We start from the raw sequence: 57,671 nt of genomic DNA, 5'->3' as shown, positions 1-57,671 counted from the left end.
AGATAGCGATTAAAAGGATGTTATTTTAGTAAAAGTTAGCACTCATATAATGATAAAATCATTCCAAAATAACCTTATGTCATAATATGAGGAGGTTAACATGGCTAATTCAAGACATCGAAAACAAGATAATCGATCCAATAATGTTGAACGCATTCGTGATATTGTTAAAAATACTGAAGAGAAAGTGCAGGAAGCAGAAATTAGTATGGAATTTGCAGATCCTCTAGAAAGTAACAGGCTAAAGGAAAAAAATAAGCGACGTAAACAGTCAATTGAAGCTTTAAAAGAGGAAATGAAAGATGAAATGACAGCACGAAAAAAAGGTGAAATTTAAAATTAGTTTCTAGAAGAATCAAATGTATTCGTGTTATTTCTTATGTTTACCATTTTCCGATAGGCAAAAACAGATGGATTAGATGTTCCATAATGGACCTCTATATTGCCATCTGTTTTTATTTTGCACATGTTAACCGATCTTTTACATAAACACTAAATTAAAAAAGTACGTATATGAATTTCTTAAAAAAATGAACCTTTTCTAGTAGTCATTTGTTTATAACGTAGAACCATCAGAAAGGAGTGCCTTGGATTGACAGAACGTGAATTATTCGATTCATACAACAAAGATGTTTACCGTACCTGTTATTACATGCTACGGAACGCCCAAGATGCGGAAGATCTCTGCCATGATGTATTTGTCACCGTCTTTCGTCAGGATTGGAGAAGTGTAGAGCATACACGTGCTTGGATTTTACGAATTGCGATGAATCAATGTTTAAATTTGCTTAAAAGAAAGCAGGCTCAGTTAAAAAAGGTGAGTCAGGTACAGTTGCTACAGGAGCAAACTACGGCATCAGTTAAATCTGTAGACACCATTGTATTGGAGAAGGCAGCTGAGGAGGAGTGGGGGGCACTACTCAGACAGCTACCAGAAAAGTTAATGGCTGTTGTCACCCTACGCTACATTGGTGAGCTATCATTAGTGGAAATTGCGGAAACGCTAAAGATTCCAGTGGGAACAGTGAAATCGAGACTCCATAAGGCATTGAAAATCATGCGCAAAAAACTAGAACAAAATCAAAATTTATGGTTGAAGGGAGAGAATCAATTTGGAACGCATTGAAAAGAAATTGAAAAAAGAGATGAACGCAGACCATAACATGAAGTATCCTGACTTTGAACAAATGTGGAATGGTATCCAGCAGGATGAACTAAAAATGGTAGGTGAACCGATCGAACTTCTACCTCGAAAAAGAAAGAGATTTGTTTTGGTCGCAGGATTAGCTGTTGCTCTAATGGCTACACCTGTCTATGCAGCACTGAATTACGATTGGTCAACTATTCTATCTTATAGAGCTGGTATTCAGTCTGCATTAGACCAGGGCTTAGGGCAGACTATTGAGAAATCCGTTACGAAGGATGGGTTTACGTTGACCGTACATACGGCGTTTATCGATGATAACAGAACCTTTCTTTTGTATAGTTTGAAACCTGAGGCCTCTTGGGATGGAATGAATGTGAGTTTTGATCAAATCGGGCTTCAAGATGCGAATGGTGATTTTATTAAAGGGAATTACTCACATCGCTGGAATGAAGATCTTGGTCTTTTCCAAGGGTATTTTGAGACAGACTGGGTGGCAGATAATCAGAAGTCAGACATTAAATTTTTAATGGAGAATATTCATTCTATTGGTGATAAAGAACTGCCTATTAATTACAACCCTAATGACTCTCAAACGCAGAATTACACCATTAAAAAGGATGGAATTGACAATGTAATTCTACAAACCTTTGAACAATCAGACGGGAAAGTAATGCTCCAATCAGCGGTTCAATTTACAGATTCTGAAATGAAGAACAAATGGGTACGAATTAAGGCGCTAGATGATAAAAATCAGACGATTAAAGAAGTGGAAACACCAGTTTTTGGAACTCCTGGTGCAACTGGTGAATACTTTAGTCAGCAAATTTTCACTTCAGACAGCTTACGAGCGAAGGATACAAAGTTCCAACTAACTTATGAACATACATTAGATATTGCAAAGGATAATTGGAATATAGAGATGAATTTATCCAAAGAACAATTAAACAAGGGATCATTTAAAAAAGTCGTCAATATTCCTTTAGAAAATGCATCTAATGGAATAGTAATTCATGAAATGAAAGTTACTCCAACACAGGTACGTTTAATACTGACCCATAAGGAAAAATATGCACATATTCCTTACATGGACTATCAGCTGGATATTGGTGGAGTACTTTTGGATGGAGGTAGATCGGATATAGAAAACGAGCCTTATAAAACCGAACTTCGTTTTGAATTGACTGGAGTGGATGTGACCTCGTTAGCGAATCAATCTGTGGCATTGGTAGCTAAACATCGTGTTGATATAAAAGATGGTGACGAGCAACCGATTCATTTGACTAATATATCAGATACACCTCAAAGTAAGACATCTACGATTGGAGAGTATTCAATTACATGGACTTACTATAAGAAAGATAGCAATCTCTATGTGGAATCCTTTAGCACTGAACCTACATTTGGTGGTGTCTCTCAGACTTATTATCTAGATCATAAAGAGCGAAATTATGGAATGCCTATGATGGCTGGCATACTTGGTGATGAAAATAATAAGCAGATGGATGAGTATAAGAATTTTAAAGATAAAGATCTTGATATTTATATTTGGAAATATACTACGAATTATCCAGATGCAGAGCTTCGTATACCACTTACATTTGGAAAATAACAGTATTAGCAGCCCCATCTATTTGATTCTTCACTATTCAAATAGATGGGGATTTTTGTAATGAAGATTAAAGAGCTTTACATAAAATGAATTGTATAATATAGTTTAGTTAACTTAAGTAAATTAATTATTGTACAGGAGAAGATACATGACCTCTAATCAAAAAACACAAAAATCTATTGCTTATAAGCTTGGATTAGGCATTATTATCTTTTCACTTTCTTTATGGTTAATCCCAATTATTACACCTTTCACACCGATACCTACAAAAGTAAAGGCAGGGATTATACCAGGAAGTATTATTATGGCTGAAATCTTATTTTGGCTTGGTGCTTTACTTGTTGGAAAAGAAGTAGCCAACAAATTTAAAAGCTATCTAAATCCTAAAAAATGGCGAGAAAAAGGTGACACTCAAAAAAATGAAGAATAACCAAGTAGCGGAGCAAATAAATCAAACCATTGAAGATATTTGGATCATGCTTGAGAGAATGGAAAGGGCTTATACTAATTTCTCCTTAAATAATCAGCAATATGTTCTTTTAACATTAGTGATGCGTCATCCATCCTGCTCGCCTTCAGAATTAGCAGATAAAATGGCTATTACAAAAAGTGCAGTGAGTCAGCAATTAACCAAGCTTGAACAGGATGGCTATATAATGAAAAGGCAGCATGAGGAGGATAAGCGTGCCTTTTCTGTCGAATTAGGTGAGAAGGGTCTATTATATAAACAGGAAATTGAAGCCTTTAATCAACAGATTACAGAAAAGTACCATGCTCACTTAACAACTGAAGAGTTAGCTGAAATGTTAGCTACTCTAGAAAAAATGAAAAAAATACTGTATGAATTTTAGAAAAAATTTGACATTTTGTTAGGTGTATCTTATAGTAACCCTTAAAATAAAAGGGGGAATAAACATGGTCATTACTCTTGTCCAATCATTCACAACAAAACATCATCATCATCACTAGTCTTGCTATCTTTATTAACTTATTAATATTGAATAGGAAGACTATTTCTCATGTAATCGTATAAATAAAGCTGATTTGAGGCTTTATCGTTATACGGTTTTTTTATTGCTCAAAAAATGAGGAGGAAATGATGATGAAAAAAATGGACTATCAAAATGTTCGAGGAACACAAGATTACTTACCGGAGCAGGAGGCAACTCGTCGTGCGATACGCCGTACGTTAGAAGATACATTTATAGCCTATGGCTGCAAGCCGTTAGAAACACCTATTCTTAACTATACAGAGCTGATGGCCTCTAAATATGCTGGTGGTGCTGAGATTTTAGAGGAGATGTATACATTAACAGATCGAGGTGAGCGAGATTTAGCGTTACGCTATGATTTAACAATTCCATTTGCAAAAGTTGTAGCGATGAATCCAGCGATTGCTATGCCATTTAAACGATATGAGATTGGCAAGGTGTTTCGAGATGGCCCGATTAAGGCTGGTCGTTTTCGCGAATTTACACAATGTGATGTTGATATTGTTGGAGTAGAATCACAGGCTGCTGAGGCGGAGCTAATGATGATGGCGATAGATGCCTTTGATCAGCTTAAATTGAAAATTAATCTCCAATTTAATAATCGCAAGCTTTTAGTCGGTCTTCTGCAATTATTTGAGGTTGAACAGGATCAAATGAATCGAGCTATTTTAACGTTAGATAAGATTGAAAAAATAGACGAGAAAACAATGCTAGCAGAATTGAAGGCATTGGGGTTATCAGATAATAGTATTCATAAAATAAAGCATTTTTTAGATGAACGTCCTCAAATAAGTATGGCGTATTTTGAAGGTTTCGCGTCCGAGAATGTCTATTTACAACAAGGTTTACAGGAATTAATGGAACTAACTTCTTATTTAAAGGCACTTGGAATAAGTGAGCAATGTATTTTCAATCCATTTTTAGCGAGAGGACTTGAAATTTACACAGGAACAATTTATGAAATTTTTTTAGCAGATGGAACAATCCGCTCAAGTATTGGTAGTGGGGGACGGTATGACAATGCAATTGCTGGCCTTTTAGAGACAAATCAAACCTATGCTACTGTTGGTATTTCATTTGGTTTAGATGTCATCTATACAGCACTAGAGCTTTCGGGAAAAATAGATCAAAACGCTCCTAGTGTGGATATTTATATTATTCCTCTCGGAACAGAAAAAGAGGCACTAAAGCTAGCAACTGCATTACGGCGAGAAAAATATAAAATAGAAGTTGAGCTAAGTGGGAAAAAAGTGAAAAAGGCGATGGAAAAAGCCAATCGTGAAAACACGCCAAAGGTTATTGTATTAGGAGATAACGAGGTCAATCAAAATATGTATAAAATAAAAGATATGAAAAGCGGTGAGGAAGAAATCGTTGCGTTTATCTTTTAAACAACATAACATGAAAAAAACGGCTGATCCCACTCTATTATAGGATTTGAGCCGTTTTTTTTTTTGGTTATTTTTCCGATTTAAAAACAAGCTTCCATATCAAGATGTTGATGAAGAAAAGCACAATGAAATATATCGTAGAGCCGTATGTTATCTGAGCTATCAAATAGTGCAGCCCTACAAGTAAACCTAAAGGGAGCAATAATAAAAGAATCTTCCAGCCCTGTGCATCGTTAACTTCATCATAGGGTTTGGTAAAGGGTAATTTGTTTGTCATCATGACAAAACAAAGGATGGTATATAACCAGCTTGTTACCAAAACAGCTAGTAAATCAGGGATAATTCGAATACCATAAATATAGCTAAAGACTATACTTAGTACTAAAAATAACGGAATATACAATTTAATTAAAAATGCCTTTAAGCTACCTTTTTGTAATTCTGTATAATCTTTAAGCGGGAGTGTTTTATAAATCCATGCAGCCTTATATTTAGAAGAGTGACCAAGCATAAGGACAGCGGATGGTATAATCATCATACTAAAATAGATATTTAAATAGCTCATACTACTAGCATAATCGACTTCTTCCCCTCTGCTAAAAGTAAACATGAAAATAAAGGGAATAATAAATGAAAAGCCTAAAGATGGGTAAACCTTTAGCTTAAACTCTCGCTCTTGCTTCATCATCAGAGTGGCGAAGCGATAGAAAGCTCGTTCCTCGTGTGTTCTACACACAAGGGTTAATAAAAACGACTTTAGTCGATTGTTCTTTTCCTTTTTCGATTTACTTGTACTTAGCAGTTTTTGGAGATTGCGTTCAAAGGTTGGTATGAGTTTAATATAGATCCAAATCGAAATAATAGGTACAATCACTGCTAAGATGGTATAAATGACTGTCAATAAGGATGAGTCACCATGCAGTATGAGTTCATAAGGAGCGGCGAACCACATCGGTATTAAGAAGAGGTTCCACCAATGAAACGCCACTACCATATCTAAATTGACGAATTCAAAGGATCGAATAAGAACTTGGTAGCCAATCATCAGCATTAGAGATAAAGCGATTTGTACATAATTAATCATATCCTTCAGCTTTTCACCATCAAAGAAGCGTAAAATGGCAATATATAAAATGGCTGTGATGGCAACTATAAATAAATTCATTAATAGAATTTCAAGACCTGTTAAAATAAAGAACACAATACCTTGAGTAAAAAGGCTGACTATTAGAGGGATGGCTGTTAGGGCCAATGTTAAATAGGATAAATAAATAAAAATATGCATAAATTTTGCTGCATTAATTGTTTTAGCTGAAATAGGCTTAGTTGAAAGTATGCTTTTATCTCGTACATCTAAAAGCACAGAAGAAAAGTCAGAAATCAATGAAGTCATAATCAAAAAGATGATCATTGCAAAGGCAATACTCATTTGAAATAAATAATTTTGACCAAAACCCATAAGCGGGATGAGTATAAGCCCGAATAACATATAAATCCATAGAGACTTAATGTAGCCGTACTTTTGATTGTCTTTCTTTTTATTTTGATTAAATAGGGTAGGTACTTTCCGTTCATCCATTGTTAATTTTATATGGAGGATTTTTCTCATCATGTCATAATCAATGCCCATTTTTATAAAAAGCCATCGGAACTTATCAAGCAATCGTAGCGTTTTGAAATCTGTCATAATTGTCCCCCACGAACGACGGACACAAATTTTTCTCCGATTTCCTGATGTTCATGAAATCCTGTTAACTGGTTAAAAATTCTTTCTAATGTTCCTTCAGTATTATCTGCTTGTAATTGGGCAAATGTTCCGTCCGCTGCAATTTTTCCATCATACAGCAGAATGATACGGCTACTGATTTTTTCAACTACATCCATAATGTGAGATGAGTAAAATATAGTCTTTCCGTTGGCAGCTAATTGCGTTAAGATTTCTTTAAAAATCATGACACTGTTTGCGTCTAGGCCATTGATCGGCTCATCTAAAAATAGCAGGTCTGGATTATGTATTAGGCTTGCAATAATTAGTAGTTTTTGACGCATACCTTTAGAATAAGAAGAAATTCTAGAATGGTATGCTTCACCAACTCCAAACAGCTCCATTAGTGATTTGGATTTGTCAGCCGCCTCCTCTAGCTCTAATCCATATAGCTGGCCGATAAAGGTTAAATATTCATAGCCTGTTAAGTTATCATAAACATCAGCGATTTCAGGGACATAACCAATTCGCCGTTTATAATCAATTTGGTCTTGCACTATGCTTTTCCCAAAAAGCTTAATTTCACCGCCATAATCACCTTCTAGCCCTAGAATAAGTTTTACAGTTGTACTTTTACCCGCACCATTGGGGCCAATATAACCGATGATTTCACCTCTAGCTGCATGAAGGTCAATCCCCTTCAAGATTTCCTTGTTTCCATAACTCTTCGTTAAATTCGTAATTGTTAAAATTTCTTCCATTTTATAGCCCCTTTCAATTATTTAGAAAATTTAACCATAATTACACTATATCATATTAAAAGAGATAATATTCCTTATACTAAAATGAAACCAATTCTATCAAAAATAGAGAGATCCTCTTATATTAAAGGAGATTAAGAAACGAAATTGATTGATTATTTTAAGGTAAATACGCTTTATTTATAGTTGACTTATTTCAAAAAGAGAGGTGAATGACACATGAAAAAAATTGAAGTGGTATTGTCTGACTATGATCCAAATTGGGAAGAACAATTTTTAGTTGAGAAAAGGAGTATACAAGAAGCTATTGGTCATTCTATCTTAGGGATTGAACATATTGGCAGTACCTCTATCAAAGGTTTAAAGGCTAAGCCCATTATTGATATTCTGCTAGGAGTCCAAAGTATAGAAGGAGTCTCGGAACTAATAGAGGATTTAAGAATAATTGGGTATGAATATGTTCCTAAACCTGAGCTAATGGATAGAAGATTTTTTAGAAAAGGGCTATGGGGCCAAGGAACTTGTCATTTACATATATGTGAATATAACAGTAGTGAATGGATTGACAAATGCCTTTTCCGAGATTATCTTCGATTAAATGCTCAAATGGCACATGAATATGAAACTTTAAAGCAACAGCTTGCCTATCATTTTCAATATGATCGCCCAACATATACCCTGAAAAAAGAGCCTTTCATTCAAAAGATAATTACTCAAGCTAAAAACGAAGGCTATGAAAAATATTAAAAAAGCCAGTCTAAAAAATTTAGAGAATGGCTTTCTTCTATAGAATGGGCTATTTAGAGAGCTCGACAACAGTATCGTAAAAAATATTCGTTGCTACAATAATATCCTCATCTGAGCTATATTCTAATGGATTATGACTAATGCCGTCCTTTGAGCGGACGAATAACATCCCAATCGGTGCAATTTCAGCTATATTCATTGCATCATGGCCAGCACCACTTATGAGAGAATAAGGTCGTATACCTTGCTTTTCAATACTTATAGTGAGTTGCTGTTGTAGCATGGCATCCGTTTTTGCGGGTTTAATGCGCTGCAACACTTTTGAAGTCAATGTAACATGTCTTCGTTCAGCAATTTGTTGAAGTTGTTGCATAATTTCTTGTTCTAAGGCACTTACTTTATTTTCGTCAATATCACGAAGATCAATGGAGAATGTGACTTTACCTGGTATAACGTTTGTCCCATTTGGAGAGACCATTAGCTTACCAACCGTTGCAACGGAATCTGTTGTATTGTTTAATAGTTGCTCAATAGCTAAAATCATTTCGCTTGCTGCAGTTAGGGCATCTTGACGAATGGGCATAGGTGTTGCACCAGCATGTTCACTGACACCCGTTACTGTAACCTCTAGCCATAAAGGGGCAGCAATACCTGTGACTACACCAACTGGTAGGTCTTCATTTTCTAACACTTTTCCTTGCTCGATATGCATTTCTAAATAAGCTTTAATATCATGACGATGAACTTGTGTTAAAGGATAAGGTGATAAATGGAAATCCTTCATGGCCTGTTCAATAGCAATGCCAGCTTCATCTGTATGCTGTAATTGCTCCTCTGTTAAAAGACCAGCCATAGCACTACTGCCAAGGAGTCCAAATCCAAATCTCGTTCCTTCCTCATCCTTAAAAGCGACAACTTGGATTTTTTTAGAAGGTAGCAACTGTTGCTCATGGATAGTATGTACCACTTCAATAGCTGCTAGTACCCCTAATGCTCCATCAAATTTGCCACCCTCTGGTACTGTATCGATGTGAGATCCCAGCATAATGGTTTCATTTCCTTCACCATATGTACCAATAAGGTTTCCAACAGCATCGATTGTAACACTCATCCCTGCTTGTTCCATATAAGTTGTGACTAACTCAATGGCTTGTTTTTCTTCTGGCGTGAACGAGAAGCGGTTAATGCCACCTGTCTTTTCATTGCGACCAATTTGACTTAAGTCTTGAAGATGCTGTAAGAGCCTAACTCCATTAATCATGACCATCACTCTTTCATTTGGAATTGGAAGTGGCACTGTCCTTCACGTAAAACAAATTGATCATGTACCACCTCTAGATTTTTATTGTACCCTTTGGCAATTGAGGGGTCGATGACTTTGCAATATAAAATACCGTATTTACCCATATCATCATCTGCCCATTGTTGACCTAGTGGGCAGTGAGTAAACGTTTGTTCTACCTCATTATTTTTATACACCGTTTCAATTTCAAACAAATCACTACGACCCATATCATAGTTTGTTAAATAGTTATCTACTGAATTTGCTAGGCCGTTTGTGCGTGCACGTTGAGCAATACCTTGGCCTCGCTTATGGCCAAAACGCTCTACTGCCCGCATAATCACTTGTTCACCTTCTTCTCCATATTCATCAACAACTGGCTTGGCAATCTGTGCAAACATTTTAGAAAATCGAGCAAACGGTGTTAAATTAGCAAATTTTTCTTCACCTACAACGATTTGGGGTAAGTATTCAAAGAAAGTATGATTTTCACCTTCAGCTGTTGCTTTTTTCGCCATTGCTTCAGCATCCTTTAAACCAAACGCCTCTAAACCTTTTTGTACTAATGTCCGACCATGCTCTCCATACTGCTCTGTAATGGAGAGATGTAATTCTGTAAACATTTTTGCGGTAATTATGTCCATAGATAAAGCCTTCATCATTAATTTTTCCTCTGCCATTTTATGAGCCACCTCATTAACAAATCATATTGATTTACTTGGATTTTATTTTTATTATAGAGGTGGCTAGTAATTTAAATCAAATGAATATTTGCACAATCATATATGAAAAAAAATCATAAAAGGGGCAGAATAGCATGGCTACATTAGCGCAATATATTGCTTTCCATACACTTATCGATACAGGGAATTTTACAGAAACAGGCTTAAAGCTCAATCTCACACAGTCTTCAATTAGTCATACGATTAGTAATTTAGAGGCAGAATTAGGGCTTTCTCTAATTATTCGAAACCGCAATAATATTGTTTTAACGAGTGAGGGGAGAATTGTTTACGAACACATATCCAAAATATTGCAGCAACAACAACAGCTTGAAACCTCTGTGGCAAATTTAAAAAATCTCATTGGGGGTACATTATCGGTTGGTATTCTACCAAGTGTTTCATTGGTCTTATTACCAAAGGTTTTAGCGTATTTCGAACAGCATCATCCAGACTTACAAATTCGTTTGATGGAGGGAGATTATGATCAAATCGAGGACTGGCTTCACAATGGTGTTGTGGATATTGGTTTTTTAGTGCAGCCAAGTTCTAAACATCTTGTATTCGATGCGATTTTTAATGATGAGCTTGTTTGCATTATGGCACAGGATCATCCATTGGCGAATGAAGACAGGCTCTCTCTAGAGCAATTGCAGGATGAGCGCTGGATTATGCCTAAACGTACAATTGATCGAGATGTATCAAGGATTTTGGCTAAACATAAAATTCATCCCAATGTGGTCTATGAATTATCAGTTGACCAAGTCATTTTGACGATGGTCAATGAAAATTTAGGCATTTCAATTGTGCCGAATTCCCTTTTGCTACATGCGCCAAGTAACCTGATTAGAAAAAAATTTTATCAAGCATATATTAGACAGGTTGGAATTGCACATAAACACAGTATTCTTCTTTCTCCAGGAGCTTTAAAGTTTGTAGAAATATCGAAATACTTTGCCTCCTTTTTACAAAATTAGTTATTGACAATTAAAAAAACCCGAACTATTATCTGATAAAACCAATTGGGATTGTTTAGATTAATCAGATGGAGGACTTTGGGTATATGCATACAATTGTTTATGTTGAAATATTTATCTATTTACTCGCTATGTTAGGAGTAGGTATTTACTTCAGTAAAAAAGATTTATCACATAATGACTACTTTCTAGGGGGAAATAAACTACCGGGCTGGGCATTAGCCTTTTCTGAGCGTGCTACGGGTGAATCCGCCTATATGTTTTTAGGGGCAATTGGCTTTATTTATGTGGCTGGGCTGTCTGGTATTTGGATTTTATCTGGCATGCTTTTAGGCGTTGTTGCATCATGGCTATTTTTATCAAAGCGCTTTATGACAGAGCAACAAAAATATAAAGTGAATAGCCTAACAGATTATATTGCCGTTAAATTTCCAAAGCACGCAGATATAATTCGTTGGTTAGCTTCTGCAGTGATGGTGTTATTCTTTGTTTGTTATTTAGCAGCTCAATTTTCAGGAATGGGTAAAACAATTTATTCATTCTCAGGACTTAACATTACATGGGGAACAATTATTATTGGTGCAATAATAATTGCCTATTCATGTATGGGAGGATTTATGTCTGTTGTTTGGACAGATACAATCCAAAGTTTTTTAATGCTGATCTCGTTCGTTATTGTACCAATTGCAGCTTATATGGAAATTCAACATCAGGGTTTAAGCATTTCAACAGAGCTTGCACAAATGGGCAATGGGGCGGATAGTTGGGTTGGAGGCTTAAATGGTCTTGCCTTAGGGGCGATGCTATTTACAAATCTATCATGGTTCTTTGGCTGGCTAGGGGGGCAACCTCAATTGAGCTCTCGCTTTATGGCTATTACGACTGAAAAAGAGCGAATTACTGGCCGTAATATGGCAATTATTTGGACATTAATTGTCTATGTGGGTGCCTTTCTATCTGCTATTTTTGCGTCCACTTTGTATAAACAAGGCTCTATTGAGGATCCTGAAATGATATTGCCGCATATGGTGTTTGAAATTTTACCACCTTGGGTTGCAGGAATTATTGTGGCTGGTATTTTAGCAGCTATTATGTCAACGGCATCGTCTCAATTGTTAGTCATCACAACATCGATAAGTGAGGACATAATTCATAAAACATTACGTTGGAATATTTCTAGCAAAAAATTAGTTCACCTTTCGCGTCTAGTGGCTGTTATTAGTGGGATTGTGGGGATTATCATTTCACTTAAATCAGGTTCTGTGATTTATAGCTTAGTATCCTTTGCATGGGCAGGGATTGGCAATACGTTTTCGGTTGTGATCCTTTTAATCTTTTTCTGGAAACGTGTTTCAGGCATTGGGGTCATTGCGACAATTATTGTCGGCTTTATTAGTGCGATTGCATGGTCCCTGTCACCTATGGAGGCTGTTGTGTCAGCCAAGGCAGCGACATTCTTTATTTGCTTAATTGTTGGAGTAGTCGTGTCTTTAGTATGTCCTGATAAAAATGAAAATGGTCTAAATGATATTTTAAAATAATAATTTAACTCCTCTTTTGAAGATATACTTCTCAAAAGAGGAGTTTTCTTTTTATGCTTATGACTATATTGAAATATGATAGAAGAAAGAGCAACCACTCTAACAGGAAATTACATAATGCGTGGACCTTTTTGGTTATCATGGTTTATGCAAAAATGAAGCAAGGGGGTTAGGAAGTGTTTAGTGATTTTAAGCTTATGGATGAACGACCAATTTATGTACAATTGAAGGATTATGTTCAAGACATGATTGTCAAGGGGCATCTGTTGGAACATCAAAAGCTTCCATCTACCCGAGAACTTAGTAAGCTATTAGCGGTCAGTAGGAATACGGTGCTGAATGCATATGCCGAATTAGAGCTAGATGGTATCATTTATGCAGTGAAAGGAAAAGGGCATTTTATCGGAAAGGTTACTACATTGAAAACTTCTTCTATTGAAATAGATTGGAAGCAAAGGCTGAATGAAACCACTTTATTAGCAGATGAAATCGATTTAATACGGCAAGATATACACTGGAAAAAAGGCATGATTTCGTTTACGAGTATTGCCCCAGAAGAAAAGCTTTTTGATGTTGAAAATTTCAAAAGGGCGTTTCTCACAAGAATGTCGATTGAAGGAGATATTGTCTTGAACTATGGCTATGCCAAGGGATATAAGCCTTTAATTGACCATCTTCTTAGCTATATGGAGATGAAAGGTGTAGACATCTCTAATAAAGATATTTTAATTACAAATGGTTTTACAGAAGGTCTCGATATTTTATTGACCTCTTTAGCTAAAAAATCAGGGCGTGTACTATGTGAAAATCCTACACATCACGCAGCATTGAAGCTTTTCCGTTTGCATGGGCTAGACATACATGGCATCGATATGCAAGATGACGGGATTGACATGGAACAGGTGGAAAAAACGTTAGCAGATAAGGATTTCGATTTTGCCTATCTTATCCCGTCCTATCATAATCCAACAGGAATTGTCACTTCTTCCGAGAAAAGGAGTGCTATTTTTCAGCTTTTTTCAAAATATCAAATACCCATTGTAGAAGATGGTTTTAATGAGGAATTAAGGTATTCAAGCTCTCATTTGGCACCACTAATCGCTTTTAGTGGTACAGGTAATAACATTGTCTATATTGGTAGCTTTTCTAAAATTCTTTTCCCTGGCTTACGTGTTGGCTGGATTTTAGCAGATAAGGAGTTAATTGATAGCTTGGAAAGTATGAAAAGAGCGCGAACAATTCATACATCAACACTGGATCAGGCAGTGTTATATCAATATTTACAGGATGGTTACTTTGAAAAATATTTAAAGAAAGCAAGATTTGTTTACAAGAAAAAATATGAGCTTGCCCGTCAAGCCTGTATGCAATACATTCCCTTTAGCAGGATAACAGGGGATGGGGGGCTTCATCTCTTTATAGAGCTAGAAGAGGCAGTAGATGCACGTTTGTTGCTGGAGAAGTGCTATGACAAGGGCGTAGTATTTTATCCAGGCGATGTATTTTATACAAATGGGAGAGGTAGTAATACATTTCGTTTAGGTTTTTCTCGTTTAGCAGATGACGATATTGTTCGAGGTATTCAAATCATTGGTGATACATTGAAAAACGTTATGAGGAGTTGAAAAAATGAAGGTTGGCGTAATTATGGGTGGTACTTCCTCTGAAAAGCAGGTTTCCATCATGACAGGTAAGGAAATGGTCACTCAATTAGATAAGCGAAAATACGAAGTTGTAGCCATTACATTAGATGACAACAAAGAGGTAATTGACAAGGTGCGTAACATTGATGTGGCTTTATTAGCACTTCACGGTAAGTTCGGGGAGGATGGTACGATTCAGGGAGTGCTGGAAACATTGGGTATTCCTTATACAGGAAGCGGTCTTCTAGCAAGTAGTTTGTGCATGGATAAAAATATGGCTAAAAAAATTCTTCGATATGAAGGTGTCGCAACACCAGATTGGGTGCATCTCATAAAGGGGGATGAGCTGCCCTTACAGGATATAGAGCTTATGGGTTATCCACTTGTAGTTAAGCCGAATACTGGTGGCTCTAGTGTGGGTGTTCAAATTGTTCATGATCGGAGTGCCTTATTGGCTGCTGTTACAGAAGTATTAAATTGGGATAGCGAAATCATTATTGAGCAATATTTGATTGGCGACGAAATTACATGCCCAATACTCAATGAACAGCTATTGCCAGTCCTGTCAATCAAACATACAGCAGTATTTTTTGACTACCAGGCAAAATATGACGATGCTTCTACAGTAGAGGAGCCTGTGGAACTGCCCCTTGCGATTCATGACCGAGTGGCAAAAGCAGCGATGATTAGTTACAAGTCTTTAAAGTGCAGTGTTTATGCAAGAGTAGATATGTTAATTAAGGATGGTGTTCCTTATGTGTTGGAGGTTAATACATTGCCTGGCATGACGCAAAATAGCCTCCTACCAAAAAGTGCCCTTGCTGCGGGGATCAGCTATTCAGCACTATTAGACAGTATTATTGAAAGCTCTTTACAGATTGATAGAAATAAGTAAATCGAAAAACAAAACCACCAATAGAATTTTTGTGAAAGGTGAAAATGGATATCCGTTGCAAGCTACTTCTACTGTTAGTATGAAAGATAAGGAAAAGACACTTTTGCACATGGTTGATTGGAGAGGAGCCAGCGTCACAGATGAGACCCTGGAGTGAACGTAAGTGAGTGAGGCGGCTCATCGGACGCCCCATGGAAAGGACGCTGGTGAAAAGGAAATCCCCCTTCGCTTTGCCAAAAGATCTTTTGTTGCTAGTAACATGAATCTTTTTTCAACAACATAAAACACCTTTTGTTGTTACTTACAAAAGGTGTTATTGACTGTTTATGATTTTGCTAATTCAATAAAGCCTTCTCCGAAAACATCCCTTACATCATGTATGGCAATAAAGGCGTCCTTGTCGACTTCTTTGACAATTTTTTTGAGCTTAACAACTTCTTGCTTACTGATAACAATATACAGAATTTCCTTTTGTTCCTTTGTGTAATAACCATGACCTGATAGCACAGTTACCCCACGATTCATATAAGCAGTTACCTGTCCAGCAATGTCTTCTGGCTTCTTAGAGATAATGGTAACTGCCTTTTTAGGGTTAACTCCTTCAATAACAAACTCCATTACCTTAGTACCAACATATAGCATAACAATTGTTAGCATTAATGCCTCTGCACCAATGATAAAATAGGATGAAAAAGCAACAATTAAATCGAAGAATAAAAGTCCATAGCTAATACTCCATCCAAGATATTTGTTAGTGATTCTCGCTAAAATGGTAGAACCTGCTGTTGTACCACCAACTCTGATAATCAAGCCAATACCGACTCCTGCAAATACGCCACCAAAAATTGTATTGACGATAATCTCATCTGAAGAAATAGACCACGTTTCTGTTAAATGTAAAAATAAAGAGTGGAATGAGACCGCAATGATTGTATAAATTGTTGTTTGTCTATTTAAAAATTTATAACCCACGATAAGTAAAGCTGCATTCATAACAAAACTAACAATACTTGGCGACCATCCGAACAGATAATAAGCAATAATCGTTAAGCCTGTTACGCCACCTTCACCTAAATCATTTGGAATAACAAATAAGTTAACTGCTAGGGCAAAAAGCAGTGATCCAAGCATAATCATTAAAATATCGATAACGTATTTCTTCATTCACATAACACCACCAAATCAAATTTTATTTTTCTTAAATTCCATACTATATCAGGTTTTCACCAAATGATATACTTTTTGGAATGTTCATTTGTGATATATCGACAGTAATTAGTGTGTCTTTAGAGAGAACTTTCGAAACTTGACATAACGGAGGATCATTTCGGGAGGTAGCAATATGGAAAAGGAAGCGTATTTCATTCCATGCAGTTTGCTGGCACTGATTTACAAAAGAAAATTACCACACTTAGTGGTGGTGAGGCCATACGCCTTCTGCTTATTTTAAGTGAAAAGGTGCGACTTCATTAGGAGAATCGCACCTTTTTTAGTGAATTTTTATTAGAAAGGAAGGTTAATGGAAAATTTCGGCGAAGGTGTAGATAGACAATATGAAAAAAGGATGATGAACGATGATAAATACCGATGTGACAACGAAACTAAAAATCAATCAACCAGCCCATAAAGTATTTGAAGCCATTATTTCCCCTACTGAAATCGGGCATTATTGGTTTTCTAGCAGTTCCGAAAGATGGGGGGAAGGTAAAAGAATCACGCTTAAATATGAGGAGTATGGTGCAGAGGGTGTGATCACAGTCCTTGAAATGGAGATGGATAAAAAAATTGTGTTTGTTTGGGGAGAAGAGCATGGTGAAGTGACGATGGTAACCATCACACTTGAAGAATCACAAAGTGAAACAATTATTACTGTTGTAGAATCAGGGTTGAATGCACATGATCCAGAAATTGTGGCAAAAATGATGGGCCAAAAAGAGGGTTGGGTCTATACATTAACATGCCTTAAAGGATATTTAGAAAATGGGGCTAGCAATTTAAGAGCTTCTCTAATTCATTAAGAAGGTATATCAACGATCGTTATCATCAAGCAATTGGCAGCTGAAATAGTTTGTGCAGCGAGAAAAACGTTTCTGGATCTTTTTAAAAATGGTGAACGATATTATTACTGCATCGTTGTGCACCACTGGAGAAGGGCGTGCTCCGTGCGTTTCAGCTTGGTCATGGGAAGCGCCAGAACGAACAGGCTGCTAAACAGACTAACTGTGACATATCTGAAAGGGCATCCCTTATCCAATGGTCTTATTCGGATTCCCCTTATTATTGCTATGGAGAAGATCATTTTTCGAATGTTCGGCAGTGTTTTAATAAGCGCCCTTCCATCTCTACCATTAAGATGAAGAAGGACTATTCGAGGTGAATCAAGCAAGGGATTCTGTATGCATACTTGTAGAAGTGATGCCGCCAGAAGGATTAAATAACCTGTCGTCTACAGTATTACAGTAATGGTTGTTAGAAGCAGCTGAATGATGGAGGGATGAATATGAAAAAGTTGTATTGGATGATTGGCGGTGTTTTGGTTTGCATAGGTTTTGTAGGTAGCATTATTTTTTGGAAGTTTCAAAAAGAAATCAACAAGAATGATCCTGAATATATCGTGCAATTTATCAAGGAACATAAAGAGGATGAAAATATTTCCGTAGCCATTCACTATAATCAACAACATTGGGTGGAGCTAAACACTAAGGAGCAGCTACCATTAGCAAGTACGGTTAAAATAATCGTAGCCATCGCCTATGCTCAACAAGCAGCGGATGGCCGTATTAATCCTCAAGAGCAAGTCGATCTCAAGGAGTTAGAGGCTTTTTATATTCCTAAAACAGATGGCGGCGCACATAAAGCATGGTTAGCACAGTTAAATCTTCAGGGGGCAGATAGTGTACCTTTAAGTGAAGTAGCAAATGGCATGATCGCCTATAGCTCCAATGCAAATACAGAATATTTAATGCATGTATTAGACTTTCAAATGATTAATGATGTACTTATGCAGTTAAATGTAGAGGATCATGAACCTTTGTATCCAATTGTAAGTGCGCTTTATATTCCCATTCACTTGATGGAGGAAAAAAATCTAACGAAAAAAGCAACATTAACGGCTTTGCGAAAAATGGATATGGTTGAATATCGTGAGCGTGCATTGGCTATTCATTCGAATTGGATAGAACATCCTTTGACAATTGAGGAGAAAATAAAAGCTCAAAAAATGCTTAATATGGATTTTCAAAAGATATGGTCTGATCGTTTAATAAGGGCCACAACAAATGATTACATCTCTATATTAAAAAAATTGAATGATAAAAATTTCTTTAGTCCAGAGGTACATAAATATTTAGATCCTGTGTTGGAGCAATTAATGCAGAATCCTAGAAATCAAGCATGGTTAAAACATGCTGGTCAAAAGGGAGGGTCGACTGCATTTGTGTTAACACTAGCAGCCTATGCGGAAGATAAAGATGGAAATCAAACAGAGATAGCCTTTTTCGCTAACAACTTAAATACAATGGAGCAGATTAAGCTCTCAAATAGTATGAATAGTTTTCAATTGAAATTTCTTACAGATAATACATTTCGTAAGCGTTTGAAAGAGGAATTTTCCGAGTTGTGAGTGTCCTTAGATAAGACAGCTCATACTATTGACTACGCTCCTCAATCAGTTTTTTTAAGAAATTCTGAGAAAGAAGAGGCCCATTCATAGATCATGTCATTCATTAAGTAGTTAAGACGATGGATAGAGAGAATACCATGATCATTAATGGCTCTGTATGCTGGTTGACCGATCGAGAGAATAGATCCATCATTCAGCTGCCCATTATCATAATTTTTTAACCACCAGCAATAGGATGGTGGTAATTCGAATCCTAATTCTGCTTCAACTTCTACAATCCAATCATCTTCAACACCGTGTCCAGAAAACTATTTAATCGCAGTAGTGCCTGCAAGCTTTTCTGCTAATGTAGCAAACAGGATACCTATTTCCAGTCTATATATAAATATTACTCAATTAAGTCAAACTACATGTGAGTACCTTCTTTCATTCAACTGCATACTATAGCGTTATCATGCATGAGAGGATTGAGATAAATGTACCACCCTTATTACGGTAATTATCAATCGTATCATTACGGCTATCAACCTGTTTATTGGGCTTATCCAAATCAGGTAGAACAAGCACCAAGAAGTAATACCCAGAATGATTTTGGACCAAGACCATTTGTTATCGACATTGAAGAGGCTACAAAGCGCAATAAAAATTATCGTACAGCACTGTGGACAGGGTCAAACTTACAAGTAACGGTGATGAGTCTTAATGTCGGAGAAGATATTGGTTTAGAAGTACACCCACATGTGGACCAATTCATTTGTATTGAAGAGGGGCATGGATTAACGCAAATGGGGCCAACTAGAGATTATTTAAACTATCAGAGACATGTCGCAGAAGATACGGCTATTATGGTACCAGCAGGAACATGGCATAATGTTACGAATACAGGGGATAAACCACTGAAGCTTTACACAATTTATGCGCCACCAAATCATCCATTTGGGACTGTTCATGTAACAAAGGCTGATGCTATGGCTGAAGAAGCGGGTTATGGACAGCATGACTAAGAGATCTTAAAAGCGTGTTTTCATACAAAACATGCTTTTTTCTTTAACTATGATAGAATGTGTTTTAATTGCAGATAATAAAGGTCCTGAATGAAGGGTGATGAATGATGAAGTATTCAAAAGCAACAAATTATGCTTTACATACAATGGTATTTTTAACACTCAATCCTAAAGGGAAATCAATGAGTGTAGAGGCTTTAGCAGAAATGCAAAAATTATCACCAACCTATCTTTCCAAAATATTAACTAAGCTTGTGAAGGCAGGTTTAATTGAGTCGAATCCAGGTGTCAACGGTGGTTATCGTATTTCTAAGCGCTCCCAAGAAATATCGTTTTTAGATGTGATATGTGCGATTGAGGGACAAACCTCATTATTTAGTTGTTCCTCTGAACATGATGATTCCTTCCATCATCAAGGCTGTCTCATTGAACAAGTGATGGTGGATGCTGAAAATAATATGAAAGAAGAGCTTAGTAAGAAATTTATTGTAGATATAGCTAATAAAATTTAATTAAAAGGAAGCATGCTGAATAAGAAGCTAGGGGTTCTCCCCTAGCTTCTTATTATGTTAATTGCATGAGTGCGCCAAAATATTGCTGTGCTGTCGTGAAGCAAATAAATGCTAGTAGCTCACTAATCTCTGCTTCTGTTAAATAGTCCTTTAATACAGCTGTGATATTTGGGGCAGTGTGCCCTTTGGTAGCCAGGAATGCTTCTGCAAAACCTGTACATACTGCTGTTTTCTCATCATAGTCCTGAGGATTGGGCTTGCCTTTAGCCTGACAATACTGACATCCGTTTTTTTGAGCTAATGTTTTTCGAACTTCTTCTTTTAATGGAGCAGATAGATGCCCCTCTTTTTCTAGTACGTCCCCTAACTGCTGCCAGTGAAGCTGAATTCCCTCGTTGTAGCCTAATAATTGTTGAAAGGGTGTTAAGCCCTTGTTATGTAATTGAATAAGTGTCATCAGTCATTCCTCCTTCTATTAATAGTGTAAAATGTTAATAACGAGGTTAACATAGTAATTCGAAGGAAAATACGATGTTTTTCTTTCAAAAAGAAGGGATATCTACACGATGGATTTCATTAATGAAATGATACTAAAAGAATTAAAGGCAGATAGTCGAATTTCTATGAGCGAGCTAGGAAGAAGGGTTCACTTATCTGCACCAGCAGTTCGTGAAAGAATAAGACAATTAGAGGAACAGAAGGTCATTAAGAGATATACGTTGGCTATTAATAAAAAAGCATTGGGTTATCCAATTGAAGCGATTGTTGAGGCGACAATCAAAAATAACCGCTATGCAGACTTTAAAGAACATCTGAAGGTTTATACAAATATAGACTTCTGTTATCGCATTTCAGGTGAGTCATGTTTTTTATTAAAGGGGCATTTTCAATCTTTTCCTGATGTAGAGCAGTTTATTGATGCATTACAGCCATATGCACATACAAAAACTAATTTTATTTTTTCAGATATATGTGAGGACGTTTAGATGAAAGGAGATATGTATGGAAATCAAATTATTTGAAGAAGAAATTGATGATTTAGTTCATTTATTAACGCAAAATAGATGGTTGTATCACACGAATTCCTACTTAAAAGAAGAGGCTATTCGAGCTGCATATGCCGAAGGATACTATCAGAACAATCGTGAAACACATTGGATACTTGAAGATGGAGATAGAGTTGGAGTTATTTTTATTCATGATATAAACGATACGATCCCTCTTTTTGATCTCCGTTTAGATGCAAATTATCGAGGCAAAGGATATGGTGTCAAAGCACTTCATTGGCTACAAGAATATCTGTTTGCCGAAAGAAAGAAAATTCGTATTGAAGGCTACACAAGAGTTGATAATATAGGAATGCGAAAATGCTTTAGTAAAGCTGGCTTTGTGAAGGAAGGGTATTTAAGAAATGCTTGGGAAAATGGGGATGGTACCGTGACAGATAGTATTGTCTATGGTGCCATTAAAGATGATTGGGTAGTAGGAAAGTCGACACCAATAAAAATAGATGAAGTCTCATTTTAAAGTATTTGAGAGGAGTTACAGCATGGAAAAAGACGTATTAAACGCCTTAAGAAAATCATGGTCCATTCAATCAAGTTCTAAATGGAGTGTGGACAACCCTGCAAAAGGACAATGTGGCGTCACTTCATTAGTTGTGCAGGATATTCTTGGAGGAGAAATTAGAAAGACATTTCTTGAGGAAGGCTGGCACTTTTATAATATTATTAATGGAGAACGAAAGGATTTCTCCGAGGAACAATTTCCATACCTAATCGACTACCAAGACATTGATTCAAATAGAGAAGAGGCTTTTCAAGATACTAATGACGGTCAATATCGTTATTTAAAATCACAAGTTTATATGCATTTAGGAAAGGCAGAGAATTAATTTTCTCTGCCTTTTTAAATTTAAAAACAAAGTTGTTGACGTTTATAAAAATTTCGTGCTATTATTATCTCGAATTCAAGATAAATAAATTCAAGATAAACGAATTCGAACCTTTAGCTTCGTCAGGAGGTATAATTATGGGGTTTTTTAATAAATTCTTTCGTACAAAAAAAGAGGAGGAACAAACAATGGCAGAATTAAATATCGGTATTATTATTGGATCAACTCGTGAGGGTCGTGTAAGCCCTCAAGTAGCACAGTGGGTAAAGGAAATTGCAGATCAACGCGGAGATGCCAATTATACAGTGATTGATATTGCTGATTATAAATTACCATTATTGGGTGAGCCAGGACAGGATGCTTCAGGAGCACAAGGTTGGTCAGAAATTATTGCTAAACAAGATGGTTTTGTATTCATCGTACAAGAATACAATCACTCTATTACAGGGGCATTAAAAAATGCACTAGACTACTTACGTGTTGAATGGAATAACAAAGCAGCTGGAATCGTATCTTATGGTTCTGTTGGTGGTGCTCGTGCAGCAGAACATTTACGCGGAATTATGGGAGAGCTTTTAATCGCAGATGTGCGTGTTCACCCAGCACTATCATTATTCACAGATTTTGAAAATGGCACAGAATTTAAACCAAAAGAAGTACAAATAGATTCAGTAAACCAAATGTTAGACCAATTGATCCCGTGGTCTAAAGCGTTATATACAATTCGCTAAGCTTTTACAGATTGAGGTAGGGATAAATTGGGCACAGTATAGGTGAGAAAAAAGTCATGAAAGGGCTTGTTAACATGAAAAAACATACAGCAGGTATACACCATATCACAGCGATCGTAGGACATCCACAAGAGAATATTGATTTTTATGCAGGAGTATTAGGTTTACGTTTAGTAAAGCAAACAGTAAACTTTGATGATCCGGGCACATATCATTTATATTTCGGTGACAAAGGTGGAAAACCAGGAACAATCATCACCTTCTTCCCATGGGCTAATGCTTATCAAGGACGTATTGGTGATGGTCAGGTTGGCGTTACAACGTATGTTGTACCAGAAGGGGCACTGCCATTTTGGGTTAATCGCTTAGCGAAATTCTCGATTCCTTTTCAAAAAGCTGAACGTTTTGGTGAGCAAGTCATTCAATTTGATGATCCGCATGGTTTGCATATTGAACTCGTTGCACGTACGGAAGGTGAAGTAAATGAATGGTCATTTGGTGAAGTAACACCTGAAGTTGCCATTAAAGGTTTTGGTGGAGCTACACTATTCTCAAGTCACCCTGAAGAAACTGCCAAAGTTTTAACAGAAGTAATGGGTCTTGAAAAGGTAGCAACGGAAGGTGACTATACGCGTTTTACTTCTAGTGCAGAGATCGGCAATACAGTGGATTTAAAAATAGTTGCAGGTCAACGTGGCCAAATGGGTGTAGGAACTGTGCATCATATTGCGTGGAGAGCCCAAGATAAAACAGATCATTTAGAATGGCAAGAGTATGTGATGAATCATGGACAACATGTAACAGAAGTAAAAGATCGTAATTATTTTAATGCGATTTATTTCCGTGAACCTGGCGAAATCTTATTTGAAATCGCTACAGATCCTCCTGGATTTGCTCATGACGAGACACCAGAGACAATGGGTAGCCAATTAATGTTGCCACCTCAATACGAGCAGCATCGTGAACAATTAGAAAGAGCATTAATTCCGATTAAAGTACGTGAGCTTGATTAAGCGGGTTTGCAGGATCAAACTAAGCTAAAGTTGGCGGGATTTATGAGATAGAACGTTCACAATAGATTTACGAAGAATGCGAAAATGTTGATAGCCAACATTTTCGCATTATTTATCTTTATAGAAGGTGAAGTGCTAATCAAAAATTGAGTGCACGTGCCATGGCATCTAAATAGTTCTGAATAGCCTGCTGACTTACTTTTGCTTCCGGCACAAAGACATCAAAACAATGGTAACTGCCAGGGTAAAGATGGAATTCAACATCAATTCCTGCCTGTGCAAGACGTGTTACATAATCAATGGTTTCATCGAGAAATAAATCAAGTTGGCCAATACATATATAGGTTGGCGGTAATCCTGTTAAGTTTTTAGCTCTTGCAGGGACCGCATACGGAGAAAGTGCATTGATGTCCTTTTCCTCTCCTAAGTACAAACGCCAAGCAGTCAAATTATTTGTTCTACTCCATGTTGCATGATCATCAATAACCTCATAGCTGGAAGGTGTTACATTTCGATTATCAAGCATCGGATACAGTGGCATCTGGAATATGATTGATGGTCCTCCTTTATCACGAGCCATTAATGCAAGTGCTGCTGTTAATCCTCCACCACCACTTGCACCAGCAATAGCCACCCGTTTGACATCGATACCAAGTGATTGGTTCTCATTAGTCATCCAAACTAATCCAGCATAACAATCTTCAATAGCCGCTGGGTAGGGATGTTCAGGTGCTAGTCGGTAATCGATGGATACGACAACGCAGTTAGCTGTCTCAACAAAGCGTTCACATAAAACATCATCCATATCAGGGTGCCCCATGACAAAGCCACCTCCGTGAATCCAAAGCATAGCTGGAAGTTTATCCTGCTTCCGTTTAGCTGGTTCATAGATTCTAACCAGCATTTCGTTCCCGTCCCCTCTAGGAATCATACAGTTGGTCGTAAGTACATGTTCTGATTTTTTTGAAGGTGGATTGGACAAGAGACTTCGACTCCAAGTTAAATCCTCCTCCAATCGAAAGCCAGGAAATTCTGAGTAAGCCTGCCTTAATTCTGGTAAGATTCGGTTAATAATGGTCATATATATTCCTCCTGTTGAATATTGAAATCTTAAAACAATGGCTTTCCTTCTAGAGCCATTTCAGCTTCCCATTTGGCGACTTCTTCACGTACACGGGGGGCAACTTCTGTTCCAAGTAGTTCTATAGCTTGCATGACTTGATCATGTGGCATGGTACTTAAAGGAACGTATAGCATAAACCGTGTAATTCCTACGTGTTTACGAAGATGAATAATTTTTTCAGCAACTGTATCTGGATCACCAACATATAATGCTCCTTCAAAGCTTCTTGCAGCATCATAACTAGAACGATCATAATAAGGCCAGCCTCTTTCCTTGCCTAATTTATTCATACCAGCCATTGTTGATGGGAAAAATGTGTCTGCTGCCCATTCCGTATTCGGTCCAACAAAACCTATTGAATGAGAACCTATCTGAAGTTTTGATAAATCATGACCCGCATGAAGCGCTGCCTTTTTATATAACTGTACAATCGGTGCAAATTGCATTGGGCTGCCACCAATAATTGCTAGCATCAGGGGTAATCCTAATAGGCCAGCACGCATAGCAGATTGTTGATTTCCTCCGCTAGCCACCCAGATTGGGAGAGACTGTTGAACCGGTCGAGGATACACACCTAAATGATTGATTGCTGGTCGATGTTTACCTTCCCAAACTACTTTCTCAGACTGACGAATGTTGATTAGTAAATCTAAATGTTCCTCAAATAATTCATCATAATCATGTAAATCGTAGCCAAATAGGGGGAAGGATTCGATAAAGGAACCACGACCTGCCATGATCTCTGCACGTCCATTTGATAGTCCATCCAATGTGGCAAAATCCTGAAAGACACGTACAGGATCAGCTGAAGAAAGGACAGTTACTGCACTTGCGAGTCGAATGTTTTTCGTTTGCGAAGCAGCAGCAGATAGTACCATTGCGGGAGAGGATGCGGCATAATCTTCTCGATGATGCTCGCCAATGCCAAAGACATCCAATCCCACTTGATCTGCAAGAATGATTTCTTCTACTACTTCACGTAAACGCTGTGCATGACTAATTACTTCACCACTGTGAACGTCTGGTTTTGTTTCTACGAAAGAAGTAATTCCTATTTCCATTTGTTATCTCTCCAATTCTAATTTTTATTTAGTAAATCGTTTAGTTGTTGCCCAAAACAGAAGAGCAATTGTACTAATAGAGGCTCCGAGTAAGCAAACCCCTCCCCAACCAAAATGTGCATACATCTGAGTTGAAGCGATTGAACCGCTAGCACTACCAATAGAGTAGAACACCATATAGCCTGCGGTCAGTCGACTTCGTGCTTCTGTACGTAATGGAAGAATCATCGTCTGATTGGTGACATGTACTGCCTGCACTGCCAAGTCAAGTAACACAATGCCTATAATTAATGCCAAGAACGAACTATCTAAATAGTTAATAAATATCCAGGAGATAAGTAAAAGCGTTAAAGCAATGCCTGTCGTTCTTTGTCCATAGCCTTGGTCAGCAATTTTTCCCGCTTGTGCAGCAGCTAATGCACCTGCTACACCTACAAGACCAAAAGCGCCAATTACAGTGTGTGATAGAGCCAATGGTGGTGAACTAAGTGGCAGAACAAGTGGTGTCCACAAAATACTGAAATCAGCGAAAATTAGCATGGCTAGAATTGAGCGGATGCGTAATGTTCGCTCTCGAATAAATAGCGTGAACACGGATTGAATTAGCTGAGAATAGGTTAGTGATTTTACTTCACGCTCGCTCCTTGGTAACACTTTTAAAAACATACCAACCATTAGAAGCATGAAAGCGGCGGAGACTAAATAGACAGAACGCCACCCTGCAAGATCAGTTACTAACCCAGCAAAGGTACGAGCAAGTAGTATGCCAATGACAATGCCACTTGTAACAATGCCTACGACACGACCTCGTTCTGTAGAGGAAGCCATAGTTGCAGCGAACGCAACAAGGGTTTGAGTCACGACTGCAAGTAGACCAACTAAGGCCATACCTGCAAATAGCACTACAACATAGGAGGCAGTACCGACTATAAGCAAAGCCACTGTGGATAATAGCATTTGTCCAATAATCAAGCGTCGTTGGTTTAGTAAATCTCCAAGTGGTACTAGAAGAAGTAAGCCTAGCCCATAGAAAATTTGTGTGATAGTAATAATCAAACCAATAATTGATTGATCAATAGCAAAATCATTCGATAATTCATCTAGCAGCGGCTGAGCAAAATAAATATTAGCAACAGACATTCCGCAGGCTGTTGCGAACAATAATGTTACAGCTCGAGACATAGGAAACTGCTGATGTATATTAAGTGCAGCATTTGTATTCTTCACATAGCATTCTCCTTTCTTTATCGAATAATAATTATAACATACCGTTCGGTACAATATAATTATTGGTAAATATAGCTTAAGGTTATTGGATATGTCAATCTAAATTTAGGAATACATAATCCGATTAATTTGAAAGATTAAATAAAATGGACAATAAAAACATCTGATTATAGAAAAATTACATACTGTTTGGTATTATAAAGAGTAATGATTAATTTAATATTTCTTCATAATGGTGGTGTATCTTTAATGGCAAGAACTCGTGAATTTGATGAGGCAAAAGTGTTAGAGGCAGCAATGCAGTTATTTTGGGAGAAGGGATATGAAGCGACTTCTTTAAGTGATCTTACTGCTAGAATGGGGATTCAGCGTCCTAGTATTTATTCAACGTTTGGGGATAAAAAGGAGCTATTTGAAGCGGCACTTCGTAGATATACGACATCTCGCGCATCCGAAATACGGACTAAACTCCAAAGTTACGCCTCTGTAAAACAGGCATTTTCTATATTTTTTGAAGAAGTAATTACTGCTGAATATACAAAAGATCTTAGCAATGGGTGCTTTTGTATCAATACAATGGTTGAATTAGCTCCACATGATGAGAAGTTCGAGATTTTGACGAGAGAGCATCAACTCTATCTGTCAGTAATTTTTCAGGAGACAATTGAACGGGGAATTCAATCAGGAGAATTAGAGGCGAACACGGATGCAAAGTCTTTAGCGCAAGCATTAATTGTTGCGTTAATAGGTTTAACAGTTATGCTGAAATCGCAGCCACAACGCTCATTTGTTGACAATGCCATTGCAACGACGCTGACATTACTTAAATAACTATTGAAAGTATAGAATTGAGAGTCTATGTAACCCTTTAAAATAATATTTTAAAGGGTTTTTTTGAGCTTTTCTAGTTAGAGAAGTAAAAGATTAATAAAACAGATTGATTTATGATGACACACAAATTATTCTAATAAAAAGGAATTATGATAATAATCTAATCATTGACTATATTTTGAAAATTATATAATATACTAATTACTATTAAAAATGTATAAAAATGATAGAAAACATCAATTAGTGAAAGTGGAGTGGTTATTATGGCGAATTTTCTACGAACAAAGTCAATCGAGCAGGCCAATAAAATAACTGAAGTAGAACGCTTTAAACTTAAAAGAGAACTAGGATCATGGCAGTTAATGCTATATGTTTTGGGGGCTACAATAGGGGCAGGGATATTCGTATTGCCTGGAACGACTGCTGCTTTACATGCGGGACCAGGGGTAATTGTTTCTTTCCTCATTGGTGGACTGGTCACAATTGCTGTTGGACTAGCTTATGTTGAATTTGCAGCAATGGCCCCAGTCGCCGGAAGCGCTTATACCTATTCTTATATTGCATTAGGGGAAATTATTGCATGGATGATCGGCTGGGATTTATTATTGGAATTTACCGTAATTGCTAGTACAGTGGCTGTTGGCTGGAGCGGTTACGTAGATTCATTTTTACAATCTATCGGTATCCATTTACCAGGAGCTCTAACAAAAGATATTGCACATGGTGGAATCGTAAATCTACCTGCAGTCATAGGGTGGCTAATCGTAGCTTGGATTGCGTTAAGTGGTATTAAAAATGTTGGTCGTTCAAATACATTATTTACCATTGCGAAGGTTGGAGCAATTATCTTATTTCTTGTTATAGGAACTTTCCATGTAAATCCTGTAAACTGGACGCCATTTACACCATTTGGTTGGTCGGGTGTCATGGCAGGAGCAGCATTAGTATTTTTTGCTTTTACAGGTTTTGATGGGGTAACAACTGTACTAGAAGAAGTAAAAAATCCACAGAAAACAATACCAAAAGCATTAATTGGTGGACTAAGTGTATTAACACTGATTTATGCTCTTGTTGCAGCAATTTTGACAGGGATTGTACCATTCCCTGATTTAGATGTTCCCAACCCAACTGTGTTTGCATTACAGTCTGTAGGAATTCAATGGGGAGGTGCAATCATTGCAGTAGCAGTTATATTTGGGTTACTTGCAACAATGATTGCAAATACTACAAGTGCTACACGTGTTCTATTTGCGATGAGCCGTGATGGACTTCTCCCTGAGAGAATTGCCCAAACTAATAAAAAGACTGGTGTACCTGTATTATCAATTGTCATTGTTGTATTGACAGGTATTATGTTATCAGGGTTTTTATCTATCGGTGAATTAGCGGAATTTGCTAACATTGGAGGTCTAACAGCATTTGCTTTAACGACAGTTAGTGTAATTGTTCTTCGCTACACAAGGCCAGAACAACCACGCGCATTTAAAGTGCCAGCAATCTGGCTTGTGGGAATTGTTGGCGTTGGGGGTTCATTAGCGCTAATCTTTAGTCTTCCACTATTTACAATTTTGCGCTTCTTCATTTGGTTGTTTATAGGCTTAGTTGTTTACTTATTGTATGGCTATAAACATGCTAAAATAAGCTTTACTGATAAAAAGTAATAATAATATGTGATCCCCTTTAGAGCCATCTAGAGGGGTATTTTCTATAAAGAAACCACATATTTCTATAACATTCTACATATTATGAGTTTATAATTCCTTACAAGCCCATGCGTCAATCTCAACCTTTAATGCAGGTGTAGCAAGAGCAACGACATACATTAATGTTGTGCATGGAAGATGTTCCCCCAAGAAGTCATTGATAATTTCCTTTCGTCGATTAGCATCCATATCCCCCACTAAATAAAATACGAGCTTTGTAATATCCTGAATTTCCATATCGGCACTAGCTAGATTTTTTTTAATATTTTCAAGTGCTATCTTCAATTGTCCTATTGCATCTTCAGGTATAGATCCATCGGTCATCATGCCAATCTGTCCAGATAACGTTAACGATCTCTGAGGTCCTGTCACCTCAATTTGATGAACATAAGGAGCAACGGGTGGATGAATGTTCTGAGGATTTCTCGCGATTTTCATAGAATCAGTCCTGTCTCTATTTTATTTATATCTCTAATCAAAATAGCATAAAGTAATAGTTGATAAAAGTTCTATACAAATACCATTATAAATGAACATACAAATTGGATATGCTGGATTAAAGGGTTATAATAGATTTATAGAATTTTGGCTAATACGCTGATAAAGCTTTCACAAAGGATAAAAGTATCGACTTTTTAATTTGACAAGACATACAATTCACTTCACCCCCGCCTTAGGTTTTATAGAGACACTTCTAAAAGAAACATACATTTCGTCTTATTTTGAAGGTAGATGGCTATACTCATTAAATGAGAGGGAAATTTTTACATAAGAATGATGCGTATTGTTATAAATCAATTTTTTAGTGTAGCCCTAGGTAGCAGAGGCAGCGAGGCCGTTTTGTAGAAGGAGTGAATAAATGAATAATTTCTTTCGGAGTAATGGATTTAAGCGTTTTATTATTCTAGTTGGCATTGCTCTTGCATTATATTTAATGCGTAGTATGATCAATCTAATTTTACTTACGTTTATTATTACTTATTTGATGAACCAGCTTACGACAAAGACAACGAAAAGCATAAGAAAATACACGCCAATGAATGAAAAAGCTGTGACGGTAACGTTATACCTTTTACTTGTTGCAGGTATTGTTGCAGTCATTTACAAGTATTTACCAATTGTAACCCAGCAAATTACGCAGCTTTTCGACCTCATTGCAAGTTTTAATCTCGATCCAGATGACAATGAGATTGCGAGATACTTAGCACCAACTTTTGAGAAGATAGAGCTCGGGAAATATTTAGAGCAAGGTGTGGATTTAACTCTTAAAAATATTACGAATATTGGTAAAATCATTATGCAAATTTTGATTTCGCTAATATTGAGTTTATTCATCTTGTTAGAGAAGAATCGTATTATTGAGTTTACAGCCAAGTTCAAGGATAGTAAAATTGGGCCGCTTTATGATGAGCTTCATTACTTCTCAAGAATCTTCATCCGCTCTTTTGGCAAAGTAATTGAGGCCCAATTTATTATTGCTGCTGTTAACTGTGTATTATCCGTAATTGCCCTTTCCATTATGGGCTTCCCACATTTGATTGCCCTTGGAATTATGCTCTTTATTTTAGGCTTAGTTCCAGTCGCAGGAGTTATTATTTCGTTAATACCACTAAGCATTATCGCATATAGCATTGGTGGCTTGATGTACATCGTCTACATTTTGGTCATTGTCATGGTTTTACACGCCATTGAAGCATACTTCTTAAACCCAAAGCTTATGTCCGCAAAAACAGATTTACCGATTTTCTATACGTTTATGGTCATTCTCTTCTCGGAGCATTTCCTTGGTGTATGGGGACTAATCATAGGTATTCCACTATTTATGTTTATGCTTGATATTCTAGGTGTAACCTCCTCGGAAGACCCTACGAAGAAATCGGTGAAAGTACCAACTGAAAAACAAATGGAATAGTTCTAACAAAGGAATCATCTACACATCTGATGATTCCTTATTTACTGCACAAGAGGTGTTTATATTGATAAAAGGCCCACAGGTCTATTTAAGAGAAATACGTGAGGAAGATAGCGATAGTATTATAAGATGCTTTTAAAATAAAAAAACCGAACTATTCGAAACACTTCGTGAGTGTTTTAGTGGATAGTTCGGTATTTTTGTTGGCTAAAACCCTTTTGTCCCCGTTTCTTTTATTTAAGCATGTTTAGGAGATGCAAGGGTTCTTGGATTTTTTTTAATGTACAAGTAAATAAGCAAGGCTGTAATCCCTTCTGCTACTGGGAAGGTCCACCAAATGGCCTGCGAGCCAAGTATCTTGGGGAGTATGATAAGAGTAGGGATAAATAAAATAATACTACGTAGTAACATAATTGTTGTGGCTATACGAATTTTTTCAATGGATTGAAAGAATTCTGCGAACACCATGTTGATCCCTAAAAATACATAGCCAATGGCGAAATGAACAAAGCCCTGTGCCGCCATACTGCGAATTTCAAATGAGCTATCTCCGAATAAAGCCATTAATTGTGAAGGGAAAATAAGAGCTATAAGAGCAGTTGTTAACCCTAAAATAAATGCGGTAGCTAAACCGATTTTTAATAAAGCTGTTAATCTTTCTAGTAATTTTGCACCGTGGTGATAACTAACTAATGGTTGTAGGGCCATACCAACGCCAAGAAAAATAGTCAGCAAGACAGTATGGATATAATTGACCATTGCATAGGCTGTAACGCCATTTGCGCCTAAATAATATAAAAAGGTAACGTTATACAAAATAACGATAACTGCAACGGAAGCTTCGACAATAAAGCTAGGTAAACCTATTGAAAAAATTTTTTTCAGATCTGATAGATTAAAAAATGAAGTGACAAACTTTAACTCAGATTGAGGACGGAAAAAATGAAGACATAGCACAGACGTACCTACAATTGTGGCTATTGCTGTCGCTAAGGCACAACCAGTCACACCATAATCTAGTACGAAGATGAAAACATAATTTAAAAGTATATTCAAAACCGATGTTGTAATTAAGCCCAGCATAGCTAATTTTGGGTTGCCATCATTTCGAATAAAAATACTTAAGAGATTTTCAATTGTGTAGAATACCCCAAAGAGCAAAATGACATGTAGATACTCCTGCACATAAGGATACGTATCATCGCTCGCCCCAAATATATAAGAAATGTCCTTTAGATTTAACGCGAGAAATCCAATAATTGTGATGACAACCACTAGCATTATAGAAAACGCCAATGTAAATAGTTGATGAGCACGTTGCTTATTGCCCTCTCCTAGAGAAATCGAGAAAAGGGTAGCTCCTCCCATGCCAATCCATAGAGAAATAGAAAGCAAAATGGAGAAAATAGGAACAGCGATATTAACTCCAGCTAAAGCTGTAGGTCCCACGCCATGACTAACAAAAATGCCATCTACCAATATATTGACGGACATTAAAAGCATCCCGATCATTGCAGGGAATAAGTATGATAAAAATAATGGCTTCAGTGGTCTTGTTTCAATTGGATTAATGGTTGTCATAACCATGCACCTCCAAAACCATCACTTTTTCCCCTTTATCATCTAGCTCACCATTAAATATAAAACCGAATTGTTTATATAGTTGGATAGCTACAGCGTTATTGTCATAAACACTTAAATATATCTGAAGACAGTTGAACTTTACTGTTAAATATTGAATAAGCTGCTGTAAAAAATGTTTTCCTAAACCTTGTCCTTGGTATTGTTCTGCAATTAGATAGCGATCAAGCCATACGCGTTGACTGTAATCATCATGAGGGAATAAGCCGTACATAGCGAAGCCTATAGCGGTGTTATCTTTATACAGACCTAAAGGCGTAAAGCGTCGATCCATTTCTGCCTCTGCTAAGCACTGGTCTGTAGATTCAATAAAATGTTGCTGACTGTCAGCGATGCGTAATGCTAAAATTTCTTTCTTGTTAAAAGCTGTAATGTCACGAATCTCCGTGAACATAATGTCAAAACCTTTCTATTTTTATTTTGAATAGATACAATCTAAAGTATATAGTAACTATATAGTCAAGGGAGGAAGCTCAAAAAATGCTTAATAAAAATGTAAAATATTTTACAACCGGGGAATTTGCAAAATTATGTAAGGTAAATAAACAGACGCTTATTTATTATGATCAAATTGGTTTATTATCTCCCATCATGAAGGATAGTAAGGATTATAGGTATTATTCACTTGCTCAATATGATTTTTTCGGTGTTATTGAATTATTAAAGGCAGTGGGAATGTCCTTAAAGGATATTCAGCAGTATATGGCAGAGAAATCACCTGAAAATTTTTTAGAATTGATGCATCAACAAAAAGAGCATGTTGCGAAGAAACGTAGAGAACTAGAAATGATTGAGAATATTATTGATGTTAAAATCAAAACAACAGAGGAAGCACTGCATCTAAATTTTAAGGACATCACGATTGAATACTTTCCTGAAGACACATTATATTTGAGTAAAAATATCGAGAATTCTACAGAAGAGCAGTTTGTGAAGGCTGTATCTGACTTTATTGAGGAATTGGATCGCTCTCAATTAGATACGGGGTATCCAATTGGAGGGATAACAAGAAGAGAGCAAGTGTTAGCTGGAAATTACGACAACTACAGTTATTTATATATTGAGCAACCTCATCCAAGAGAAGGGCATCCTTATTTTAAGGCGATAGAGGGTGAATTTGTGATTGGTTATCATGTTGGCCCCTCTTCAAAACTTGGTGAGACATACACACGGTTATTTAATGTCATGCATGAAAAGGGGTATGAGCTAGGCCAATATGTATACGAGGAATACATTTATGATGCTGTAATGAAAAATCGAGAAGAAGAGTATGTAACCAAAATTATGATGGAAGTTAATAAAGTAAAATAAAACATAATAGAAAAGAATGAATATAGCTGAGTCATTTATCATATACGAAGGTTTAGATGCCAGTAAAATAATAGCATTTTATCATCCTGTTTAAAGTTATCCTAATCAGTAAATGATTTCCTGACGATAAATAAGAAGTATGACATCACATGGGCTTTATATGGAGGTTAGAGACAATGTGGATTGAGCGTTGGAATCATTTAGTAGAGCGATTGAAACAACAAGAAGCTTGTGTACATCCGATTGAAATACAACCAGTCGCTACTGAGCAAGAGTTACTGCAGGTGGAGGCAAGACTGGGTGTACAAATCCCTAGTGGATTTCGTCAACTATTGCAAAATTGCTCAAAGCAAGTAAGTATTTATTGGTCATTACCTGAGGAGGCGATCCTTCCTATTGAATTGCTTGATACGCCTTCTGGGGAGTTTGGCTGGAGTTTAAACGACTTAGACTTTCCTTACTTTGAAGAGAATGATGAATCGGATGAACAGCAATATTTACAATTTTTTACGGCAGGTAATGGAGATGCTCTTCTCCTTAAGCTCGAGGATGAAACGATTTGGTATTGGAGTCATGAAGAAGATGAGTTTGATTTGCTTGCTGCCAGCTTTCATTCGTACGTTAATAATATGACAGCTTTAGGGTGTATCGGAGTAGACTGCGGACAGCATCGTCAATTTTGTAGCGAAAATGGATTGGATATTGAATTGGCTAGCTCACAATTATGGCTAACTTGGCTAGAACAATATTTAAGCTCTAATTTACAGCAGGCTCAATCCGGCTTAGATTCTTTACTTCATTATGTTTCCATGCATGGTGTGAAAAAAACAAGCGTGCAGGAGACATTTTTGCATTTTGATGGTGTGCAGGTGTATCAGGCACTTCGACATAAATTAGAGCGCGCTCAATCTCCATCAGAACAGAAAGCGTGGAGTGAAGTTTTAGTCAAGGTATGCCCGAGTGAGGCAGGAAATTGGGCGAGGGAACTTTGGCAAGTACAGAGTGACGTACCAGACTGGCTGCGTGATTATGTAACAGCACATTGTTTACCAGCTGATGAAGGACTTTCTTTCATCTTAATGGATATCGAAAAAGATAGAATTGATGCCTATACTGCCCTGTATCGTCTACGTCAATTTCATCACCCAAATATCATAGACTGGATGAGATACTATGTCACGTTTCCCATTGATGGATGGGATACACTTTTAGCTGAGTCACAGCCAAGTGCAGAGACGTTATACGAGTGGTTAAATGGCAACGAAGTAGAGAGGCTAACATCCATTCGTGCCATTTGTCAGATGATGCAGCGTGGAATCACACCAACAACTATGATAGACGAAGAAAAATGGCGCCCTTTGCTGGCTTATTGGGTTGAACATGAGGTGCTACGGAAAAATAAACAGCTGTTTAGCCAAGCACTTAGTTGTTTGGAAAATTGGATATTAAAATGCTATATGCAACGAAGGGGAGAGTAGATTGAACCATTTTACGATATTTGCTTCCAAAAATGATACGGATGATATAGAGGATAAGCTATCTGATATATTAGCAAAAAGCTTTACTATTGAAAAAAACGATAATGAATATTTATTAAAATCAAGAGGTTTATTTAATAAATATAGATGCACCATAAACATTTTAACTGAAGATACGAACCCTGATTATTTTGCAAAAAATATACCTGGGATGATGGGCTTTTACAATTCAATTCCATTTAAAGATGAACAGCTAAAAGAACAAGTAATGATTCAAATATCCGTGCTCAATACTGTCGTTGCAATCGAAATGGACAAAGAGATGACAGATGACCATATGCAGCAATTTATAAAATTACTAGCAAGCATAGGGGGGATTGGTTTCCTATCAGATGGTACTTTGCTGGATCAAAATGGTATGGTTATCGTTTATCCTAATGGAGAATCGGGTCCATCTGTTTTTCGACCACATGCTTGTACAAGAAAGATACATGCACATGAGATGACGTCAGCACAGGGAGAAGCACGAAAAAATAGAACGATAGCTTTTTTAATGGATAAGGAGATTCCTTATGCATCATCACTTCCTCAGCTACCACCAGTAGAAAATCTTCAATTTAAAAGCCAAGAGGATATTGCAAGAAGAGCGGTTGCCCTGTTAATTGTTATTCAATTCGCATGTGATGTAGCACAGAGGGGTGATATTGAGGAGTCTAGAGAATTCTTTACCAATATGCTACGAACATATGGGGTGCATGAATTTTTAACGGAGCATGAAAAATTCTTTCTTGAGGCTCAGCATCCTGGTGCTCAAGAAGCAGTCAATATATCATGGCAATATGAAGCCTATTGGACACTTATTTGGGCATTGGGGCTTGTGGAAGAGCTAAATTTCCCTGACGATGTATGTGATTGTGAATATGCAATTCAAGTAGTTTCCCGTTGCGAGACATTTGAGCAATTTTATGGTCAAACGGTACTGCGCAGTAAGGAAGATATAGTGGATGAGGCGGATAAAATTTACAGATTACATTGGGCTTGTGTAGATAGCCGCATCAATGGACAAGAAGCTCCTTTAGCATTAAATGAAAGTGTTGTGATGGAAAGACGGAGAGGCTTATTTTGGATGATTGGATATCAAGGCGAAGAATGGGATACTATATCGATGGATACTTAAAATAATAGCAAACTAGGAAATCTAGTTTGCTATTGTTTAATAAGAGAGATTATTTAATATAAGTTGGTTTATTCACCTGATCTATTAAAAGTATACCATCGTATTGGTCGCGCGGAACAAGACTTTCCTGTATCATTCCCCAACTATAGGATAAGCGTGGTTCAAACATCCATGAGTTGCCTCGTTCATTTTGTCGATTGCGTAAATCGATGAATGTGTAAGGTTTATTTGTTGAAGACAGAATATCTTCAATAGATCCTTTGACAGGAGGTAAAACAGGCATAGGTTCTCCCATATTATTTGCTGTCTCTCCACTAGTCATGTATAGACCTAATACATAGCTATATTTCTTATAGATATCAGGTAAACGTTCCCCCATTAATTTAACTGGGTAAGGAGATCCCATTACATCCGATTGTGCTTTACGAATATGATCGTTATGAGCCCATACAATAAACTTTTCTGTTGGGTACACCTCTTCAGCTAACCAAAGTAAGTTCTCCATCATCGCTTGATCTCGCCATTCCATAGTTTGCAAAAATGATTCTATATTATTTTGTTCAATGTCGATATTGGACTGAATTGTTAACTCTATATATTCGTCTGCTAGTCGAATACGATCTGCTAGAGTGCGATCCATTAGTTTTACAATATGAGGCTCTTTTGGATAAGCTGCCTGTAGCTCTTTTTCTTTGAATTGTATTTGTGATTTTACTTGTTTATATACATCAAGTATAGTAGCTTTTACTTTTTGATAGCCCTTCAAATCTTTTCCCGAGCTCCATTCAGCAAGTTGCTTCTCAGCTTCATTGAATTGCTGAGCCAACTTAGGGTTTTGCAGCCAATCTCCGTTCGTAAATGCTCCTTGCTGTTGAATATCGAAGCCAGTAAGTACAAGAGGTTGCTCTGTTGCTTGAGTCGATTTTGCATAGTCAAACAGAGGCAAAGTTTCTTTTGTCCACCAAACGCCGAAAATGGCATCCTTCATTGTTTGTAGAGCTGCTTGTTTATCAATTTGTCCTTGAGCATTCATCACATTACCCATACCACTTTCAAAGGCAAGGACATTATAGCCCATATCTTGATGTAAAAATTGTATTAAACGTGTTTTCGCTAGATTGAATTGCGCCACTCCATGAGAGCTTTCCCCTAAAAAGACAATACGTTTATCATGTAATAAAGGTTTTAGCATCTCTAAATCGTTAAATTTGTTAGCGGGAATTTTTTGTCCGTCAAACGTTTCAGGCTGGATGGATGACAGGCTGTATGCATGGTCATTCACCCATTTTTTCCAATCAAGTAATGTTTCATTAGAAGTCCTAGCTTGTTTGACGGCAGAATCGTTTTTAATAATCTGCTCATTTACAGGGACAGCAGCAGAGACATTTACTACTCCACTTACTGTCATTAGACTTGCCAGTGCAAAACTTAATAAAACCTTATGCTTCCTAGCTTTCCTCATTAATTATCAGCCCTTCACTTTATATTGATACTAATTATAGAAAGGCAAGTTTAAAGTTTAGGAAGAATTTGTTTAAAATTAGTTTAAATTTAGTATGTAAAAAAGAAAAACACCTCCAATTGATGGAGGTTGGCATGCTATTTATAGTGATACGTACTTGCTCTTACATGGTTACGTTGAATTTGGTTAAACCATGCACGATCCTTTTCTTCTTGTTTTAATGTACCAACAATGGAAGAAGAGCAGCTCACACAAATTTTAGCTTGTGTAATCTGTCCACATCGTTCACATGGTGCCCCTAAATTAGGAAAAATGGAGTTCTTTAATTTTCCTGCTTTTACCCATTTATAAAGCAATTCGGATGATACGCCTGTTAAAGCGACAACCTCATCGTTTGTTAGGTAGCGATTATTTTTCCTTAATAAAAAATGATGTAGCTCTGAATATATATCCTCTTCTCTCACATCAATTTTCTTTTGAAATAGCAACATAACCAATCATCTCCTCGTCCCATTAATTAATGATTTCATTAATTGTTATGGGTTGTTCGTCATATTTATAATTTTCCCAGCGATTGCGTGCAAGCTTGCGATATTTCGTCGAAACATTTCGATCTGCAATTAAGCGTGAAAAGCCTTTTTTAGCTTCAGGGATATCACCAAGTCGAAGGCTTAATTCAGCATGTAAAAACTGAATTCTCTCTCCACCTTCTTGATTGGATGCAAAGGATTTACTATAAAAATCTCTAGCTGCAAAAAGGTAGCGCTTTTCAGATTCTTCGTCCTTTTTTAATCGATAGAGCCAAGCAATTTTTAGAGCGAAATTAGCCATTAAAAGAGATTCTTCCATTGACGCACGGGATACTAAATAGGCGAGCTTAAAACTGATAATGGCATCATCAATTGTACGTTCCTGACAGATATCCATAGGTTTCTGGAGCTCTTTAATGTATAGTTCATCAATGAGGAGCATGAAAGGTCCATAAGTTCGTGTCATCGATTTATGATAGGCATAGCCACAATGTGGACATACGGCAACTTCATACAGCAAAGGGTTTAGGCCATCATAAACAGGCATGAAATCCGTTTGTTCTTCGATAATTTTATATCGATTAGGGCGAACTTTATATGTGGTAAACTGCTTTTTACAAAATTTACAGTCTACACTACTTTCATAGTAGTAAATGTTAAATGCCATAAGAATCAACTCCTTTGCGCGCTCGATAATTTTATTTCTTTTGTTCTATTTATACGTAAGATTTTATCGTTCAATGTGTTTAAGGTATTATCTTTTATTTTAACAATTTTGTGTTCTTTGGTATACTCCTTTAGAATTATTAAATTAAAAATATTCAAGGAATTTTTAGTTAAATATTATTATAAATACGCTTGTAATAGTTTTTATCGGTGTTGCCAATGGAAGTTATATAGCTTGCTGAAAGTTTGTCAAAATACTTTCACATATTTCATGTGGAAGAAATTATAAATTTAATTTCATTGGTTCTAAACGACTATAATGGAGGTGGCTCAAAATGAAGTATAACATCGTGTTTTTTGATGTAGACGGTACATTGATTAATTACGAGGATGGCTGTGTGGAAGCAAGTACCAAACAGGCTATTCAGCTATTGCAAGAAAAAGGAATCCATCTTGTAGCGGCTACTGGAAGACCTTTATCCATGTGCTATGAGTTAAAAGAGCTGGGGATTGAAACCTTTATTACAGCCAATGGGGCCTATGTGAAACATAAGGATCTTGTTCTACATAAAACTCCTATTGCCAAAGATATTGTCCAAAATGTACAGGCCTTTTCACAGGAACAGCGGCATAGCCTAACCTTTTTTACTGAGCAGCTATCCATGAATAGCATACAAAGTCCAGTAGCTTTAAGAGCGATGCAGGAAACTTTATCTTTACGGGATTTTCCAATTATAAATGAAAACATTGTAGATGAAGAGGTTTTTCTCATGTGTCTATATGCAGATGAGCTGGCTGAAAAAAGATATACTAGCCAATTTTCGAATATATTTTTGCAGCGATGGCATCCTTATATTGTGAATGTATTACAGCAGGATGTTTCGAAGTCAATAGCTATTAAAGCCGTACTGGATCATTTTAACATCGACCCTGAGAATGCGATTGCTTTTGGGGATGGGGATAATGATATTGACATGTTGGAGTATGTAGGATTAGGAATTGCCATGGGGAATGGTAGCACAGCTCTAAAAAGTGCTGCCAATTTTGTTACAAAGAAATCTACTGATAACGGTATCGATTTTGCTTTACGTCAGCTTCAAGTCATTTAGAGCGCTGAGGCTACACTATATATAGCAGGTAGATTTTAATAAATTTTAGGTGGGATGATTTATGGCACATCACGTGCAGTCTCTAATTGAACATTACGGATACTTTGGAATTATCGTGATTCTAATTGGAGGTATTGTAGGGGTGCCACTTCCTGATGAGGTGTTTCTAACTTATGTAGGCTATAGTGTTTACCGAGAAAGTCTTGAACATATTCCTGCTTTAGTCAGTGCAATGATTGGTGCGGTTGGAGGCATTACCTTAAGCTACTATATTGGTTATCGTTTTGGCTTACCGTTATTGCAGAAATATGGGCCTAAAATTCATATTACAGAGCAAAAAATTGACTTTACGAAAAAGATGTTTACAAAAATAGGACCTACCCTATTATTAATTGGCTATTTTATCCCCGGGGTACGTCATTTGACAGCGTATATTGCGGCTATTAATAATTATCCTTATAGAAAGTTTGCGCTTTTTGCCTATACAGGGGCATTTATCTGGACGTTCACATTTATATCATTAGGAAAGATGCTTGGAGAGAAATGGCGATTTGTTGGATACTATCTGACTCATTATAGTATCTATCTTATCCTTTTATTTATTGTAGGGATGCTCATTGCTTACTTTCTATTCAAAAAAAGAAATGGACAAACATAAAAGTCGGTATACGCTATACCGACTTTTATGTTATGGCAAAATAGCAAATGAGCGCACAGGGAAGCCAGATGCTTTTTCTGGCTTAGGTACGATATTGAAGATGATAGCGCCTTTCGCAGGTAGCTTGTCCAAATTCGTCATTAGCTCAATTTGATAGGTGTCTTGTTCAAGTACGAAATATTCACCATCTAGCTTGCCATTTTTACGAAAATCGGCGGCAGAGTCCGTATCGAATGTTTCATGACCAATTGCGCTTACCTTGCGTTCTTTTAGTAAAAACTGTAAAGCTTCTAAACCCCAGCCAGGGATATGGTTATGTCCATCTGCATCCTTATTACTGAAAGCTTCTTTATCTGGCCAGCGCTTACTCCAATCTGTACGTAATGCTACAAATGTTCCTGCTTCTATTTCTCCATGCTTGTCCTCAAAATCAAGAATATCTTCAACACTTAATGCAAAGTCATGGTTGCTTGCAGCCTCTTGTGATTTATCAATGACAACAAGGGGGAGAACAAGCTCTTTTAGTTCTAATTCTTCTAAGTAGCGAGTATCTCGCACAAAATGAATGGGTGGGTCGATATGTGTGCCATATTGACCGGGGAACGTAAATTGTTGGGCGAAGAAGCCATCCTTATGAGAGAATAACGTTTCAAATTTAGCGTCCTCAAACATAAAAAAATGTGGTGAATTAGGGCCGAATGTATGTGTTAAGTCAACCCACTGTTTCGATTTTAATAATTGCAATGCTTGTAAAAGTTCATTAGACATCGATTTCCCTGCTTTCTGTTAAAAATAGTGGTACAAAAAAAGGAGTCCCCTTATAGAAGAGGACTCCTGCTGAAACAACGGTAGTTCTTCTCATCTTCAAGGCTGATCATTTTGCCAATTGGAATTAGCACCATACTGTTTAGCTGGTTGCTGAGACTTCATCGGGCCAATCCCTCCGTCTCTCTTGATAAGAAAAGTAATATAAGAATTTTCAGAAATAACAATACAAACACTTTAGCATAGTTTTTTATAGTTTACAAGTTCACTAGGAAGTTTCACCAATTCAAATTCAAGGTGACTCCACAACAATCATTATCAATAAGACGTATTCTAAAACTGTCTGGTGTATAGTTCGTTTCAAATTTCATCGTAATGCCTGTTGATGTGATTAATTTTTCAACCTCTGTTTTATTTGAAAGTTGAGCAGCATTCATTAAATCATGTGCGAATTGTTGGGAGCTATCTATTTTATCCGTAAGTAATTGAGCTTGCTGCATCATCGCCTTTATCCGTGTTGCTGAAGCTTTTAATTTGTGTGTATCGACAGGTGGAAAAGGATTATTGGTCGGCATTGCTAGATGTTGAGAAAAGGGTCTAACGGCAAAATGATTTGCAATTGGCGATGTTGGATAATGATAGGGATGAACAAAATACGGATAAGGATTGTAATACAAGATCATTCCTCCTATCCTATAGCCTGATATCTTATCTTATGTAGCCAAACGACTTTCGGTGTTATTTACAATACAATGTTTGTCCTAAACATTTAAAAAGGAAGCTAAAGTGAGCTTCCTTTTTAGCCAAGTACATCCAAGACATCATCAATTTTTTTACTATGTGATAAAATGCCATAATTCATCCATGTTAAAAAGTCTACTTCATAGACACAGTTGGTTTTAACAGCTTCTAGGTTTTTCCAAGTAGGTGTTTTTAAAATAGCACGTTCTTCATTCTCATGAATGGAATGTTGTTTATCAAATGTAATAAATAAATGATCGGCATCTAATTGCATCAATCGATCAAATGTCAGTTGGGCTTTACGTTGATTGGGCGGAATACTCCATACTAGTGAATGGGGCATTAAACCTAAGTCATGATATAAAATGGGGCCCGTATAGCCACACTCAGGACCAGCGTATAGAGTGATGCCAATGGCTGAAATACGGAGAAATGCCACACTTTGCCCATAAACGGATTTACTAAGAATTCCTTTTGCTTGTTGTACTTTATCTTCATATTGTAGGATTACGTCTTGTATCAAGGAGGTTTTTCCTGTTAGATCTGCAATTTTAAATAACGTAGATTGCCAATTCTCTCCAGGGTGTGAGAGATGGCAGACGGGGGCTACCTCATTTAAATGCGGAAAGGATTCCCAACGCTCTACACCAGAATCTAGCATAATTAAAGTTGGCTTATAGTAAAGGAGTCGATCCATTTCTCTATTTTGTACATCGATATCTGGCACTTCCTGTAGACCTAAATAGTCTTGTTTTCCCCATTTTGAATGACTGAATTGAGCAATTGGCGTAATCCCAAGGGCAACAAAGAAATCTTCTAAGAATGGTGCAAATACACGTAGATGGCTGCTTTGACTTCTTCGATATTGTCCTGGCGAAATGCCGACATGTTCTTTAAAACGACGATTGAAATAATACTCATTATTAAATCCGACAGACTGGCTAATTTCATATACTCGATCATTTGTTGTTATTAATAATTGCTTAGCTTTTTCAATACGAATGTTATTTAAATAGTGAAGAGGAATTTGTCCCGTAATATCTTTAAAAATGCGCGTATAATTCCATCTTGGGACGTCAGCTAACTGTGCTAGCTGCTCAACCGTCCACTCTTTTTCAAAATGTTTATGTAATTGGTTAATGGACTGCTCAACAGATTGGCGATCATTTTTTTGCATCTGCCTGGGTATAATTTGATGCAAGAGCAATAACATCAGCTCTTGAAAGTGCACATGCTGCTCAAAAATCGTGTGTTCATCCTCCGCTAACCGGTTTTGATAGATGACTTCTAGCAGTCTATGACATTGTGAAAAGGGGAGAAGATGTCGTTCGCTGATACTTGTAAAATGACTATATGAATTTTGACTATTGCTGAGATTGACAATGTTGAATTGTAACTGATAAAAACAAAGGTGTTCACTTTGAATGTGAATACTAACCGTGTTATTTGGCGGTATCAATATGCACTTTTCCTCACTAAAATGAATGGTGTCATGATCTATTTCTAGCTTTCCGCTACCATTCATTACGATGAAAAGTGTATAGAAACCACTACTAATCAACAACTTGTTTGATGATTGAATTGCATAAGAGATATTTTGTAACGTATAAACATGTGTTAAGTTACCCATTGATAGTTCACCCCTTTTTGTTGAGTTGGAAGAACAACACAAAGAAAGCTCTCATTAAGAGCTTTCTTTCATGTTGTTGAAAAAAGATCATGTGACTAGCAGAAAAAGCCCTTTTAGCAAGGCGAGGGGGTTGATTTCCGCTCCGCCAGCGTCCTTTCCAGGGGGCGTCTGATGAGCCGCTTCACTCACTTGCGTTCGCTCCAGGGTCTCACCTGTGACGCTAAATCCCCTAGGAGTGACGCTGGCTCCACTCCAATCAACCATGCTGCTAACGTGTCTTTTCTTCTTTCGTACTAGCTGTAGGAAACAAAAAAGTCTATTAAAGAGAGGATAGGCACTTATTTCAATGTGAAGAAGTGATGAGTGACAACATCTATCCATTTTCCCCTTCACAAAAGTGCTATTAAATTATTTTGTTTTTTAACATTAAGCCAAAGAAAGCCCTCATTAAGAGCTTTCTTTTGTAAATTATTTGACGAACCATTTCTCTAGATCATCATACTTTAGCAAGTTGGCTGTGATTGCGCCAGATTGCCAATATGTGCGCTCAGCAATATAAACATGCCCATTTTTTACAGCAGGGAGTGTTTTCCATAGTGTACTATCTAACCATTTAATGGCTTCTTGGTTCTCTTTAGACTCCCATGTACCGTTTGAAGGGAAAAGGATGATATGATCCGCATCTAATTCCGTGATAGCCTCTTCCGATAAAACCTCGTGGAACTCTGTCATATCACGGGCTAATGGATGAGGTGTTAAGCCTGTCTCTGTGTAAATATAGCCAGAGTAGCGATTTTTAATGCCAAATAACGCTAATGTATTATCTGCTACATTTAGTCGTACAACAGCAACTGTTTCGTCTCCAATTGATTCATCTAGTTTTGCTTTTAAATCGGAAACACGTTGCTCATATTGATCAACCATTTCTTTTGCTTTATCAGGAATATTTAAAACATCAGCTATTGTTTCTACAATTTTACGTGGATCTTGTAGAATATCTTCTTTCAAGCGGAAAGTAGGCGCTACCTTTGAGTACTCCTCATACTTTGCCTTATCCGCCGCGCCATCTACAATGATTAAATCAGGCTTGGCTTGTAATAATGTTTCCATGCTACCAGTAATGTCGAACTCAGGAACATCTAATCCTAAATAGTCTTGTTTTCCCCAAGATGGGTGATACCATTGCACAACAGGTTTTACATCCAAAGCAGTTAAATAGTCTTCCAAATAGATAGCAGCTACACGCTGTGGATTTGTAGGAATTTCTACTTTTCCAAACTCATCTTCTACAATTCTTGTATCTTTTGATGTTTGTTCTTCTGTAGCTGTATCCTCTTTTACTTCATTTGAGCCACAGGCACTTATTAAGAACATTAGTGCAAAGAAAACTACAAATGAAAAATATCGACCTCTACGCATTTTATTCACTCCTATAGATTTACTAAAACAGTAAGGGTATTCCTTTAAGTTAGAATGATAATCATTCTCGTTTAGTTCAAGTAAATTATAGGATACAACATATCAACAAACAATACACATTCTCTACTACTTTTTTATACAAAATGAAATTTTGAGAGTTATTGTTTTTTGTTATCGAAAAGTAACCATAAAAGTGTAACAACTGCTGCTAGCATAACCATCAAAAATCCGTATATAGGCGTATGCGCCAACGATTGGTGGCGAATAATAAAGCCTCCGATAAATGAGCCTAAAAATATGCCAATGTTGAAAGCGGAAATATTCAATGCTGAGGCCATTGAAATTGCTGATGGTACATATTTTTCAGATAGTAGAACGGCGTATAGCTGCAATCCTGGAACATTCATGAACATAAATAATCCCATTGTCAGTACCATGATTAAACCGATGATCGGTGATTCAAGAGTGAAGCCAATGGCAAGTAATGCTAAGGCAAGTCCAACAAAAATTATAAAGATTGAACGTAGCGGATTTTGGTTAGCAAAATGACCACCAAGAGTATTACCGATGGCTACACAAATACCATAGACAACTAGAATAATGACGACTGTATGTGGTGAATACCCCATATATTGCTCTAAAATAGGTGAAACATATGTGTAGACAACAAAAGCACCGCCGTATCCAATTGCGGTAATGAATAGTATTAAGATCATACGAATATTGCCTAATACCTTACCAATATCACGAATAGAGATGGGATTGCCCTTCGATAATTGGCTAGGTACTAGCAATGCATTACTAATTAAACCGATAATTCCAATAACGACAATAAAGATGAATGACATACGCCAATCTGTAACTTGTCCAATAAATGTACCAAGTGGGACACCCGTCACAGTAGCTAATGTTAATCCAGTAAACATAAAGGCAATGGCGCTTGCTCGTTTATTAGGTTCAACTACATCAGCGGCTATAACAGAAGCGATCGACATAAAGACACCATGAGCTAAAGCTGATATTATACGACCTATTATCAGAACTGAAAAAACAGGTGCGATAGCTGCAGTTAAATTCCCTGCTATAAAAATAGTCATAACAAGCAGTAAAACTGTTTTTCGACTTAAACGAGATGTTAAGGCTGTTAGTAATGGAGCTCCAATAGTAACACCTAGTGCATATATAGAAACAGTTAAACCGGCTGTGCTTAAAGATATACCAAAATCATCAGTAATTAATGGTAAAAGTCCGACACTGATAAATTCAGTGGACCCTATTCCAAATGCACTAATTGCAAGTGCTAGCAATGTCAATTTTGGATTTGGCTTTTTTGATTGTGTCATTTTACTAATATCTCCTTTGATTTTTTTTATCATGTGTAGTAATATTCATACATACCTAAAAGTTATGTAGAGTACTTTTAGTTACTTTTGAATATTACGGGGGTTTACAATGCAAAAAATTTATAATATTGGTGTTGAAGCTACGCTTGAAGTTATTGGTGGTAAATGGAAACCAGTCATTCTTTGTCATTTAAACCACCATGGTAAAATTCGAACAAATGAGTTTCGACGATTGATTCCTGGAATTTCACAAAAAATGCTTACAAGTCAATTAAGAGAATTAGAGCAAGCTGGATTAATCAATCGAAAAGTCTTCAATCAAGTACCACCTAAAGTGGAGTATTCCTTAACGTCTTATGGCCAGGGGATGGAGCCCATTTTGAATATGCTTTGCACTTGGGGCGAAAAGCATGTTGAGTTACTACAGGATAAAGGTGAAGACGTTCTGTTAAAACAACGTGATGAAGATATAGCTATGCAGCAAACATCATAATGAGGGGAGAAAGAGACTGTCATATACAAGACAGTCTCTTTCCTCATTTTAATGCTTATAGAGCAAAGTCAAATTCATCTGGATTTGGTCCAACACGTTGTTCACGATTCATCTCATTGATTAATGTCATTTCTTCGTCTGTTAAAGTAAAGTCAAAGATATCAGCGTTTTGCATCATGCGTTCTCTACGTACTGATTTTGGAATTGTAATCACTCCATTTTGTACATCCCAGCGTAAAATAACCTGAGCATTTGATTTTCCGTATTTTGTTGCGATTTTTGAAATTGTTTCATCTTCAAGAAGTCCACCTTGCATTAAAGGTGCCCATGCTTCAAGTTGAATTTGATGCTTGTCACAGAATGAACGAAGCTCCACTTGTTGTAAGCGTGGGTGGAATTCCACTTGGTTCAAAACAGGTTTAATACGAGCAAATGATAATAAGTTTTCCAAGTGTGCCACAGTAAAGTTAGATACACCGATTGCTTTGATTTTGCCTTGTTCATATAGGTCTTCAAGTGCTTTCCATGATTCAGCATATTTATCTTTACCAGGCCAATGAATTAGATAAAGATCTAAATAATCTAATCCTAATTTTTTTAGGCTCTCTTCATATGCTGCAATTGTTTCATCATAGCCTAAACCATCGTTCCATACTTTAGATGTGATAAATAAATCTTCACGACGTAAGCCAGTAGATGCTAGAGCTTGTTTAATACCTTCTCCTACACCTGCCTCATTGCCATAAATAGCAGCAGTGTCGATGCTTCGATAGCCGACTTCAATAGCGTTTTTTACCATCTCAGCCGTAGCATCATTTTCTACTTGAAAAACACCTAAACCCATACCAGGCATTTGTAGGTCATTATTTAAAGTGATTGTATCTTGTAAATGAGTAATCATTTTTAGTCCTCCATGTTTTGTGATTATTTGATTGCTTACTCATTATGCTGCTAACATACTCTCAAAAAAAGTACGTACTTTTTTGTGTCATAGAAACGTAGAGGTAACTTTTGTGAGCTGGCAATGCTTAGAGGAATAAAAATATTTATTGATGAAGCGATTAAATAAAAATGTCGCATCTGATTGGTCTTAACTACTAGTAAAAAATATCGAGTAACCTACAAAAGGCTTTGGAGACAATTAAACAAATATTTTTCTTGAGGTAATAAAAGGAAATATACGTTCGGTAGAGAATTAAAGTAGTAATACTTTAAAAAGGGGATTTTGAAGATGAATCGTTTAAATTTAATTACATTAGGTGTTAAAGATATGGTGGAGTCTCTAACTTTTTACCGAGAGGGGCTTGGTTTTGAAGTGGTGGTATACGGAGAGGAGACGAATCCCGATGTCATGTTCTTTAATAATGGAGGAACAAAAATATCGTTATTTCCAATTGAACGTTTAGTCAGAGATATCAATGAATCCAATCCACCAGAAATTAGCCAAGGCTTTGGAGGAATCACTCTTGCCTATAATGGTAAATCAAAAGAAGAAGTGGATCGCGTCTTTGCATTAGCAAAAAAGGCTGGAGCAAAAATTGTTAAAGAGCCCGTAACTGCATTCTGGGGTGGCTATAGTGGCTATTTTCAAGATCCAAATGGCTACTATTGGGAAGTTGCCTATGGTGACATGTGGCAGTTTGATGAGAATGATATGTTGATTATTCAATAACTGTTAAAAAAGAGAGCAAACTAGAAGCGTTAGTTTGCTCTCTTTTTTATTAACCGTTAACAATAATGCTCCCTCATTAAATCCACAAAGTTTTGAGCAGCTTTGGATAAATAATGATTCTTCAGCCATACGAGTCCTACTGAGGTGGATAGTTCTGCTGAGGGAATTTTGTATGCATGAAGTGGTAGATCACCATATTGCTTTAAAATAGTTTCAGGTACGATAGAGGAGCTAAAGCCAGAAGCGATTAAATTCATTAAAAGTGCTGTATCTGAGCATTCTCCGACAATACGGGACTGCAGCTGGAGGCGAGAAAATGCTTCTAGTATTGAATAATGTACGCCCAAGCCTTCTGTGCTTGGTAAAAGGATTGGCCAATTTTGTATTTCAGCTAAAGCAACGTCGTGTTCTAAGAGGTCGAACTTTTTGGATTGTATAAAGTAAAATGGTTCAGTGTACATATGTAGGACAGAGAAATCTTCTAATTCTAAAGGTAAGCGAATGATGGCAAGTTCTACAACACGGTCCCTTACTAATTTACAAAGATAAGAAGATTCATTTTGTTGAATTTTATAAGTCACCTTTGGGTAGTGTTGTTGAAATTGTTGTAGTAATTGGGGCAGCTCAACAACTGAAAATGTATTGATGCCTATTGTCAATCGACCATGCAGGCCTAATCCAACATCCTTAACCTCTGCTTCTGCCTCTTTCATTAATTGTGCAACCTGCAATGCATACTTATATAAGGTCTTTCCCGCCTCAGTTACTTCAAAATATTTGCCGCTCCTTTCTACCAACTTTGAACCGAGCTCTTCCTCCATCGTTTTTAAATGCTGACTCAATGGTGGCTGAGAAATATGTAACCTTTCAGCCGCAGCAGAAATCTTTTTTTCCTCCACAATTGCTATAAAATAGCGTAGTTGTCTTATATCCAAACATAAACACCCCTCTATTATAGGTAAAACCTAAGAAAATTATATTTCTCTAATATTTTTAATATAGTTAGGGCCATTTATCAAAGAAAAAAGAAGTGAAGTTTCTTTTTTCTATCACCTAAATGTGAAGCGGGCAACGTTGATGAAAAAATAATTCCATTTTTTTAGGTGTATATGATTCTTGCCATGCTTTGGGGTGTGCCTTGTAATATCGATTCCCTACACCTTTCTAAATGAATTTGAAGCAGGTGATAAAGTAGCAACGTATACTATAAAAGAGCAACTTTTATTAGTTACTTTTTTCAATAAATTGGTGGTTTTGAATTTCTTAAGAAAATAAATAACAGTTCCCCTATAATAACCATGTATGGAAATTATAAATTTTTAAAATGTATCAAGGAGGATGAACATTGATTCGTATATTGTACATAGAAGATGAAAAAGAAATCGGACAATGGGTAAGCAAGGAATTAACGGAGCGAGGTTATGATGTGACATGGCTAAAATCAGGGGAGGGGCTTGAGCAACATATTTCCTCAAAAGATATTGCTATATTGGATGTGATGCTACCTGGATTGGATGGTTTCTCCATAGGCAAAAGAATTAAACGGGAAAATAAAGACCTGCCAATTCTGATGTTATCAGCAAGAACAGCTGTTGAGGATAAAATTGAAGGGCTACATTTTGCTGATGATTACTTAACAAAGCCATTTCACCCTGATGAGCTCGTTGCAAGGCTAGAAGTATTATTAAGAAGATATCAAAAAAATGATGATGTACTGGCATTGCAGCATCTTAAAATTTATACGAAAGATATGCAAGTTATCAATACGATGAATGAAGAAGAAATTCTTTTGACTGGAAAACAATTTTATTTATTACAATATTTTATTCGTCATTTAAATCAAATTTTAACAAAGGAACAACTCTATGAGGGCGTATGGGGTGAGAGCTATATTGAAGGTGATAAAACACTCATGGTGCATATTCGTTACTTAAGAGAAAAAATAGAAATCAATCCTGCAAAGCCCATGATTATTGAAACAATTCGAGGCATTGGCTATAGGGTGAAACAATGAAATTTTTTCGATCATTATTAGCGAAATATATGCTTATTATTGTATTAGCCATATCTATTGTGCAAATCTCCTATCTTGGTGTTGCTACTTTCGTATTAGGCATTACAAAGACAGGGACAGGGGAATTTTCAAGCGGAGTACTTGTAGAAAGTGATATTGAAGAGCAATGGCATGCACAGGCTGAAAATATGACCAATGCAACAGATGATGCGATTACGCAGTTATTTCAAAAGTGGCAAGAGCAATTTCCTACGGCTTCTATGTTTTGGGTAAGTGAAGAGGGGAACTTACTGACTACATTGAATGTGAAGGATCAGTTACCAGCAAAGTGGACACCAGCCTATACAACACAATTTATAAAAGAACGTTATGGAGATGATCCATTTACTGTTATAGCCTTCTTAGGTGATGATATAGCAAATGGCTTTATTGTATTAGAGATTCCAAGGGTAGCATTTAATCCTCCACTTATAAAGGTCTATGATAACTATGGTAACTTTTTATTTTTTGGTGTTATTGCGGTTATTTTATTTTTTATTGTAGTTTCGCTTTTATTTTTCAAGGGAATTCGAAAAAGATTATTACATCTGCAAGAGGCTATGGAAATACGTGATGTAGATGGTTTACCTATTGAAATTCAGGTGAAAAAACGAGATGAGATTGGGCAATTGGAGCATAGTTTTAACAGAATGGTTTGTGAACTGAGAGACAGTAAACAACGTCAACAGAAGGAAGAACAGCTAAGACGTGAACTGATTGCTAATCTATCACATGATTTACGGACACCTTTAACGAAGGTAAGAGCTCAATCCTATACAATTAGCAAAGAAGCGTTATCTGAGGAAGGGAAGCAGGCATTAAAGGCTATGGACACATCCATAGTGAATATTGATGCTTTAATTGAAAATTTGATGTCCTATACATTGCTTATGGCAAGTAAATATAAATTTGAACCGAAAGACATCAATGTTATCCGGTTTGTAAGGGAGCATCTAACGACATGGTATCCAGTTTTCGAGCGAGAAGGTTTTACAATCGATATTGAGCTACAGCCATTTGAACCTGTAGAATGGCGTGTTGATCCATTATGGTTAGGGAGAGTATTTGATAATATTTTCCAAAACGTACTGCGCCACGCGAGTAGTGGTAAATATATAAGTGTGAAAACGGAATCGACGGAGTGTTATACAGCATTTATTGTTGAGGATCATGGTCAAGGGATGAAAAATGAGTCGAATGCAAAGGGCGCTGGAATCGGCTTATCAATTGTTGATGTCATGATAAAGGGCATGCATCTTGAATGGGATATCCATTCCGATCACTCTGGTACAAAAATTATCATAAAAAAATCTGCGAAGCTTGAGAAATAAATGCTTCGCAGATTTTTTTATGATAGAAATGATTTTTTAAACAAAATTTAAACTTAGCCCATACCTTTTTTTAAACTTCCCTTTTTAAGATAGTTAAAGAGGTGAGGACATTGGAATATATCGTACAAACACAAAACTTATCAAAAAGCTTTGGGAAAGAGCAAGCTGTATCAAATTTGAACTTGCAAATACGCAAAGGTGAAATATATGGATTTTTGGGTCCGAATGGAGCAGGTAAAACGACTACAATTCGAATGCTCCTAGGTTTGATGAAGCCATCTTCTGGAACAATCAAAATCTTTGAAAAGAACATTACGAAGGATCGTATCCAAATTTTAGCGAAGATAGGTTCGTTGGTGGAAAACCCTTCTTATTATCCACATTTAACAGCATATGAGAATCTAGAGGCGCTAAGAAAAATACTAGGTGTATCAAAAACTCGAATTGATGAAGTTTTGGAAATTGTCCGTTTGAAGGAAGTTGCCCACAAAAAGGTCAAAGGTTTCTCTTTAGGAATGAAACAACGTCTTGGTATTGCTGCTTCTTTACTACATAGTCCTGAATTACTTATTTTAGATGAACCAACGAATGGCCTCGATCCTTCAGGCATTATAGAGATTCGTAATTTAATTAAAAGATTACCAGAGGAATATGGCATGACCATTATAATCTCCAGCCATTTATTATCAGAGATTGATCAAATGGCAACACAAGTTGGGATTGTTTCGAAAGGGAAATTAATTTTCCAAGATTCTATTGAGGCTATGCGTCGCTTTGCCCAACCAAAGGTTACCTTCAAAGTAAATAATGGTGAAAAAGGATGGCGTTTTTTATTAGCAAATGGTATTAAGGCAGATTATCAAAATGGTGTGATTTTCTTAGAAGAGTGCTCGGATGAAAAGGTTGCTCATATTGTCCAAGTTCTTGTGCAGGAGGGTATATCAGTATTCCGAGTAGAGGAAGAGAAACGTTCATTGGAGGATATATTCCTGCAAATGACGATGGGAGAGCAGGGGAAATGATGGGAAAGCTATTAACTGCTGATTTCTTAAAAATAAAACGTAAAGGATTATGGCTTCTAACGCTTATCGGCCCTTTCGGAGTGGTTGCTTTGCAAATGGTCAATTATGGAGTAAGAAAGGATTATCTCTTACAGCAAAGTGAGGATGATTGGGGCTATTACTTGCTAAATGTACATTCATTTACACCGCTTGCGATAGTCTTGGGCATAGCCATTCTTACGTCATTCATAGCAAGCATTGAAAATGAGACCAATGCGTGGAAGCAGCTCATTGCATTACCTGTTTCCAAATTAACCGTGTATTTGTCTAAATTTACACTGTTAGCTATCTTGCTATTTTTTTCCTCAACGTTATTAATGTTTTTTACTATGGGCTACGGGCTGTTTTTAGAATTAGGTGACACGGTACCTTACATGGAGCTAGCCAAATATAGTTATTTCCCTGCTTTTGCAGCATTACCTATCTTGGCACTTCAATTGTGGATAGCGAGTGTAAGTCATAATCAAGGGATTCCGATAACTGTAGGCATTTTTGGGGTGATTTTTGCCTATTCTTCCTATCTTCTCCCAGATTGGATGATATGGAAATGGCCATCATTGATGAACCAATGGAATCAGCCGATGATCAATGTCTTATTGGGCGTAGGAATTGGTTTCTTACTCTATATTATTGGCATGATTGATTTTGCAAGAAGGGACGTGAAATAATGATTGCTTTACTTCAGGCTGAGTGGTTTAAGTTACGTAAATCAAAAATGGTACCCATTATTTTAGCAGGACCCATGATTGGACTTTTCATAGGTCTTTCCGCTAATTTAGAGGACAACATGCAAGGGATTGAAATCAATGAGTGGTATATATCGTTATTTTCGATGAATTTAACATATGCTCTATTATTTTTACCTCTTATTTCAGGTGTTTTTACCAGTATTATTTGTAGATATGAACATCAGTCTGGTGGATGGAAGCAGCTTTTAGCATTACCTGTAACAAGAGGGAAAGTATTTGTAGCTAAATACATATTGATTATGCTGCTTGTTTTAGCAATGCAGATATTGTATTTAGGCTCGATATTTGCTGTTGGGATAGTAAAGGGCTATACAGATTCCTTTCCTATGGAGATTGTTTGGAAAAGCATAGTAGGAGGATGGGTAGCGACATTGCCATTAGTAGCCTTGCAATTGTGGCTGTCCATTATGTTTAAAAGCTTTGCTGCTCCATTTGCTGTTAATGTCATATTTACTTTGCCATCAATTTTAGCAGTGAATTCTGAAAGAATTGGACCGTATTATCCTTGGGCACAACCTTTTTCAATGATGTATATAGGTGGCAATACAGACGATGTATTCTTCGTACCGTGGGAGCAAGTGTTAACCGTAGTAGGAGGCGGTTTCATCCTATTTTTCCTCGGAGGATATTACTATTTTCAACGAAAATCCATTTAACACCTTAAAGGAGAATTGACATGAGAATGATGAAACGTAGCTTACGTTTTTTAACTGCATCGATACTGTTAGTAGCTTTAGCAGGATGTGGACAGGGGGAGGCTGTAAAAGATGCAGCACACTATACTAGTGAAATAAAAGATATCAATATCCCTGATGATGTAAAAATTATTGGGTTTGGGGAAGCAACACATGGCAATATTGAATTTCAAACATTAAAAAAAGATCTATTTGAAGCGATGATACAAAATGAAAATGTTCATGTTTTTGTCTTAGAAGGAGATTTTGGGGGAGCCCAGCAGATAAATCAATTTATCGTAAATGGTGTAGGAACGGCGGAGGAAGCTATAAAAGCGTTAGACTACGGCATCTACAAAACTGAACAAATGGTAGGGTTTGTGCAATGGATGCATGACTATAATCAGACAGTTGATGAACAAGAGAAAATTTATTTTTATGGCAATGATATGCAACGCTATGATTACAGCAAAAAAGGGTTGCTTGATTATTATGCTAAGGTACATGCTGACAATGCACAAAAATTCACGACTCAACTAGAGCATGTTACCAACAAAACGATGAGAGAATTATCGAATAGTCAGCTAATCGAGCTTGATAAAACGATTGATACAATAATCAATGATTTACAATCAAACAAAGCGATGTATGAGAAAAAATCTTCAAAGGATGAATTCTCCTTTGCTGTTCAATATGCGCAAATTATGAAGCAGCGTACACAATTATTTTTAAATGATGGTAATTATATGAATTTACGGGACGAATATTTAGCTGAAAATTTACAATGGATCGTTGAATATGAAGCAACGCAAGGCCATGATAAAGTATTAATGTCTGCTCATAATGGTCATATTGAGAAAACTTCTGCTACGATGGCAGGCTATCAATCAATGGGGCATTATTTAAGTGAGCAATATAAAGATCATTATTTTGCGATTGGCACAGACTTTGTAAAAAATACATTCCAGGCACAAAATGGGTCTGGTGCACGAAAGGAATATACGGTTGAGCATCATAATGCTTTAGTGGATGCCTTTAGTGACATTGATAATAACATCTTTTATGTGGATTTTGAAGCTGCCAAACAATCAAAGGAGCTGGCGAATATTCTTTCCGAAAAGCAAAGAATGGGCAATATCGGCGATGATTTTCGTCCATGGTATAAGCTGACACAAATGCTGTACACCATTAAAATGACACCTGAGGAAGCTTATGATGGTCTCATCGTTGTGCAAGAAGCAACCCCAACAAAAATAATTGATTAAGTTAAATTTAGCAACCTTCATCAAAAAATCTGTTTCCTTCTCCAGTATGATAAAGATGAGGTGAGTAACATGGAGTATAGTCAAGCGACGCAAAGAACTATTGCCTATATCGAGGAGCAATTGATGGAGGAAATTTCTCTTGAATGTCTTCCTAGTACTGCTGGTTATTCGAAGTACCATCTAAGCCGAATTTTTAAGCAAGAAACGGGATTTACGATTGGTGAATATATTCGTATACGTCGGCTAGCTATGGCAGCGAGTTATTTGATGTACTCTAATGTATCAATATTAACGATTGCCGTTACACTTCAGTTTCAATCACAAGAAGCTTTTACAAGAGCATTTAAAGAAGTTTATGCTTTACCACCAGGGAAGTATCGAAAAGTAATGCAATCATT

61 protein-coding genes and 1 riboswitch (1 of these 62 cut by a window edge) are annotated in these 57,671 nt (G+C 36.8%); of the genes, 38 read left to right on the top strand and 23 right to left on the bottom strand.

The window, feature by feature from the left end:
* Positions 1 to 100: 100 nt before the first annotated feature.
* The 6 genes from CD31_RS18075 (at position 101) to CD31_RS18050 (ending at position 5,139) form a co-directional block, all read left to right on the top strand.
* Positions 101 to 337, top strand: a complete 237-nt coding sequence (locus CD31_RS18075; protein ID WP_036079712.1) for a small acid-soluble spore protein Tlp — start codon at positions 101 to 103, stop codon at positions 335 to 337.
* A gap of 255 nt (positions 338 to 592) precedes the next feature.
* A complete protein-coding gene (locus CD31_RS18070) occupies positions 593 to 1,126 on the top strand; it encodes an RNA polymerase sigma factor (RefSeq protein ID WP_036079709.1) in 534 nt (177 codons plus the stop codon).
* On the top strand, positions 1,113 to 2,756 hold the full coding sequence (locus tag CD31_RS18065) for a DUF4179 domain-containing protein (RefSeq protein ID WP_036079707.1): 1,644 nt from the start codon (positions 1,113 to 1,115) through the stop codon (positions 2,754 to 2,756). The genes CD31_RS18070 and CD31_RS18065 overlap by 14 nt, the downstream gene beginning before the upstream one ends.
* A 148-nt stretch (positions 2,757 to 2,904) precedes the next feature.
* Entirely contained in the window at positions 2,905 to 3,186 is a 282-nt protein-coding gene (locus tag CD31_RS18060; protein WP_036079703.1) for a transporter suffix domain-containing protein, read from the top strand.
* The gene (locus CD31_RS18055) at positions 3,176 to 3,607 is read left to right on the top strand and encodes a MarR family winged helix-turn-helix transcriptional regulator (RefSeq protein WP_036079700.1); all 432 of its coding nucleotides are present in this window, start codon (positions 3,176 to 3,178) and stop codon (positions 3,605 to 3,607) included. The genes CD31_RS18060 and CD31_RS18055 overlap by 11 nt, the downstream gene beginning before the upstream one ends.
* Positions 3,608 to 3,858: 251 nt before the next feature.
* Positions 3,859 to 5,139, top strand: a complete 1,281-nt coding sequence (locus tag CD31_RS18050; protein ID WP_036079697.1) for a histidine--tRNA ligase — start codon at positions 3,859 to 3,861, stop codon at positions 5,137 to 5,139.
* Positions 5,140 to 5,206: 67 nt separating this feature from the next.
* Here CD31_RS18050 and CD31_RS18045 read toward each other — a convergent pair whose 3' ends face one another.
* Together CD31_RS18045 and CD31_RS18040 are read right to left on the bottom strand one after the other, a co-directional pair.
* Positions 5,207 to 6,826, bottom strand: a complete 1,620-nt coding sequence (locus CD31_RS18045; protein ID WP_036079694.1) for a hypothetical protein — start codon at positions 6,824 to 6,826, stop codon at positions 5,207 to 5,209.
* Complete coding sequence (locus CD31_RS18040) at positions 6,823 to 7,605, bottom strand: ABC transporter ATP-binding protein (protein WP_036079691.1); 783 nt, start codon at positions 7,603 to 7,605, stop codon at positions 6,823 to 6,825. The genes CD31_RS18045 and CD31_RS18040 overlap by 4 nt, the downstream gene beginning before the upstream one ends.
* A 219-nt stretch (positions 7,606 to 7,824) precedes the next feature.
* Between CD31_RS18040 and CD31_RS18035 the strand changes: the two genes are divergently transcribed.
* Positions 7,825 to 8,352 carry a GrpB family protein gene (locus CD31_RS18035; protein ID WP_036079689.1) on the top strand — a complete coding sequence of 176 codons (528 nt, stop codon included), beginning with the start codon at positions 7,825 to 7,827 and terminating at the stop codon, positions 8,350 to 8,352.
* Positions 8,353 to 8,401: 49 nt separating this feature from the next.
* Here CD31_RS18035 and CD31_RS18030 read toward each other — a convergent pair whose 3' ends face one another.
* Entirely contained in the window at positions 8,402 to 9,613 is a 1,212-nt protein-coding gene (locus tag CD31_RS18030) for a Zn-dependent hydrolase (RefSeq protein ID WP_036079686.1), read from the bottom strand.
* A gap of 5 nt (positions 9,614 to 9,618) precedes the next feature.
* Positions 9,619 to 10,314 carry an L-2-amino-thiazoline-4-carboxylic acid hydrolase gene (locus tag CD31_RS18025; RefSeq protein WP_036079684.1) on the bottom strand — a complete coding sequence of 232 codons (696 nt, stop codon included), beginning with the start codon at positions 10,312 to 10,314 and terminating at the stop codon, positions 9,619 to 9,621.
* A gap of 137 nt (positions 10,315 to 10,451) precedes the next feature.
* Between CD31_RS18025 and CD31_RS18020 the strand changes: the two genes are divergently transcribed.
* The 4 genes from CD31_RS18020 to CD31_RS18005 all read left to right on the top strand — a co-directional run bounded on the left by CD31_RS18020 (position 10,452) and on the right by CD31_RS18005 (position 15,412).
* Positions 10,452 to 11,333 (top strand): LysR family transcriptional regulator, encoded by an 882-nt coding sequence (locus CD31_RS18020; protein ID WP_036079681.1) that lies wholly within the window; start codon positions 10,452 to 10,454, stop codon positions 11,331 to 11,333.
* 86 nt (positions 11,334 to 11,419) lie between these two features.
* Positions 11,420 to 12,874, top strand: coding sequence for a sodium/proline symporter (locus CD31_RS18015; protein WP_036079678.1), 1,455 nt, complete (start codon positions 11,420 to 11,422; stop codon positions 12,872 to 12,874).
* 176 nt (positions 12,875 to 13,050) lie between these two features.
* On the top strand, positions 13,051 to 14,499 hold the full coding sequence (gene pdxR / locus CD31_RS18010) for a MocR-like pyridoxine biosynthesis transcription factor PdxR (RefSeq protein ID WP_036079675.1): 1,449 nt from the start codon (positions 13,051 to 13,053) through the stop codon (positions 14,497 to 14,499).
* A 4-nt stretch (positions 14,500 to 14,503) separates the two neighbouring features.
* The gene (locus CD31_RS18005; RefSeq protein WP_036079672.1) at positions 14,504 to 15,412 is read left to right on the top strand and encodes a D-alanine--D-alanine ligase; all 909 of its coding nucleotides are present in this window, start codon (positions 14,504 to 14,506) and stop codon (positions 15,410 to 15,412) included.
* Between the two features lie 324 nt (positions 15,413 to 15,736).
* Here CD31_RS18005 and CD31_RS18000 read toward each other — a convergent pair whose 3' ends face one another.
* Positions 15,737 to 16,576, bottom strand: a complete 840-nt coding sequence (locus CD31_RS18000; protein ID WP_036079667.1) for a YitT family protein — start codon at positions 16,574 to 16,576, stop codon at positions 15,737 to 15,739.
* 410 nt (positions 16,577 to 16,986) lie between these two features.
* On the opposite strand from CD31_RS18000, the gene CD31_RS17995 reads away from it, so the two are divergent.
* The 3 genes from CD31_RS17995 to CD31_RS17990 all read left to right on the top strand — a co-directional run bounded on the left by CD31_RS17995 (position 16,987) and on the right by CD31_RS17990 (position 19,034).
* Positions 16,987 to 17,430 carry an SRPBCC family protein gene (locus tag CD31_RS17995; RefSeq protein WP_016992784.1) on the top strand — a complete coding sequence of 148 codons (444 nt, stop codon included), beginning with the start codon at positions 16,987 to 16,989 and terminating at the stop codon, positions 17,428 to 17,430.
* A 137-nt stretch (positions 17,431 to 17,567) separates the two neighbouring features.
* A complete protein-coding gene (locus CD31_RS24190) occupies positions 17,568 to 17,789 on the top strand; it encodes a DUF4303 domain-containing protein (RefSeq protein WP_209420823.1) in 222 nt (73 codons plus the stop codon).
* A gap of 123 nt (positions 17,790 to 17,912) precedes the next feature.
* Complete coding sequence (locus CD31_RS17990) at positions 17,913 to 19,034, top strand: serine hydrolase (RefSeq protein WP_036079664.1); 1,122 nt, start codon at positions 17,913 to 17,915, stop codon at positions 19,032 to 19,034.
* Between the two features lie 41 nt (positions 19,035 to 19,075).
* Here the strand turns inward: CD31_RS17990 and CD31_RS23075 are convergent, their stop codons facing one another.
* Complete coding sequence (locus CD31_RS23075) at positions 19,076 to 19,312, bottom strand: SMI1/KNR4 family protein (protein WP_238542853.1); 237 nt, start codon at positions 19,310 to 19,312, stop codon at positions 19,076 to 19,078.
* Positions 19,313 to 19,510: 198 nt separating this feature from the next.
* Here CD31_RS23075 and CD31_RS17985 point away from each other — a divergent pair, with 198 nt between their 5' ends.
* Positions 19,511 to 20,038, top strand: coding sequence for a cupin domain-containing protein (locus CD31_RS17985; protein ID WP_016993436.1), 528 nt, complete (start codon positions 19,511 to 19,513; stop codon positions 20,036 to 20,038).
* 107 nt (positions 20,039 to 20,145) lie between these two features.
* Positions 20,146 to 20,550: an Rrf2 family transcriptional regulator gene (locus CD31_RS17980; protein WP_244905021.1), complete on the top strand. Its 405-nt coding sequence runs from the start codon at positions 20,146 to 20,148 to the stop codon at positions 20,548 to 20,550.
* A 52-nt stretch (positions 20,551 to 20,602) separates the two neighbouring features.
* On the opposite strand, the gene CD31_RS17975 is transcribed toward CD31_RS17980, so the two are convergent.
* A complete protein-coding gene (locus tag CD31_RS17975) occupies positions 20,603 to 21,007 on the bottom strand; it encodes a carboxymuconolactone decarboxylase family protein (protein ID WP_036079658.1) in 405 nt (134 codons plus the stop codon).
* A 109-nt stretch (positions 21,008 to 21,116) separates the two neighbouring features.
* Between CD31_RS17975 and CD31_RS17970 the strand changes: the two genes are divergently transcribed.
* The 5 genes from CD31_RS17970 (at position 21,117) to CD31_RS17950 (ending at position 24,188) form a co-directional block, all read left to right on the top strand.
* Entirely contained in the window at positions 21,117 to 21,536 is a 420-nt protein-coding gene (locus CD31_RS17970; protein WP_016993434.1) for an Lrp/AsnC family transcriptional regulator, read from the top strand.
* Between the two features lie 16 nt (positions 21,537 to 21,552).
* Positions 21,553 to 22,077, top strand: coding sequence for a GNAT family N-acetyltransferase (locus tag CD31_RS17965; protein WP_036079656.1), 525 nt, complete (start codon positions 21,553 to 21,555; stop codon positions 22,075 to 22,077).
* Between the two features lie 22 nt (positions 22,078 to 22,099).
* Positions 22,100 to 22,444, top strand: a complete 345-nt coding sequence (locus CD31_RS17960) for a YunG family protein (protein WP_016993432.1) — start codon at positions 22,100 to 22,102, stop codon at positions 22,442 to 22,444.
* Between the two features lie 137 nt (positions 22,445 to 22,581).
* Positions 22,582 to 23,175, top strand: a complete 594-nt coding sequence (locus CD31_RS17955) for an NADPH-dependent FMN reductase (RefSeq protein ID WP_016993431.1) — start codon at positions 22,582 to 22,584, stop codon at positions 23,173 to 23,175.
* A gap of 74 nt (positions 23,176 to 23,249) precedes the next feature.
* Complete coding sequence (locus CD31_RS17950; RefSeq protein WP_036079817.1) at positions 23,250 to 24,188, top strand: ring-cleaving dioxygenase; 939 nt, start codon at positions 23,250 to 23,252, stop codon at positions 24,186 to 24,188.
* Positions 24,189 to 24,327: 139 nt separating this feature from the next.
* Here CD31_RS17950 and CD31_RS17945 read toward each other — a convergent pair whose 3' ends face one another.
* The 3 genes from CD31_RS17945 to CD31_RS17935 are packed head-to-tail and all read right to left on the bottom strand — an operon-like array spanning position 24,328 to position 27,554.
* A complete protein-coding gene (locus CD31_RS17945; RefSeq protein ID WP_036079653.1) occupies positions 24,328 to 25,269 on the bottom strand; it encodes an alpha/beta hydrolase in 942 nt (313 codons plus the stop codon).
* Positions 25,270 to 25,298: 29 nt separating this feature from the next.
* Positions 25,299 to 26,372: an LLM class flavin-dependent oxidoreductase gene (locus CD31_RS17940; RefSeq protein WP_036079651.1), complete on the bottom strand. Its 1,074-nt coding sequence runs from the start codon at positions 26,370 to 26,372 to the stop codon at positions 25,299 to 25,301.
* Between the two features lie 24 nt (positions 26,373 to 26,396).
* A complete protein-coding gene (locus tag CD31_RS17935) occupies positions 26,397 to 27,554 on the bottom strand; it encodes an MFS transporter (RefSeq protein WP_176408494.1) in 1,158 nt (385 codons plus the stop codon).
* Between the two features lie 294 nt (positions 27,555 to 27,848).
* Here CD31_RS17935 and CD31_RS17930 point away from each other — a divergent pair, with 294 nt between their 5' ends.
* Both CD31_RS17930 and CD31_RS17925 read left to right on the top strand, forming a co-directional pair.
* On the top strand, positions 27,849 to 28,430 hold the full coding sequence (locus CD31_RS17930) for a TetR/AcrR family transcriptional regulator (protein ID WP_036079645.1): 582 nt from the start codon (positions 27,849 to 27,851) through the stop codon (positions 28,428 to 28,430).
* 263 nt (positions 28,431 to 28,693) lie between these two features.
* On the top strand, positions 28,694 to 30,091 hold the full coding sequence (locus CD31_RS17925) for an amino acid permease (RefSeq protein WP_016993429.1): 1,398 nt from the start codon (positions 28,694 to 28,696) through the stop codon (positions 30,089 to 30,091).
* A gap of 90 nt (positions 30,092 to 30,181) precedes the next feature.
* Here CD31_RS17925 and CD31_RS17920 read toward each other — a convergent pair whose 3' ends face one another.
* Entirely contained in the window at positions 30,182 to 30,571 is a 390-nt protein-coding gene (locus CD31_RS17920; protein ID WP_036079641.1) for a RidA family protein, read from the bottom strand.
* A gap of 421 nt (positions 30,572 to 30,992) precedes the next feature.
* On the opposite strand from CD31_RS17920, the gene CD31_RS17915 reads away from it, so the two are divergent.
* Positions 30,993 to 32,045, top strand: coding sequence for an AI-2E family transporter (locus tag CD31_RS17915; RefSeq protein ID WP_016993427.1), 1,053 nt, complete (start codon positions 30,993 to 30,995; stop codon positions 32,043 to 32,045).
* Positions 32,046 to 32,282: 237 nt separating this feature from the next.
* Here CD31_RS17915 and CD31_RS17910 read toward each other — a convergent pair whose 3' ends face one another.
* Positions 32,283 to 33,626 carry an MATE family efflux transporter gene (locus CD31_RS17910; protein ID WP_036079639.1) on the bottom strand — a complete coding sequence of 448 codons (1,344 nt, stop codon included), beginning with the start codon at positions 33,624 to 33,626 and terminating at the stop codon, positions 32,283 to 32,285.
* Complete coding sequence (locus tag CD31_RS17905; protein WP_036079637.1) at positions 33,613 to 34,080, bottom strand: GNAT family N-acetyltransferase; 468 nt, start codon at positions 34,078 to 34,080, stop codon at positions 33,613 to 33,615. Before CD31_RS17905 ends, CD31_RS17910 begins: the two co-directional genes overlap by 14 nt.
* An 86-nt stretch (positions 34,081 to 34,166) precedes the next feature.
* On the opposite strand from CD31_RS17905, the gene CD31_RS17900 reads away from it, so the two are divergent.
* The 3 genes from CD31_RS17900 (at position 34,167) to CD31_RS17890 (ending at position 37,652) form a co-directional block, all read left to right on the top strand.
* Positions 34,167 to 34,997 (top strand): MerR family transcriptional regulator, encoded by an 831-nt coding sequence (locus CD31_RS17900; RefSeq protein ID WP_036079634.1) that lies wholly within the window; start codon positions 34,167 to 34,169, stop codon positions 34,995 to 34,997.
* A 176-nt stretch (positions 34,998 to 35,173) separates the two neighbouring features.
* A complete protein-coding gene (locus tag CD31_RS17895) occupies positions 35,174 to 36,475 on the top strand; it encodes an SMI1/KNR4 family protein (protein ID WP_036079632.1) in 1,302 nt (433 codons plus the stop codon).
* A 1-nt stretch (position 36,476) separates the two neighbouring features.
* Entirely contained in the window at positions 36,477 to 37,652 is a 1,176-nt protein-coding gene (locus CD31_RS17890; protein ID WP_036079629.1) for a DUF4272 domain-containing protein, read from the top strand.
* 49 nt (positions 37,653 to 37,701) lie between these two features.
* Here the strand turns inward: CD31_RS17890 and CD31_RS17885 are convergent, their stop codons facing one another.
* The 3 genes from CD31_RS17885 to CD31_RS17875 form a co-directional block, all read right to left on the bottom strand.
* Positions 37,702 to 39,114, bottom strand: a complete 1,413-nt coding sequence (locus CD31_RS17885; RefSeq protein WP_036079627.1) for an erythromycin esterase family protein — start codon at positions 39,112 to 39,114, stop codon at positions 37,702 to 37,704.
* Between the two features lie 137 nt (positions 39,115 to 39,251).
* On the bottom strand, positions 39,252 to 39,605 hold the full coding sequence (locus tag CD31_RS17880) for a hypothetical protein (protein WP_036079625.1): 354 nt from the start codon (positions 39,603 to 39,605) through the stop codon (positions 39,252 to 39,254).
* 22 nt (positions 39,606 to 39,627) lie between these two features.
* On the bottom strand, positions 39,628 to 40,311 hold the full coding sequence (locus CD31_RS17875) for a DUF2225 domain-containing protein (RefSeq protein WP_036079623.1): 684 nt from the start codon (positions 40,309 to 40,311) through the stop codon (positions 39,628 to 39,630).
* A gap of 334 nt (positions 40,312 to 40,645) precedes the next feature.
* On the opposite strand from CD31_RS17875, the gene CD31_RS17870 reads away from it, so the two are divergent.
* Together CD31_RS17870 and CD31_RS17865 are read left to right on the top strand one after the other, a co-directional pair.
* Positions 40,646 to 41,419: a Cof-type HAD-IIB family hydrolase gene (locus CD31_RS17870; RefSeq protein WP_036079622.1), complete on the top strand. Its 774-nt coding sequence runs from the start codon at positions 40,646 to 40,648 to the stop codon at positions 41,417 to 41,419.
* A 61-nt stretch (positions 41,420 to 41,480) separates the two neighbouring features.
* The gene (locus tag CD31_RS17865; protein WP_036079620.1) at positions 41,481 to 42,077 is read left to right on the top strand and encodes a DedA family protein; all 597 of its coding nucleotides are present in this window, start codon (positions 41,481 to 41,483) and stop codon (positions 42,075 to 42,077) included.
* 30 nt (positions 42,078 to 42,107) lie between these two features.
* Here CD31_RS17865 and CD31_RS17860 read toward each other — a convergent pair whose 3' ends face one another.
* The 5 genes from CD31_RS17860 to CD31_RS17835 all read right to left on the bottom strand — a co-directional run bounded on the left by CD31_RS17860 (position 42,108) and on the right by CD31_RS17835 (position 47,975).
* Positions 42,108 to 42,845, bottom strand: a complete 738-nt coding sequence (locus tag CD31_RS17860; protein WP_036079618.1) for a cyclase family protein — start codon at positions 42,843 to 42,845, stop codon at positions 42,108 to 42,110.
* 87 nt (positions 42,846 to 42,932) lie between these two features.
* Positions 42,933 to 43,039: riboswitch (SAM riboswitch) on the bottom strand.
* 81 nt (positions 43,040 to 43,120) lie between these two features.
* Entirely contained in the window at positions 43,121 to 43,525 is a 405-nt protein-coding gene (locus CD31_RS17855) for a YuzC family spore coat inner layer protein (protein ID WP_244905020.1), read from the bottom strand.
* Between the two features lie 116 nt (positions 43,526 to 43,641).
* Positions 43,642 to 45,213, bottom strand: a complete 1,572-nt coding sequence (locus CD31_RS17850) for a helix-turn-helix domain-containing protein (RefSeq protein WP_036079614.1) — start codon at positions 45,211 to 45,213, stop codon at positions 43,642 to 43,644.
* Between the two features lie 468 nt (positions 45,214 to 45,681).
* Positions 45,682 to 46,632, bottom strand: a complete 951-nt coding sequence (locus CD31_RS17840; protein WP_036079611.1) for an ABC transporter substrate-binding protein — start codon at positions 46,630 to 46,632, stop codon at positions 45,682 to 45,684.
* A gap of 158 nt (positions 46,633 to 46,790) precedes the next feature.
* A complete protein-coding gene (locus CD31_RS17835) occupies positions 46,791 to 47,975 on the bottom strand; it encodes an MFS transporter (RefSeq protein WP_036079609.1) in 1,185 nt (394 codons plus the stop codon).
* 109 nt (positions 47,976 to 48,084) lie between these two features.
* Here CD31_RS17835 and CD31_RS17830 point away from each other — a divergent pair, with 109 nt between their 5' ends.
* Positions 48,085 to 48,468, top strand: coding sequence for a winged helix-turn-helix transcriptional regulator (locus tag CD31_RS17830; protein WP_036079607.1), 384 nt, complete (start codon positions 48,085 to 48,087; stop codon positions 48,466 to 48,468).
* A 55-nt stretch (positions 48,469 to 48,523) separates the two neighbouring features.
* Here the strand turns inward: CD31_RS17830 and CD31_RS17825 are convergent, their stop codons facing one another.
* Positions 48,524 to 49,369 (bottom strand): aldo/keto reductase, encoded by an 846-nt coding sequence (locus CD31_RS17825; RefSeq protein WP_036079605.1) that lies wholly within the window; start codon positions 49,367 to 49,369, stop codon positions 48,524 to 48,526.
* Between the two features lie 330 nt (positions 49,370 to 49,699).
* Between CD31_RS17825 and CD31_RS17820 the strand changes: the two genes are divergently transcribed.
* Positions 49,700 to 50,140: a VOC family protein gene (locus CD31_RS17820; protein WP_036079603.1), complete on the top strand. Its 441-nt coding sequence runs from the start codon at positions 49,700 to 49,702 to the stop codon at positions 50,138 to 50,140.
* A gap of 56 nt (positions 50,141 to 50,196) precedes the next feature.
* Here the strand turns inward: CD31_RS17820 and CD31_RS17815 are convergent, their stop codons facing one another.
* Positions 50,197 to 51,075 (bottom strand): LysR family transcriptional regulator, encoded by an 879-nt coding sequence (locus tag CD31_RS17815; RefSeq protein ID WP_036079601.1) that lies wholly within the window; start codon positions 51,073 to 51,075, stop codon positions 50,197 to 50,199.
* 410 nt (positions 51,076 to 51,485) lie between these two features.
* On the opposite strand from CD31_RS17815, the gene CD31_RS17810 reads away from it, so the two are divergent.
* The 7 genes from CD31_RS17810 to CD31_RS17780 form a co-directional block, all read left to right on the top strand.
* A complete protein-coding gene (locus tag CD31_RS17810) occupies positions 51,486 to 52,154 on the top strand; it encodes a response regulator transcription factor (RefSeq protein ID WP_036079599.1) in 669 nt (222 codons plus the stop codon).
* Positions 52,151 to 53,524 carry a HAMP domain-containing sensor histidine kinase gene (locus tag CD31_RS17805; protein ID WP_036079597.1) on the top strand — a complete coding sequence of 458 codons (1,374 nt, stop codon included), beginning with the start codon at positions 52,151 to 52,153 and terminating at the stop codon, positions 53,522 to 53,524. The genes CD31_RS17810 and CD31_RS17805 overlap by 4 nt, the downstream gene beginning before the upstream one ends.
* 110 nt (positions 53,525 to 53,634) lie before the next feature.
* A complete protein-coding gene (locus CD31_RS17800; RefSeq protein ID WP_036079595.1) occupies positions 53,635 to 54,546 on the top strand; it encodes an ABC transporter ATP-binding protein in 912 nt (303 codons plus the stop codon).
* On the top strand, positions 54,543 to 55,253 hold the full coding sequence (locus tag CD31_RS17795; protein ID WP_036079593.1) for an ABC transporter permease: 711 nt from the start codon (positions 54,543 to 54,545) through the stop codon (positions 55,251 to 55,253). Before CD31_RS17800 ends, CD31_RS17795 begins: the two co-directional genes overlap by 4 nt.
* Positions 55,253 to 55,990: an ABC transporter permease gene (locus CD31_RS17790; protein ID WP_036079592.1), complete on the top strand. Its 738-nt coding sequence runs from the start codon at positions 55,253 to 55,255 to the stop codon at positions 55,988 to 55,990. The genes CD31_RS17795 and CD31_RS17790 overlap by 1 nt, the downstream gene beginning before the upstream one ends.
* A 26-nt stretch (positions 55,991 to 56,016) precedes the next feature.
* Entirely contained in the window at positions 56,017 to 57,273 is a 1,257-nt protein-coding gene (locus tag CD31_RS17785; protein WP_036079814.1) for an erythromycin esterase family protein, read from the top strand.
* Between the two features lie 69 nt (positions 57,274 to 57,342).
* Positions 57,343 to 57,671, top strand: partial view of a helix-turn-helix transcriptional regulator gene (locus CD31_RS17780; RefSeq protein ID WP_036079591.1) — the 5' end (the start) only. It continues 556 nt past the right edge of the window; only the first 329 of its 885 coding nucleotides appear in the window; its start codon is at positions 57,343 to 57,345; its stop codon lies beyond the right edge, outside the window.

Origin of the sequence: Lysinibacillus boronitolerans JCM 21713 = 10a = NBRC 103108 (assembly GCF_000772935.1) — a bacterium.
GTDB lineage: Bacteria > Bacillota > Bacilli > Bacillales_A > Planococcaceae > Lysinibacillus > Lysinibacillus boronitolerans.
Note: the sequence above shows the minus strand (reverse complement) of the source record. Positions and strands in the feature narration are given on the sequence as shown.

Bases quoted from the DNA above. Each gene is read 5' to 3' on its own strand.
- CD31_RS18075 (WP_036079712.1), top strand. From the start codon at position 101: ATGGCTAATTCAAGACATCGAAAACAAGATAATCGATCCAATAATGTT.
- CD31_RS18060 (WP_036079703.1), top strand. From the start codon at position 2,905: ATGACCTCTAATCAAAAAACACAAAAATCTATTGCTTATAAGCTTGGA.
- CD31_RS18055 (WP_036079700.1), top strand. From the start codon at position 3,176: ATGAAGAATAACCAAGTAGCGGAGCAAATAAATCAAACCATTGAAGAT.
- CD31_RS18050 (WP_036079697.1), top strand. From the start codon at position 3,859: ATGAAAAAAATGGACTATCAAAATGTTCGAGGAACACAAGATTACTTA.
- CD31_RS18045 (WP_036079694.1), bottom strand. From the start codon at position 6,826: ATGACAGATTTCAAAACGCTACGATTGCTTGATAAGTTCCGATGGCTT.
- CD31_RS18040 (WP_036079691.1), bottom strand. From the start codon at position 7,605: ATGGAAGAAATTTTAACAATTACGAATTTAACGAAGAGTTATGGAAAC.
- CD31_RS18035 (WP_036079689.1), top strand. From the start codon at position 7,825: ATGAAAAAAATTGAAGTGGTATTGTCTGACTATGATCCAAATTGGGAA.
- CD31_RS18030 (WP_036079686.1), bottom strand. From the start codon at position 9,613: ATGATTAATGGAGTTAGGCTCTTACAGCATCTTCAAGACTTAAGTCAA.
- CD31_RS18025 (WP_036079684.1), bottom strand. From the start codon at position 10,314: ATGGCAGAGGAAAAATTAATGATGAAGGCTTTATCTATGGACATAATT.
- CD31_RS18020 (WP_036079681.1), top strand. From the start codon at position 10,452: ATGGCTACATTAGCGCAATATATTGCTTTCCATACACTTATCGATACA.
- CD31_RS18015 (WP_036079678.1), top strand. From the start codon at position 11,420: ATGCATACAATTGTTTATGTTGAAATATTTATCTATTTACTCGCTATG.
- CD31_RS18005 (WP_036079672.1), top strand. From the start codon at position 14,504: ATGAAGGTTGGCGTAATTATGGGTGGTACTTCCTCTGAAAAGCAGGTT.
- CD31_RS18000 (WP_036079667.1), bottom strand. From the start codon at position 16,576: ATGAAGAAATACGTTATCGATATTTTAATGATTATGCTTGGATCACTG.
- CD31_RS17995 (WP_016992784.1), top strand. From the start codon at position 16,987: ATGATAAATACCGATGTGACAACGAAACTAAAAATCAATCAACCAGCC.
- CD31_RS17990 (WP_036079664.1), top strand. From the start codon at position 17,913: ATGAAAAAGTTGTATTGGATGATTGGCGGTGTTTTGGTTTGCATAGGT.
- CD31_RS17985 (WP_016993436.1), top strand. From the start codon at position 19,511: ATGTACCACCCTTATTACGGTAATTATCAATCGTATCATTACGGCTAT.
- CD31_RS17980 (WP_244905021.1), top strand. From the start codon at position 20,146: ATGAAGTATTCAAAAGCAACAAATTATGCTTTACATACAATGGTATTT.
- CD31_RS17975 (WP_036079658.1), bottom strand. From the start codon at position 21,007: ATGACACTTATTCAATTACATAACAAGGGCTTAACACCCTTTCAACAA.
- CD31_RS17970 (WP_016993434.1), top strand. From the start codon at position 21,117: ATGGATTTCATTAATGAAATGATACTAAAAGAATTAAAGGCAGATAGT.
- CD31_RS17965 (WP_036079656.1), top strand. From the start codon at position 21,553: ATGGAAATCAAATTATTTGAAGAAGAAATTGATGATTTAGTTCATTTA.
- CD31_RS17960 (WP_016993432.1), top strand. From the start codon at position 22,100: ATGGAAAAAGACGTATTAAACGCCTTAAGAAAATCATGGTCCATTCAA.
- CD31_RS17955 (WP_016993431.1), top strand. From the start codon at position 22,582: ATGGGGTTTTTTAATAAATTCTTTCGTACAAAAAAAGAGGAGGAACAA.
- CD31_RS17950 (WP_036079817.1), top strand. From the start codon at position 23,250: ATGAAAAAACATACAGCAGGTATACACCATATCACAGCGATCGTAGGA.
- CD31_RS17945 (WP_036079653.1), bottom strand. From the start codon at position 25,269: ATGACCATTATTAACCGAATCTTACCAGAATTAAGGCAGGCTTACTCA.
- CD31_RS17940 (WP_036079651.1), bottom strand. From the start codon at position 26,372: ATGGAAATAGGAATTACTTCTTTCGTAGAAACAAAACCAGACGTTCAC.
- CD31_RS17935 (WP_176408494.1), bottom strand. From the start codon at position 27,554: ATGTCTCGAGCTGTAACATTATTGTTCGCAACAGCCTGCGGAATGTCT.
- CD31_RS17930 (WP_036079645.1), top strand. From the start codon at position 27,849: ATGGCAAGAACTCGTGAATTTGATGAGGCAAAAGTGTTAGAGGCAGCA.
- CD31_RS17925 (WP_016993429.1), top strand. From the start codon at position 28,694: ATGGCGAATTTTCTACGAACAAAGTCAATCGAGCAGGCCAATAAAATA.
- CD31_RS17920 (WP_036079641.1), bottom strand. From the start codon at position 30,571: ATGAAAATCGCGAGAAATCCTCAGAACATTCATCCACCCGTTGCTCCT.
- CD31_RS17915 (WP_016993427.1), top strand. From the start codon at position 30,993: ATGAATAATTTCTTTCGGAGTAATGGATTTAAGCGTTTTATTATTCTA.
- CD31_RS17910 (WP_036079639.1), bottom strand. From the start codon at position 33,626: ATGACAACCATTAATCCAATTGAAACAAGACCACTGAAGCCATTATTT.
- CD31_RS17905 (WP_036079637.1), bottom strand. From the start codon at position 34,080: ATGTTCACGGAGATTCGTGACATTACAGCTTTTAACAAGAAAGAAATT.
- CD31_RS17900 (WP_036079634.1), top strand. From the start codon at position 34,167: ATGCTTAATAAAAATGTAAAATATTTTACAACCGGGGAATTTGCAAAA.
- CD31_RS17895 (WP_036079632.1), top strand. From the start codon at position 35,174: ATGTGGATTGAGCGTTGGAATCATTTAGTAGAGCGATTGAAACAACAA.
- CD31_RS17885 (WP_036079627.1), bottom strand. From the start codon at position 39,114: ATGAGGAAAGCTAGGAAGCATAAGGTTTTATTAAGTTTTGCACTGGCA.
- CD31_RS17880 (WP_036079625.1), bottom strand. From the start codon at position 39,605: ATGTTGCTATTTCAAAAGAAAATTGATGTGAGAGAAGAGGATATATAT.
- CD31_RS17875 (WP_036079623.1), bottom strand. From the start codon at position 40,311: ATGGCATTTAACATTTACTACTATGAAAGTAGTGTAGACTGTAAATTT.
- CD31_RS17870 (WP_036079622.1), top strand. From the start codon at position 40,646: ATGAAGTATAACATCGTGTTTTTTGATGTAGACGGTACATTGATTAAT.
- CD31_RS17865 (WP_036079620.1), top strand. From the start codon at position 41,481: ATGGCACATCACGTGCAGTCTCTAATTGAACATTACGGATACTTTGGA.
- CD31_RS17860 (WP_036079618.1), bottom strand. From the start codon at position 42,845: ATGTCTAATGAACTTTTACAAGCATTGCAATTATTAAAATCGAAACAG.
- CD31_RS17855 (WP_244905020.1), bottom strand. From the start codon at position 43,525: ATGATCTTGTATTACAATCCTTATCCGTATTTTGTTCATCCCTATCAT.
- CD31_RS17850 (WP_036079614.1), bottom strand. From the start codon at position 45,213: ATGGGTAACTTAACACATGTTTATACGTTACAAAATATCTCTTATGCA.
- CD31_RS17840 (WP_036079611.1), bottom strand. From the start codon at position 46,632: ATGCGTAGAGGTCGATATTTTTCATTTGTAGTTTTCTTTGCACTAATG.
- CD31_RS17835 (WP_036079609.1), bottom strand. From the start codon at position 47,975: ATGACACAATCAAAAAAGCCAAATCCAAAATTGACATTGCTAGCACTT.
- CD31_RS17830 (WP_036079607.1), top strand. From the start codon at position 48,085: ATGCAAAAAATTTATAATATTGGTGTTGAAGCTACGCTTGAAGTTATT.
- CD31_RS17825 (WP_036079605.1), bottom strand. From the start codon at position 49,369: ATGATTACTCATTTACAAGATACAATCACTTTAAATAATGACCTACAA.
- CD31_RS17820 (WP_036079603.1), top strand. From the start codon at position 49,700: ATGAATCGTTTAAATTTAATTACATTAGGTGTTAAAGATATGGTGGAG.
- CD31_RS17805 (WP_036079597.1), top strand. From the start codon at position 52,151: ATGAAATTTTTTCGATCATTATTAGCGAAATATATGCTTATTATTGTA.
- CD31_RS17795 (WP_036079593.1), top strand. From the start codon at position 54,543: ATGATGGGAAAGCTATTAACTGCTGATTTCTTAAAAATAAAACGTAAA.
- CD31_RS17790 (WP_036079592.1), top strand. From the start codon at position 55,253: ATGATTGCTTTACTTCAGGCTGAGTGGTTTAAGTTACGTAAATCAAAA.
- CD31_RS17785 (WP_036079814.1), top strand. From the start codon at position 56,017: ATGATGAAACGTAGCTTACGTTTTTTAACTGCATCGATACTGTTAGTA.